The organism is Gluconacetobacter diazotrophicus PA1 5 (assembly GCF_000067045.1).
GTDB lineage: Bacteria > Pseudomonadota > Alphaproteobacteria > Acetobacterales > Acetobacteraceae > Gluconacetobacter > Gluconacetobacter diazotrophicus.
The window spans coordinates 1,304,243-1,360,437 of sequence record NC_010125.1 but is presented as its reverse complement, the minus strand read 5'-3'; the positions used below and the strand labels follow the sequence as shown (position 1 = coordinate 1,360,437).

Here is a 56,195-nt window from a genome sequence, read left to right as displayed (position 1 = left end):
TGCGCTTGACCGTGCCCAGCCGCCGCGCGATCAGCGAGCCCTCGGCGATTTCACCGACACGCACCGCCAGGTCCAGCCCTTCCTCGACCAGGTCGCCGAAGCCGTCGCGCATGATCAGTTCGACCGAAAGATCGGGGTGCTGTTCCAGCAATTCCCCCAGCCGGCCGGTGGTATAGAGGCCGAACGCGGTGGTCACGCCCAGCCGCACCAGGCCGGACACCGAGGCCCGGCGGCGGCCGAGGGCGGTTTCGGCGGTTTCCAGAATTTCCAGCACTTCGTAAGCGTGGGGCAGCAGGCTGCGCCCATCCTCGGTCATCATCAGGCTGCGGGTGGTACGCGCGAACAGGGTCGCGCCGTAATGCGCCTCCAGCAGCGCGATGTGCCGCGAAATCGTCGGCTGGCTGGCACCGGTTTCGCGCGAAACAGCGGAAAACGACCCCGTCGCCGCGACGCGAACGAAGCTATGAAGGGCAGAAAGCAGATCCATGGCCACCGATGCTCGGAATTTGTTCGAACACCTTTCTATGCCTCGGACTATTTATGCACAATCTAGCATAAAACAGCGCCGTCATGTGCCTGACGCATCAAGCGCATCAACCCTTTGCGATCAGGGGCCGCTTCAAATATGGCCCCGGCGGCGCTGCCCGGCCTGGAACCGGGCTTCGGCCATGCGGGCCAAGCGCACGAAGGGCAGGCCCAGCAGCAGGTAGGCGGTACCGATCAGCAGGCCGGTGCCGAAATAATCGTAATAGGTCGAGGACAACCGCACATAGGTCTGGCTGAGTTCGGTCAGCGTGATCACGCTGACCAGCGACGAGTCCTTCAGCAGCGAGATGAAATCGTTGGTCATCACCGGGATGACCATGCGCACCGCCTGCGGCACCACCACGAAGCGCAGGGCCTGCATGTGGGTCATGTTCAGGGCCAGCGCGGCCTCGACCTGGCCGCGTGCGACGGATTGCAGGCCGGCGCGGTAATTCTCGGCCTCGTAGGCCGCGTAATTCATGCCCAGGGCCACGACGCCGGCCACGAAGGGCGACAGGCGCAGCCCGATGCCCGGCAGGGCATAGAAGATGAACAGGATCTGGATCAGCAGCGGGGTGCCGCGCACGATTTCGACATACAGCGTCGCCAGCGCCCCCAGCCAGCGCGGCCCATACCGCCGCAGCAGCGCCAGGGCCAGCCCCAGCCCGACCGCCACCACCATGGCGCAGGCCGACACCGCGAGCGTCAGTACCGCGCCATGCAGCAGCAGCGGCAGGAAGCTGACATACCGGTCCACCCGCGCGCGCCAGCCGTGGCGGGGGCAGTGGCCGCCATGTAATGCCGCCATTGCGTCCGGCGCGATATCGGGCGTGGTCGCATCCATGGTCAGGTCCGCCATGGCAGGCGTCCACAGGTTCCAGCGCGCGAGGATCCGGTGCAGTTCGCCGTCGCGGATCATGCCGTCCAGCGCCGTATTCACCTGGTCGCGCAGCGTGGTGTTCCCCTGGGCGAAGGCGACGCCGTAGGCCACCCGGCCGATCGGGTCCCCCACCAGCTTCAGCCCCGGATCGGGCGCGCCGTAATAGAGCGCGATGGTGCCGTCCAGCAGCACCGCATCCAGCCGGCCGTTCTTCAGGTCGGTGTAGGCGTTGGTTTCTTCCTCGTACGATCGGATGCGAATCGTGGGGTCGGCCTGCAGCATGCGTTCGGCCGTGGTGTCCTTCAGCGTGCCGACGACATGCCCGCGCAGCGCCGCCAGCGTATCGAGCCCCTGCTGGTCGCGGCGGACGGTGATGCGTTCCGACGTGACGTAATAGGGATGGCTGAACAGCACGCCCTGTTCATGCTCGGGCGTGATCTCGATCCCGTCGATGACCATGTCGTACAGCCCGCGCTGCAGGCCGGGAATCAGCCCGTCCCAGTCGTTCTGCACGAATTGGGTCGGACGGCCGAGACGGCGGGCGATGGCCTGGGCGATGTCGTATTCGTAACCGGTCAGGCGGGACTGGTCGGCGGGGTCGTGGAAGACGAACGGCACGTTCGCCTCGGCATCCGACGCCCAGCGCAGCGGCGCGGCATGGGCATGTCCCACCATGACCGCCGCCAGCAGCAGCAATGCGACAAACAGCCTCATAACATGGACCTGAGAAACCGGCGGGTGCGCGCATCCTTCGGGGCGACATAGAGCGTGTCGGGATCGTCGATTTCGACGATTTCGCCGCCATCCATGAACACGACGCGGTCGGACGCCGCCCGGGCGAAGCGCATGTCGTGCGTCACCACGATCTGGGTCATGCCTTCCGCGTCCAGGGCGCGCATCACCGACAGGACTTCCTCGGCCAGTTCGGGATCGAGGGCCGAGGTCGGTTCGTCATACAGCATCACGTCGGGGCGCATCGCCAGCGCGCGGGCGATGGCGGCGCGCTGCTGCTGGCCGCCCGAGAGCGTGTCCGGGTAACGGGTGGCGATCGCGGCCAGGCCGACCTTGTCCAGCAGGGCCAGGGCATCGGCCCGGGCGATGTCGGGCTTCACGTGCTTCACGCGGACGGGCGCCAGCATGACGTTGTCCAGCACGGTGCGGTGGGGAAACAGGTTGAAGGACTGGAACACCATGCCAACATGCGCCCGCAGGCGATGGGCCGCGTCCTCGTCCGCGCGGGTCCAGCGGGGGCTGGTGCGCGCGATGGTCACGTCCGCGATCGAGACCGAACCGGAATCGGGAATTTCAAGAAAATTGAGGCAGCGCAGGAAGGTCGATTTGCCGCAGCCGGACGGCCCGATGATCGACACCAGTTCGCCGCGCGTCACGCTGAGCGAAATGCCGCGCAGGACATCCTGCCCGTCGAAGACCTTGCGGATGCGCTCGGCCCGCACGACCGGGTCGGCAAAAAACGCCGGCCCGGGAGAACCCGGGCCGGCGCCAGACATTTCAGATAGAGAAAAAAGCGGCTCAGGCAGCTTTGGTCATCCCGCGCAAGACATACTGCAGGATGCCACCATGCCGGTAATACTCGACCTCGTCCAGCGTATCGACGCGGCAGAGCAGGGGCACGTCTTCCTTCGAGCCGTCGGCGCGGGTGATCGTCATCGTCAGCGTCATGCGCGGCGTGATCTTGTCCAGACCATGGATGTCGATCTTTTCGTCACCCTTCAGGCCCAGCGTCTTGCGCGTCACGCCGTCCTTGAACAGCAGGGGCAGGACGCCCATGCCGACCAGGTTGGAGCGATGGATGCGCTCGAAGCTTTCGGCCACGACGGCGCGGACGCCCAGCAGCAGGGTGCCCTTCGCCGCCCAGTCGCGCGACGAGCCCATGCCGTATTCCTTGCCGCCGAAGACGACCAGGGGTACGCCCTCCTTCTTGTATTCCATCGCGACGTCGTAGATCGAGCCTTCCTTCCCGTCGGGGAAGTGCTTGGACAGGCCCCCTTCGGTGCCCGGCAGCATCTCGTTCTTGATGCGGATGTTCGCGAAGGTGCCGCGCACCATGATCCGGTCGTTGCCGCGACGCGAGCCGTAGGAGTTGAAGTCCGCCTTGGAAACCTGATGTTCCTTCAGGTAGACGCCCGCGGGCGAGCTTTCCTTGATCGCACCGGCCGGCGAGATGTGGTCGGTAGTGATGTTGTCGCCCAGCAGCGCCAGCACGCGGGCCCCCACGATGTCACCCTTCGGCTTCGGCTCGGGGGTGATCTCCTGGAAGTACGGCGGGTCCTGCACGTAGGTCGAGCTCGGATCCCACTTGTAGGTCTCGGACCCGGTCGCGACCTTCAGGGCCTGCCATTCCTTGGTGCCCTTGCTGATCTGGCTGTAGCGCTTGATGAACTCCTCACGGGTGATGGAGGAGCCGATCAGTTCGGCGATTTCCTTGTTGGTCGGCCAGATGTCCTTCAGATAGACCGGCTTGCCGTCCTTCGAGGTGCCGAGCGGCGCGGTGGTGATGTCCTCGCGCATCGTGCCCAGCAGCGAGTACGCGACCACCAGCGGCGGGCTGGCCAGGTAGTTGGCCCGCACGTTCGGGGAAATACGGCCCTCGAAATTGCGGTTGCCCGACAGGACCGACACGGCGACCAGCTTGTTGCCTTCGATCGCATCGACGATGTGATCTTCCAGCGGGCCGGAATTGCCGATGCAGGTCGTGCAGCCATAGCCGACGGTGTTGAAGCCCATCGCATCCAGCTCTTCCGTCAGGCCGGCGCGGTTCAGGTAGTCTGTGACGACCTGCGACCCGGGGGCCAGCGACGTCTTCACCCACGGCTTCGGCTTCAGGCCCAGGGCCCGCGCCTTCTTCGCCACCAGGCCGGCCGCGATCAGCACCGCCGGGTTGGAGGTGTTGGTGCAGGACGTGATGGCGGCGATCACCACGTCACCGTGGCCGATTTCGTAGTTCGTGCCGGCGACTTTCGCCTTCTTGTGCGCGTCGGCGGCGGGAACGCCCAGGCCGCCCGTCAGCTCGGTCTCGAACGCCGAGGTCGCGTTGGTCAGCGGCACGCGGTCCTGCGGGCGCTTCGGGCCGGCCAGCGACGGCACGACGGTCGACAGGTCCAGTTCCAGCGTGTCGGTGAACACCGGCTCGGGCGATTCCGCGGTGCGGAACATGCCCTGGGCCTTCAGGTATTCCTCGGTCAGCTTGATGCGGTGTTCGTCACGGCCGGTCTGGCGCAGGTAATGCAGCGTCAGCTCGTCCACCGGGAAGAAGCCGCAGGTCGCGCCGTATTCCGGGGCCATGTTGGCGATCGTCGCACGGTCGGCGACCGGCAGGTGATCCAGCGCCGGGCCGAAGAATTCGACGAACTTGCCGACCACGCCCTTCTTGCGCAGCATCTGCGTGACCGTCAGCACCAGGTCGGTCGCGGTCGCGCCTTCCGGCAGCTTGCCGACCAACTTGAAGCCGATGACATCGGGGATCAGCATCGCGATCGGCTGGCCCAGCATCGCGGCCTCGGCCTCGATCCCGCCGACGCCCCAGCCCAGCACGCCCATGCCGTTCACCATCGTGGTGTGGCTGTCGGTGCCGTACAGGGTGTCGGGGTAGGCATAATCCTTGCCGTCGACATGCGCCGTCCACACCGCCTGGGCGATGTATTCCAGGTTCACCTGGTGGCAGATGCCCGTGCCCGGCGGCACGACCGAGAAGTTCTCGAACGCTTCCTGGCCCCAGCGCAGGAAGGCATAGCGCTCGCCATTGCGTTCGAATTCGATCGTGACGTTCTTCTGCAGCGCGTCCGGCGTGCCGGCCACGTCCACCATCACCGAGTGATCGATGACCAGGTTGACGGGAACCAGCGGGTTCACCTTCTGCGGGTCGCCCTTCAGCTTCAGGATGCCGTCACGCATCGCCGCCAGGTCGACGACGGCGGGAACGCCCGTGAAATCCTGCATCAGGATGCGCGCGGGCTTGAAGGGAACTTCCTTCGTGCTGGCGCCCTTGGGCAGCCATGCCGCGATCGCGCGGGCGTCGTCGACGCTGTAGGAGCGTCCATCCTCGAAGCGCAGGATATTTTCCAGCAGCACCTTCAGGCTGACCGGAAGACGACTGACGTCGCCGATCGTCTTCTCCGCTTCAGGAATCGAGAAATAATGGTACGTCTTGCCGTCCACATGCAGCGAACGGCCTGTCTTGATTGAATCGTGCCCAACCGACTTCATTGGTTTTTCCTCCGAGGCGTCAGCAACGGATTATCCAACTGAAGCACGACTTCCGCGCTGGCGGTGTGATCCCTCTGGACAACCGGCTTGATCTCCCAACGGTCGTAGAACATACCCGGACGCGGTTGCGACACAAGGCAGCCCCGGTAACAAGAACGCGGGAAGACCCCGTGACGGACCCGGGGCCGTCACCCCCGACCACGAGCCCAGGAGCATCGCCATCCCTGCCTTTCCCGCCTCGGCCAGCCCGCTGCTGGATGTCGAAAATATCTCGGTTTTCCGCGGGGAACGGCTGGTTCTCGACGGCGTCGGGCTGCGGCTGGACGCGGGTGACGCGCTGCTGCTGACGGGGCCGAACGGGGCGGGAAAGTCCACGTTGCTGCGCGTGCTGGCAGGGCTGCGCAAACCGGAAGGCGGCCATGTGCTGTGGGCAGGGATCGATGCGCTGTCGGACCGGACGGCCCATGCCGCGCGCATTGCGTATCTGGGCCATCAGGACGCGCTGAAACCCGGCCTGACCCTGCGCGAAAACCTGTTCCTGGCCGCGCGGGCGGGCGGGTCCGATCCCGATCGGGCCATGGCGGCGCTGGATCTTTCGGGTTTGGCCGACCTGCCCGCCCGCCTGCTGTCCGCCGGGCAGAAACGGCGGGCCGCGCTGGCGCGGGTGGTGCTGGCGCAGGCGCCGCTATGGCTGCTGGACGAACCCAGCCTGGGGCTGGACAGCATGGCGATCGGCCTGCTGGAGACGCTGTTTCAGACCCATCGGGAGGCTGGCGGAATCGTGATTGCAACCACCCATGTTCCCCTGCCGCTGCCGGACGCGAAAACCCTGGTCCTGCCCGGCGCGACCGAACCGGCGCCGGATTTTGGGATGGAATCAGGATTCGATTCCCATGCGGACCACTCCCACGCGGACCACTGGGCATGAACGCGTCGATTCCCGCCCTGCTGGCCGCCGTCATCGGGCGCGACCTGCGGCTGGCGCTGCGTCACGGGGCCGACACGCTGGGTGCCGTGCTGTTCTTCATCCTGGCGGGGGCGCTGTTTCCCCTGGCGCTGGGCCCGTCGCCCGAACTGCTGCGCCGGATGGCGCCGGGCATCGTCTGGGTCTGCGCCCTGCTGGCCGCCCTGCTGCCGCTGGACCGCCTGTTCGGGTCCGAACTGGAAGACGGGTCGCTGGACCAGTTGATGCTGTCGGGCCTGCCGCCCGCCCTGGTCGCGCTGGCCAAGATGGTGGCGCACTGGCTGACCACCGGCCTGCCGCTTCTGGTCGCGGCGGGGCCGCTGGCCATCATGCTGGGACTGCCGCTGCCGGTCCTGCCGATCCTGCTGGGGGGGCTGGCGCTGGGCACGATCGTGCTGTCGCTGATCGGCGGCATGGCGGCATCCGTGGTGCTGGGCGCGCGGCGCGGCGGCGTGCTGCTGCCGCTGCTGGTGCTGCCGCTGGCAACCCCCGCGCTGATCTTCGGCGCGGCGGCGCTGGACGCGGCGCAGACCGGCCTGTCCTGGACGCCGGACCTGGAATTGCTGGGCGCCTTCCTGGCCGGGGCACTGCCGCTGTGCCCGCTGGCAGCGGGGGCCGGGTTGCGCGCGGCGGTCGAGTAGGGGGCAGTCCGGAGCCAAAGGCCGCCGGCCTTTGGAAACCGATTCGTTATGATCCGATCGGTGTGCGGGGCATCACGCCCCTGCACGGTCCATCAGATATAATGCTCAGTCAGCGGGGCGAAGCCGTTGAAGCTGGTCGAGCAGTAGGTCGAGACATAGGCCCCGGTCGACAGCAATTCGATCCGGTCGCCGCAGGCCAGGTCCAGCGGCAGGGCGTAGGGCGCCTTTTCGTACATGATGTCGGCACCGTCGCAGGTCGGGCCGGCGATGGCCACCCGCCCGGCGGGCGATCCGTCATGGGGCGTGCGGATGCCGTAGCGGATGGATTCGCCCTCGGTCTCCGCCAGCCCGCCGAAGCGGCCGATATCCAGATAGACCCAGCGTGGCCCGTCCTGCTGCCCGCGCCGCGTGACCAGCACGACCTCCGACGACACCACGCCGGCATCGCCGACGATGAAGCGCCCGGGCTCGACGATCATTTCCGGCAGGTCATTGCCGAAATGCTCGGTCATCGCGTGGCTGATCGCCACCGCGAACCGGTCGATCTCGGGCACGTCCTCGCGGTAGCGGATCGGGAAGCCGCCGCCCAGATTGACCATGCGCAGGTTCAGACCGGCCGCGGCCAGGTCGGTGAACAGCATGCCCACCCGCGCGATCGCGGCCTCGTACGCATCGGTGCTGGTCTGCTGGCTGCCGACATGGAACGACAGGCCGTACGGGTCCAGCCCCATGTCGCGGGCGCGCAGCATCAGGTCGCGCGCGCTGTCCAGCGTGGTGCCGAACTTGCGCGACAGCGGCCATTCCGCGCCCTCGTTCTCGACGATCAGGCGGCAATAGACGCGCGAACCGGGGGCGTGACGCGCCAGCTTTTCCAGTTCCTCGATGCTGTCGAAGGCGAACATGGTCACCCCGGCCTGGTGGGCCTGGGCGATCGCGGATGCCTTCTTGACCGTGTTGCCGAACGAGATGTCCGCCCCGGCGGCCCCGGCCGCGAGGCAAAGGCGGATTTCCTCCCACGACGCGGCGTCGAACGCCGAGCCGAGGGACACCAGCCGGCGCAGGATGGCCGGCGCCGGATTGGCCTTCACGGCATAATAGATGCGCGCCAGCGGCAGCGCCGCGCGCAGCGACTGATAGCGGGCCTCGACACGATCGACGTCGACGACGAGGCAAGGCGTGGCAGGGGCCTGTTCGGCCAGAAAACGGGCGATCTTGGGAGTCATCGCACCCAATTCCCTTCTGTATCGTCCGTCCGGATCGATGCCGGACAGGGAGTTGCGAAACGGTCTAACGGACCAGCGACCAAGTGGGCCCGGCGAAGGGTCCCGATTGCCAGAACGCTTGACGTCGTTGCGTAACCTCAGAGGGCCAGTGGCACGTGCGTTGTTGCGTGGAGAGCGCATATGAGGGCAAACCACTTTGGGCGCAACAGAAAAATCGACCCGTGCGCATGTTTTTCGTTAGGTAGGGGTCATGCAGGCCAACAGCCACTTCTCCCCGGCCGGTAACGGCCCCACCCCGTGCCCCTTTCCCTCGCGGTCCATGTTGCGGCAGATGTGGAAGCCGGTTCTGGGCCGGATGGCGCGCAATCTGTCGTCCGACCAGATCACCCTGGCGGCGGCAGGATGCGCCTTCTATGCCACCCTGTCACTGTTTCCGGCGATCAGCACCCTGATTTCGATCTACGGACTGATGTTCGACCCCGATACGGTCGAGCCGCAGATGGACGTGCTGCGCCATCTGCTGCCGCCCTCGGCCTTCACCCTGATCGACGAGCGCATCCATACCCTGGTGGCTGAGCCGCATTCGTCGCTGACGCTGAACCTGATCCTGTCCACCACCATCACGCTGTGGTCGGCGTCGGCGGCGACGCGGTCGATCATCTCGGCCGTCAATATCGCCTATGACACGCGCGAGACGCGCGGGTTCGTGCAGTTCCACCTGATGGCGCTGGGCATGACCCTGTGCGCGATCTGCGGTGCCGTCCTGACCCTGAGCGTGCTGGTGGCGCTGCCGGTCCTGATCGATTTCGTCCCGGCGCGGCTGGGCCTGGCCCCGCCGCCCTGGTCGGTCGAACTGCTGGTGCAGACGGGCGGCCCAGCGCTGATGCTGCTGTTCGTGCTGGCCGCGTGCTCGCTGCTCTACCGTTTCAGCCCCAATCGCAGGATCGTACACTGGATCTGCATCCTGCCGGGGTCCTGCACCGCCACGCTGATCTGGATCGTCTCGTCCATCGGGTTCTCGTACTACGTCAGCACGATCGCCAGCTACAACGCCACCTATGGCCCGCTGGGCGCGGTGGTCGCGACGATGATGTGGTTCTTCGTCACCGCCTACGTCATCCTGCTGGGCGCCGAACTGAATGCCGGGCTGGAGGCGGAGATGGAACTGCGCCCGAGCGAGGGCGATGCCGGGCAGCGCCCCAGGCCAGGCGAGTGAGAGGCTGAAGCCGGTCAGCGCCCGGCGTGATGCGCGACGCGACGGGGCGCGCCCGGCGCGGCGGCGGCGATTGCGTCGGCGCTGGTATCCGTGGATTCGGCCTGCGCCACTTCGGTGACCGGGGCGGGCTGCAGCACGACATGGGCGGTGCCCGCATTCAGCATGCCCAGCCGCGCCGCGGCGGCGGGCGAGAGGTCGATGATGCGGCTGCCCAGGAAGGGGCCGCGATCGTTCACCGTCACCACCACCGAACGACCGGTATCCTCCGAGCGGACCAGCACGCGCGTGCCCATCGGCAGGGTGGGATGCGCCGCCGTCAGCGCCCGGGGGTCGAACGCACGGCCCGACGAGGTGGGACGGACCCGGCGCAGGTGGCCGTACCAACTGGCCACCCCCTGTTCGGACCAGGACAGGGCGGAACGGCCGACATGCATCAGGTGCTGTGACCGCCGCGCCAGCGCCGCGCGGACCGAGGCCGCCCAGGCGGTGGGCGGATGGCCGTCGTCACCCACGGCGGAGGAGATATCGGGGGACGCGGAGGCCGGCACCGTTTCCGCGCCCGCTGTCACTTCGCGGCCACAGGCGGTCGAGGCGAAGGCGAACAGGCAGGCCAGCGCCATCAGCGCCTGGCTGCCGGATCGTATCCGTCGCTCATTCCGGTCCTGTTTCAATGCGTCCCCAATCCTGCTGGGCCAATCGGCCAGTAACAACGGGCATACAACAGTCCCGTTCCCCGGAACTCAAGGCTTTTTCACCGCACGTCCCCCCGCAGGACCGGGCGATGCCGCGATGTTGCCGGTGCTTTCGCCGCTGATTCAATCCTGTGGGGGAGAATGTGGCAATTTTGGGTCATCATTATTATCCCGGTGCCCCGGCGTACCTGCCGCCGCAGTCCCCCCTTGCACCCCGCCGGGCCCGTGGCCGGGCGGGCGGGCCGACGATCATTCTCTTGGAACGGATTGACGGTCGTGCTACGGCGCCTGTCACCATGGTGCGCCCCCTGATCGCCGTCCTGAACGGACCCAACCTCAACATGCTCGGACTGCGCCAGCCCGAAGTCTATGGTCGCGCGACCCTGGACGACGTGGAGCAGATCTGCATCCAGGCCGCCGAGCGCCTGGATGTCGCCATCGACTTCCGCCAGACCAACGGCGAGGGCGAGCTGGTGTCGTGGGTTCAGGAATGCCGCAACCGCGCGCGGGGGATCGTGATCAATCCGGCCGCCTACGGCCACACTTCCATCGCCCTGCTCGACGCGCTGCTGGCGGTCGATCTGCCGGTGGTCGAAATCCATATTTCCAACATTCATCGACGTGAGGAGTTCCGCCACCATACCTATTGCTCCCGTGCCGCCGTGGGCGTCATCTGCGGCCTGGGAGTACGCGGCTATGCTTTGGCGCTTCAGGCGATGACAGACATGATTCTGGACGAGGACGATCGATGAGCCGACTGCTCGTGGACGCGGATGCCATTCGGGCATTGGCAGAAATCCTGACCGAAACCGGCCTGACCGAGATCGAGATCGCGGAGAAGGACAATCGCATCCGCGTGGTCCGCGCCGCCGCCGGCGCGCTGCATGCCGTACCGGCCGCCCCCGTCGCGACCGCGGCCGCCCCGGCCGCCGCGATGCCGGTCGATCCCGCCAAGCATCCGGGCGCGGTGACCAGCCCGATGGTGGGCGTGGCCTACCTGACGCCCGATCCGGGCTCGCCCCCCTTCGTGACCGAGGGGCAGAGCGTTACCGCCGGACAGACCCTGATGCTGATCGAGGCGATGAAGACGTTCAACCAGATCAAGGCCCCCCGCGCGGGCACGCTGAAGACGCTGCTGGTCGCATCGGGCGATCCGGTGGAATTCGGCGAAGCCCTGGCCATCATCGAGTAATGTTTTCCAAGATCCTCATCGCCAATCGCGGCGAAATCGCCCTGCGGGTCCTGCGCGCATGCCGCGAGCTGGGAATCCGCACGGTCGCGATCCATTCCACCGCCGACGCCGACGCCATGCATGTGCGCCTGGCCGACGAAGCCGTGTGCGTCGGGCCGCCGGCCACGCGGGATTCGTACCTGAACGTCGCCGCCATCCTGTCGGCCGCGACCATCACTGGGGCGGACGCGATCCATCCGGGATACGGCTTCCTGTCGGAAAACGCCGATTTCGCCGAGACGGTCGAGGCCCACGGCCTGGCCTTCATCGGGCCGACCGGACACCATATCCGGATCATGGGCGACAAGATCACCGCCAAGACCACCATGCGCGCGCTGGGCGTGCCGCTGGTGCCCGGGTCGGACGGCGCGCTGGCCAGCCTGGACGAGGCCCGCGTGGTGGCGGCCCAGGTCGGCTATCCGGTGCTGATCAAGGCGACGGCCGGCGGCGGCGGGCGCGGCATGAAGGTCGCCCGCACCCCCGACGAGATCGAGGAAGCCTGGAGCGTCGCGCGGACCGAGGCCCGGGCCGCGTTCGGCAATGACGAGGTCTATCTCGAAAAATACATGGACCGGCCCCGGCATATCGAGCTGCAGATCCTGGCCGATACCCACGGCAACGTCGTGCATTTCGGCGAACGCGACTGTTCGCTGCAGCGGCGGCACCAGAAGCTGCTGGAAGAGGCCGGATCACCGGCGCTGACCGCCGAGCAGCGCGACGGGATCGGCGCCATCGCGACCGCGGCGCTGAGCAAGCTGGGATACCGCAACGCGGGCACGCTGGAATTCCTGTACCAGGACGGGCAGTTCTGCTTCATCGAGATGAACACCCGCCTGCAGGTGGAACATCCGGTGACCGAGATGGTCTGCGACGTCGACCTGGTGCGCGAGCAGATCCGCATCGCGGCGGGCGAGCCGCTGGGCTACGACCAGTCGGACATCCGCTTCAGCGGCCATGCCATCGAATGCCGCATCAACGCCGAAGACCCGGTGACCTTCCTGCCCACCCCCGGAACGGTGACGATGTACCACCCGCCCGGCGGCCTGGGCGTGCGCATCGACAGCGCGCTGTACGCCGGCTATCGCGTGCCGCCCTATTACGACAGCATGATCGGCAAGCTGATCGTCCATGCCCCCACCCGTGCCGACGCCATCGCGCGAATGCGCCGCGCGCTGGATGAATTCGTCATCGAAGGCGTGAAGACGGTCATCCCGCTGCATCGCCAGATCCTGGACGACCCGGAATTCCAGAAGGGCGATTACACCATCCACTGGCTGGAACGCTTCGTCGCGTCGCGCGGGTAAGGTCGAAAGGCCAGGGCCCTGCCCTGGACCCGCCAAAGGCCGGCGGCCTTTGGAAACCATTCCATTATCGGGGTGCAGGGCATCACGCCCTGCCGGGTCCGGGCTTTCCTCAATAAATACCGGGCGTTTCGAATGAGACCCCTTATTTATTGAGTGTTTTCCTTTCATTCATAAGAATGATCGACAAAAATTCCCGACAGAATCACCAGTGATCCCGGGACGCGCATGAAGAAAAAACATACCCGATCAGGGGAGATACTGCCAAGGCACCCGACAGAGTGCCGTTTGAGATCACTCCATTTCTATACATGATCATAAAAAATGCGCACAAACAATATCCCATGGCATTTCTTGTGACGCACTTCAGACTACGATCGATCCCACCCTTGAGAAGGGTATAAAAAACAAGACACACGGCGAAAATGGATACAAGATCAAACAATAATAATCCTGAATTTATTTTCACCGGGAATGGGCCCGCATAGATCATCAATACGAGTGGCACGATCACTCCGAGTGATACTTTCACTTTATCCGCATATATAGATCTTCCCATCATACGATCCCCAGCGTGACGTCCAATCTATTTGGAACAATTTTATATCATCGAGCAGTAGCTATTATTTTATAATACAGAATTTCCTTTGGAAATCCGGACCGTACGTTTATCGGAGGCAGGGCCGGGCCCGCCTTCCACCTAGCCGAATACCGGGTCCAGGTAGGGGCTGGAGGCGTCGAAGAACATCTGGTTGGTGTCGAGTTCGTAGGAAATCACCGTCAGGCTGGCCAGGGCGCGGTCCATTTCCATGCGCACCGCCAGGTTGGATTCGCGCCCCGCTTCGCCCACGATGCGGTTTATCGCCAGTTTCGCCGACCGGGCGGTGCGGCCGTAATGACCGCCATAGCGGCCGCTGAACTGGGCCATGCGGCCCATCACTTCCTCGATCACCTGGTGCGAGCGGGCCGGCAGCACGTTGCGGGCCAGGATGGCGCGCAGGCGGATGACGTTCAGCCCGATCGACATTGCCGACAATATGCCCTTCAGATACGCATCGACCACCGGTTCGGGCGTCGCCTCCGTATTGGTCAGCAGGCGGACGAAGCGGTCCACGTTCCGTTCGACGACATAGAGCGTGGTCGGCAGGGTGCGCGAACGTGCCAGCAGCCGCAGCCCTTTCAGGATGCCGGTGCGCATCTGCCAGCGCATGGCGTTGGTGTCGAACGGCAGCACCAGCCGGAACGTCCACATCGCGTACCACAGCGCCAGGATCAGCGGCATGGCGGTGTTGAAGAACGCGATTTCGTCCAGCCGCGACTGATTTCCCGGCCCGACCAGGATGGGCAGGAACAGGTTGTACGAGACCGCCGCCAGGACGATGGTCGGGTAGGCGAAGGCCAGCCCGCCCGCCAGCATCGGCAGGCTGAAGCACAGGGCCATGATTTCGTACGTCGTGGGCTTCGCCAGGGCCCACAGCACCAGCACGCCCGCCGCGCCGACCGCCCAGAACGCCCCGGTGAGGAAGGCCTGGGTCGCCAGGGCCGGTTTTTCCAGGGTCGAGAACAGGCTGCAGACGATGGAGACGAACATCAGGAACAGCAGCCCGTCGGACCAGCCGGTGGTGATCCAGATCACGCCGGCACCGAAGATCGTGACCGAGGCACGCAGGCTGTTGGCCACCGCCTGCTGCCAGTCGCGGAAGGTCTTGATGCGATAGTGGAAATGGTCGTGCGGCAGGGGGTGCAGGCTGGCCTCGAACTGGATGATCGCCTGTTCCAGGTCCTCCAGCATCGCATCCAGCCCGTGATGCAGAATGCGCTGGTGCTGGTGATGCAGCGTCGCGGCGTCGTCGGTCGCGACGGGCGGAAGCGTGTCGCTGCCCATTTCGGTGCCGAGCGATTCCGCGACCGCCTGCCGGCAGTCGGCCCGCAGGGCGGCCAGCCGCTGCAGGGTCGGGCCGATGTCGCGTTCCTCGAGCCGGGCGGGGAGGTCGAGCAGGAAGGCGCGCACCCGGTCGGCCGTCGCGTGGAAGGCGTCGCCCGGCACGCAGTCGGGCATGTGCATCAGCGCCGCCATGTCCAGCCCGCGCGACAGCAGCACCGCCACGCGTGCCAGCGCCGCGCGGGCGTGATCGCCTTCGTGCCCGTGATGGCGGCCCATCTCGACCTCGGCGAATTCGATCTGGTCGCTGAGCGAGGTGATGGTGGAAAACAGGCCGCGCGCCTTCGACAGGACCTGCGCGTCACCGGCCAGCAGCGCCGCCAGCGCCCGCGCCGCGCCGTCGATGGCGGTCAGGAAATTATGCGTCAGCCGGTCGCGCGCCCGTTCCCCCAGACGGAACTGGAACAGCGACGAGACCGTGGATTCCAGCACGATGCCCAGCACGATATAGGTCGCGCGGGCCATGGCGATCTGGAAGATGTGCTCGGGGTCCGCGATGCCGTCCAGGGCGATGATGGCGTAGGTGAAGCCGCTGGCCCGCATGCCGTGGATACGGTAGTTGGTCATCGTCGCCGGGCCGGGCAGCAGCGTGCCGACGAAGCAGAACAGGCCGATCCCGACCGCCAGCGCCACGATGAACAGCACCGGCGCCTGCGGGAACGCCGCCACCAGCGCCACGGCGCAGATCGTGCCGACGACCATGCCGAACATGTGCCAGCGCGCCTTGGCCACGCTTTTGCCCCGCGTGCCCTGGGCGACCATCCAGACCGTCAGCGCCGCCCATTGCGGGCTGCCCAGTTCCCACCACAGCGCGATGCCCAGCGCGATCAGCGAGGTGATGGTGGTGCGCAGCGCGTAGCCGAACGTCACCAGGTCGGGGGCATAGAGCCAGCGCAGATGGTCCTGCCGACGCGGCTTGCCCGACCACAGGCACGACCACAGGTCGCGCAGGCGCGTCTGGGTCAGGGTCGTTACATGGGTCAACGCCAAGGTCAGCGCCGGCACGAGGCTTCTCATCCCGGCATCGATGCTCCTACGCTGTGACCGGCCCGCCTGGCGCGGTTCTTTCTTCCTTCTAGATCACCTCGCCGCCGGCCGACAGGGAGCGAACCGAATAGCAGAGGCCACCAAAACGTATCCCACCGCGCGGGCCGGACGACCGGGCCGGCGGCGGGGTATCGACGTCAGTCGTCGTAGGAAATCAGGGCCTGGACCGGCACGTCCAGCCGCTGGCGGCCGCCAAGGGCGCGCAGTTCCACCAGGACCGACGCGCCGACGACATCCGCCCCGACCTTGCGCAGCAGCGCCACCGAGGCGGCGAGGGTGCCGCCGGTGGCCAGCAGGTCGTCCATCACCACCACGCGCTGGCCGGGGCGGATGGCGTCGGCCTGGATGTGCAGCGTGTCGCTGCCATATTCCAGGTCGTAGGTGTGGGACACGGTTTCACCCGGCAGCTTGCCCGGCTTGCGCAGCATGACCAGCCCGCAGCCCAGGTTGCTGGCCAGCGGGGCGGCGGTCAGGAAGCCGCGCGATTCGATCGCCGCCAGCATGTCCGGTGCCCACGGGGCGACAGCGTGCGTCAGCCGGCCCATCGCCACCTGCCACGCATCCGCGTTCCGCATCAGGGTGGAGATATCGTAGAACAGGATGCCCGGCTTCGGAAAATCCGGGATGCCGCGAATATGCTGCTTCAGGTCCATCGTGGCGGTCGTCATGTCCGTGCCCAAATCCCAATCCACCCCAAACTCGTCATTCCATGACAGGAACCGGGCCGGACCTGCCGTCCGGACCGTGAAAAACGTGCCCTGCTGTAACCTGCCGCCGCCAGGGAGGCAATCGTCGAGGCAATCGCCGAGGCAAGCGTCAGTGCATCATCGGAAGGTCGGCCGGGACGGTGGCCTCGCCCGGCCGGCGGGCGGGCCGCAGCAGCACCATCAGCAGCATGATGACGGCGCCCGTCAGCATGACGCCGGACATCGGCACCGGGGTGGTGGCGGGCAGCATGCCCACGATGGCGCCCGCGACGGCGCCCAGCACGTATTGCAGCGTGCCGACGAACGCCGAGGCGCTGCCGGCCAGGCGCGGATGGTCGGCCATGGCCCCCACCGTGGCGTTCGGCCCGATGATGCCGGTGGTGCCGAGCGCCACCATCATCGTCAGGACCAGCGGCACCAGCGCCAGGCTATGCAGCATGACGCCCCCCTTCATCGCGAAGGCCATGACGATCGACACCACCGTCATCGCCACCGTTCCCAGCACGGCGGTCCCGACCGAAATGCCCAGGATGCGCGTGGCGTCGATCCGCCCGACCAGCACGCCGTTCAGTTGCGACGCCCCGATCATGCAGACGGCGAACACCCCGAACAGCATGCCGAACTGCGCGGGCGAGAACCCGAACAGATGGATGAAGACCGACGGCGCCGCCGACAGGTAGGTGAACGACATGAACGCCCCGAAGCCCGCCACCAGGGCATTGGTGATGAAGCCCCGGTCCCGCACCAGCGTCAGGTAGCGGCCGGCCAGCGCCACCGGGGGCATCACGCTGCGGTCGTGGGCGGCCAGGGTTTCCGGCAGGACCCGCGCGATCAGGAACGTGCAGATCAGCCCGTAGACCGCCGACGCCCAGAAGATCGACCGCCAGGTGGTGAAGGACAGCACGAAGCCGCCCAGGGTCGGCGCCAGGATCGGCACCACGCCCATGACCAGCACCAGCCGCGACATCAGGCGCGCGGCCTCGTTCCCGTGGGACAGGTCGCGCACGCAGGCGCTGGGGATCACCAGGCTGGCCGACGCCCCCAGCGACGCCAGCAGGCGGAAGCTGGAAAACGTCCAGATATCGGGCGCCACGGCGCAGCCGACCGAGGCCAGGGTATAGACCAGCGTGCCCACCAGCATGGGCATGCGCCGGCCGAACCGGTCCGACACCGGGCCCATCGTGATCTGCCCGACCGCCAGCCCGACGAACCAGACGGCCAGCGTCATTTCCGCCGAGCCGGCAGGCGCGTGCAGTGACGCTTCCAGCGCCGGAAAGGCGGGAAGGTAGATATCCGTCGATACCGGCCCCACGGCCGTGAGGAACCCCAGCAGGATGGCTATCCAGCTCATGGACCCGGCGGCGACGGCGGAAACAGGGGCATCGTCGGATCTCGCGGCTGTCGCGGAAGACGCCATGGCGGCACTCCGTTAGAGATCGTCAGGCCGTACTATCGCAGCGGCCTGTCGTTTTTCATCATATAATTACAGTAAGGCTGCAATTCGTCGTACGCGGTGCATCCCCGCAACAGCATGCCCGGGTCCCGCGAAGACATCGGACCGGGCAAAGCCGGCGGCAAGATGGCACTTTCACGTTCTGTCGGTGGCGGTGGCGAGGGGCACGGTGTCCCCATTCGCCAGGCGGCGCATCAGCCACAGGCCCAGCGCCGCCGACCCCGCGAACAGCACCGCCGCCAGCGCCACCTGCCAGCCATGGCCGATCCGCGCCCCGCTGCCCAGCAGCACGAAGACGACCGTCTGCGGCAGGCTGCCGGCCAGGGTGGCCAGAAGGAAGGGGCGCAGCCCCGCCCCGGAAACCCCCGCCAGCAGGTTCAGCATCAGCGCCGAGCCGACCGGCAGCAGGCGCAGCGTCAGGATCGCGGTGAACGGATGGGCCGAGACGAACCCGTCCAGCCGGGCCAGCCGCCCCGACAGCCGCCGCCGCAGCGCGGCCCGCCCGACCCCGCGCGCCCAGGCAAAGCCGGTGACCGCCCCGGCCAGCGTGGCCAGCGTGGCCAGCGCGATGCCGTCCAGCGGGCCGTACGCCACCCCGGCGGCAAAGCAGACAAGCTGGCGCGGCAGCCCCACGGCGCAGATCACCGACCCCGCCAGCAGGAACACCACCCGGCCCCACGCCCCGCCGCGCAGCAGCGCGGTATCGGCCATCACCCCGTGCAGCCCGGGGGCGAAACGCAGCACCAGCCCGGCGGCGACGCACGCGGCCACCATCAGGGCGGGGCGCGCCAGGGCCGCCGGGCGGGCGTCCATGGTGTGATTGCCGTCGGTCATGCCGTCCTTGTCGATCTGCCTGGTGTCCGCCAAAGGGCGAAGCCCTTTTGGAAACCGGCTCGTTTATCGATTGGTGGGGGATGGCCCGCTCTAGCATCCGCTTGCCGTCCGTCGCAAGGCCGGTCTAAATCCCGATCATGTCCGCACACATGTCCCTGCGTCCGGCCGGCAGCCGCGACGATGCCTCGCCCATCGCGCTTCGCGACCGCAGGCGTATCTCGACCTGGCTGTTCGTCATCTGCTTCATGCTGATCGGCCAGATCGCGCTGGGCGGATACACCCGGCTGACCGGTTCGGGCCTGTCGATCATGGACTGGCGGCCGGTCACCGGCATCATCCCGCCCTTGTCCCACACGGAATGGGAGCGGCAGTTCGCGCTGTACCAGACCATTCCGCAGTACAAGATCCTGCATGACGGATTCGGGCTGGCCGGGTTCCAGAAGATCTTCTGGGCGGAATGGACCCATCGGTTCTGGGCCCGGGTCATGAGCCTGGCGCTGCTGGCGCCGCTGGTCTGGTTCGCCGTGACCGGCGCGCTGACGCGGGGACTGATCGCGCGGCTGCTGCTGTATTTCGTGCTGGGCGGGCTGCAGGGGGCGATCGGCTGGTTCATGGTCGCATCGGGCTTCGACCAGAACAGCACGGCGGTCGAGCCGGTGCGGCTGGTCCTGCATCTGGGCTGCGCCTTCGCGCTGTATATCGCCATCCTGTGGACCGCGCTGTCGGTCCGCACGCCCCGCGCCGCCTTCATCCCCGCCACGGCGGCGGTGGTGCGGACGAAGCGGCTGGTGTGGTGCGCCACGATCCTGATCGGCATCACCATCACCGCTGGCGGCTTTACCGCCGGGACCCACGCGGGTTTTTCCTACAACACCTTTCCGCTGATGGACGGGCGCCTGATTCCCCATGGCTACGCCCGGCTGTCGCCGTTCTGGCTGAACTGGTTCGAGAACGTGCCGGCCGTCCAGTTCGACCACCGGCTGCTGGCGACCGTGACCGCGCTGGCCATCGGGGCCTGCCTGTTCGCGGGCCTGCGCACGCCGCAACTGGGCAAGCCGGCGCAGGACGCGCTGATGCTAATGGGCTGGGCGGTCCTGATTCAGTACGCGCTGGGCATCACCACCCTGCTTCTGGTCGTTCCCGCCTGGGCCGGAACCGTGCACCAGACCTGGGCCGCCGTCCTTCTGACCATCGCCATCGTGACCCTGCACCGGCTTCGCGGCGTCGGCCGCGTCTGATCCGGCGGCCACAGGCGCCGGCGCAGGGGGGGCCGGGCCCGACACGGCTGGAACCGGCGCCCCGGACGGGACCGGCTTGTCCTGCACCGTGGCGGCCGGCGGCGGCGTGGGGTGCAGCGGAACCGGGGCCGGCGCCGTCGTCGGCCCCTGGACCCGGTAGGCATCGACCGGCGGCAGGGGCTGGGCGAAGGGCTGTTCGGCGCGTGGATTGCGGTCCAGGACCACGCGGGTGTCCTGCGGATAGCGGTTCATCAGCCCAGCAACGTGCCGTTGGTCCAGCCGAACCCGACCTGCATCGGATATTCGCCGCCGCCCTTGCCGCCGGTGGGGCTGATGGACGGGTTCACCACGTCGTATTTTTCCAGCAACACGCCCGATTTCTCGTAGGTGCCGATCACGCGCTCCATCCAGCGCGAGGCGATCTGCTGCGCCAGGTCGTCCAGGCCGTACTGGTTCAGCCCCTTGATCGCCATCCATTGTTCCGGCGCCCAGCCGTTCGGCGAATCCCATTGCTGCCCGCTGACATGGTCGGTGGCGGTCAGGCCGCCGACTTTCAGCAGCTTCGTCCGCATGGTCTCGGCCACCGCGCGGGCCTGCTCGGGTGTCGCCATCTGCAGGAACAGCGGCATGGCGGTGGCCGCCGACAGGACGGGCGACAGGGTGCGCGTCTTCCAGTCGTAATCGAAGAACGCCCCGCGCTTCGGGTCCCACAGGACCCGGCGGATGGCATCGATCCGCGCGGTGGCCAGCGTGGCGTACCGGTCGGCCTGCGCCTTGTTCCCCCGCAGGTCATAGGCGTGGGACAGGGTCTGTTCCAGGTGCGCGATCAGGCAGTTGAGTTCGATCGTCAGCAGGTCGGTGGTGTGGATCGTGGCCATGCTGTGCCCGTCGGCCAGCCAGCGCGAGGAATAGTCCCACCCGGTTTCCGCCCCGGCGCGCAGGTCGCGGTAGGTCTGGGCCGCCGGACGCGACGACTGGGCGGCGGTGGCGATATCCTGCGGGAAGCTTTCGTCCCGGGGGGTGTCCATGTCGTCCCAGTGGCGGTTCATCAGCGTGCCGTCGGGCAGGCGCACGACATGCCGCCAGGCGGCGCCGGGGGCCACGCTATCGGCCCCGTCCATCCAGTAATCGTATTCCCGCTGCAGTTCCGGCAGGAACGTCGTGTAGGCGACCTGCCCGTCATGCATCGCCAGCAGGTCGATCATCAGCGCGAAGAACGGCGGTTCGGACCGGCTGAGGTAATAGGTGCGGCTGCCGTTGGGCATGTGCCCGTACCGGTCGATCAGCGAGGCGATGTCGCGCACCATGCCGCGCATCAGGTCGATCCGGCCGTCCTCGTACAGCCCGATCATCGTGAAATAGGTGTCCCAGTAATACAGCTCGCTGAACCGGCCGCCTGGGACGACATAGGTTTCGGGCAGCGGCAGCAGCGACGAATGCGCAACCAGCGTGTCGGGCGGACGGCTGAGGACCTCCCACATGCCGCTGATATAGTCACGCACGCTTTCGTTCGGGCGGCGGCGATAGGAAACGGTCCGGCGCGGGGCGATCGCGAAATGCTGCGCCACGAAATCCTTCAGGTCGAATCCGGGACGGACCTTCTGCCGTTCGTAATCCGCCAGCAGCGCGTCCGAGGCCTCGTCCGGGATGGCGTCGGCCGCCGTCTTGGCATCGGCGAAGACATGGGCCGCCCCCATGGCGGCGAACAGGCCGGCCAGCGCGATCGAAGGCGGCCGCAGGTCCTGCTGGTCGGCGGTGGGCACCGCGACCGTGGGGCCGGCGGGCACCGGGGACAGCGGAAGGAAGAGGACCACCGGCGGCAGGTCGGCGGCCGACAGGTCGGCCGCCCCGTCCGCCGGCATGGCCGGCGGCGGCTGCATCGCCGCCATGGCGGCGGCCAGGGAATCCGGCGCGGAAGGCGGCGTATCGGCGAAGGCGGCCAGCGGAGCGGACAGCGCCAGCGACGCCCCCAGAGCGGCCGCGAGGCACGATCCTGCGCGGAGAGAAAGACGGGCTGAAGTCACATGAACGGGGGTCACTGGGCGCGGATTCCTCGGTCGGTCAGGGACTTGCCGGGTAGCATGCCCTGCCGCGCCGGTCAGGAAAAGGAAAACGGCCCCGATGAAGCGAAGTTCATCACGCCGTCAGGCCCGCCCCGGCCGGCGCGCCCTGCCCGCCGGGACACGCCAGGAACGCGTCCATGTTCGCCACGAAGTTCGGGGTACCGGTGGCGCGGGCGATGGCGAAATACCGCATCGCGTCCTCCTGCCTGCCTTCCCGCAGCAGAAAGCGGCCCAGATTGAAGCAGCCCCGAAAATCGCCGCCGCGCGCCGCGCGGGCGTAACAGGCGCGGGCCCGGCGCGGGTCGCGCGGGACGGCCCAGCCATCCTCGTAGAAGCCGCCGATGATGTTGAAGGATTTGCAATGCCCGAGGGACGCGGCCCGCCTGAACCATTCCAGCGCCCGCGCCAGGTCGGGCGGGGCGGTCCAGCCCAGGGCGAGGCCCGTCGCGTAATTGTACATGCCCCAGTCGAGGCCGGCGCGGGCCGCCCTTTCATACCATTGCATCGCGTCGGCGGGGCTGGGCGGGACGCCCCATCCCAGTTCGCAGCATCGGCCGACCATGTTGCACGCCATGGGGACGCCCCGGGCCGCGCTGGCCAGGAACCATTGCAGCGCCGCCGCCGGGGCCGGCGCGGTGCCGATCCCGTTCAGGAGCATCTGCCCCAGCGCGAGCTGGGCGGCCGGATCGCCCGACCGCGCCAGGCCGGTAACGGTGGCGAACACCTGTTCCGGTACCTGTTCAGGCGCGGCAGCGGAGGAATCAGAAATGCGCATTCAGCGTGACGAAGGCCGTGCGGCCCGCGGCCTGCAGCGCGTAATGGGTCACGTAGGCCTGGGTGAAATACCGCTTGTTCGTCAGGTTCTGGATGTTGAGCTGAAGCGTGTAGTGCTTCAGGAAGCGGTAGCTGGCCATGATGTCGAACCGCCAGTAGCCGGGCACGTATTTCGGCGCCGTGGGCGAATCCGCGCCATAGACCTTGCCCATGTAATAGACGCCTGAACCGACCTTGAACCCCGGGGTGATGTCGTAGGTGTTCCACAATGCCAGGCTGTTTTCCGGCGTGTTCGGCGCGCGGCGTCCGTTCATCAGGCCGGCGGCGGCACCGCTGCCGCCCGCCTGCACCAGGCGCGCGTCCAGATAGCTGTAGCCCGCCGTCATGGACCAGTCGCGGGTGATGTGGCCCGAAACGCCGACCTCGCCCCCGCGCGTGCGCTTGCTGCCGCCGTTCGAGATCCCGCCCGAGGCGGTGGCGATCTTGAAATTCGTCGTATCGATCTGGAACAGCGCGCCCGTCAGGGTCACCCTGTCATGCAGGACGTTCCATTTGGTGCCGACCTCGATCGTGCGGTCGCGTTCCGGCTTCAGCACGCTGCCGATATTGCCGGTCCGGTCCGCGCCGAGGCTGATGTCGTCCGCCCCCTGTCCCACCGAGTTGCCCGGCGGAATCGCCGACGTCGCGTAGGACGCATAGATCGATCCGTTGCGGGCGGGCTTGTAGACCAGGCCGCCCTGGTAGGTGAACAGGTTGTCCCCGCGCCCGTATTCCCCCGCCTGCGCGCGGTACGTGCTTTGGACATTGTCCAGCCGGACGCCGAAATTTCCCAGAAGCTGCGGCATGAAGGTGACCGTGTCGGTCAGGTAGACCGCCTTGGTATCCATGCGCGTGCTGTTGGGGTTTCCCGTCCGGCGGATATCGCCGGTCCACATATCGTTGGGATTGGGATTGGAAAGCGTTGTACAGGTATGGGACGTGAAGGCGAGCGCCGTGGCGCAATGCGTGAAATTCGTGCCGGACGCGACGTTGACGCCGTTCACATAAGCCGTGTCGGTATCGTTCTTGCCCTGTTCGCGCGTGAATTCCATGCCGGTCGAAAACTGGTTGCGGAACCCCAGGAGGGACACCGTTCCATAGAAGTCGGTCTGGTTTATGGCCGTATCGAACGTCGAGACGCGGCTGTTGAGACGCCGGTAGACATAGCCGTAATAGATGTTGCCCTGGCTGTCGTCCGGCATGGTCCACAGGTCGTTCTGGCTGGTCTCGGAATAGCGCGTCGTGTTGCGGATATGCAGGTGGCTGTTGAAATCGTGCTCCAGCCGCAGCGTGCCCATATCGATCGAATCCTGGTCGGAATCGCGGTTGACCAGGCCGTACCAGGTGTCGAACGGGACCTTGACGGGCGCGCCGTTGCCGGCCGTCATCAGGCGCGGGGCGCCGTCGGTGCGGGCGTTGAAGGTGGGATTGTCGTAGGGAATGCCGACATCGGGCAGGTCGTCGTTCTGCATGTGGTAATACATCAGGGTGACCCGGTCGGGCGTGCCCAGCCCCAGCGAGACCGAGGGCGCCACCCCATACCGCTTGAATTCTGTGGGTCCCCGACCAGCCTTGTTTTCGTCGTCGCCCATCAGGTTCAGGCGGAAGGCGCCGGTCCGCGAAAACTGCCAGTTGCCGTCCAGCGTCCCGCGCTTGTAACCGGCATTGCCGAAGCCCAGGCTGGCATCGAGCGAGTTCTTCAGCCTGGGCATCTTGCTGTCGATCACGATGGACCCGCCGGCACCCGCCCGCCCGCTGATCGCGCCGGAATCGCCCTTGATGACCTCCACGGCCTCGACGTTGAACGTCTCGCGCGATTGCGCGCCGACGTCGCGAAGGCCGTCGACGAACGTGCTGGACTGCGCATCGAAACCGCGCAGGAACGGCCGGTCGCCGACCGGGTTCCCGCCTTCGCCCGCCCCCATCGTGATGCCCGGGACGTTGCGCAGGGCGTCGACCAGCGTGTGGGATGCGGTCTGGTCCAGCAATTCGCGTGAAATGATCGTCACGCTCTTGGGCGTGTCCAGCAGCGGGGCGGTGAATTTGGGCGACCGGTGCTGCCACTGCCCGACGACGTCGATTTCCTCGTGCGCCGGAAGCGGACGACCCTGCTGGTGGATCGCGGGGTCGTGCGTCTTCTTCTTTTTCTCGTCGCGCTTCAGCGTGTCGGCAGCATGGGCGACGGACTGGGCCCCCAGCAGCAGGGTGGTACCGCAGAGGGTAAGATTGGAAACGGTCCCCCCGGATTTTTTCGACGCGATATTTCCTGTGGACAATCATTCTGGCGTGCCCCGCAAAATTTGACATAATTTGTCACGAATGATAATCATTCTCAACAAGCACGTAACGAGAGTGTAACAGCGTGTCAATCGGGGATTGCGGCTTCCCACCGCCCGATGGAAAGGACCAGGCAGACACCGCCGTGGAAGGGGCACTGGTCAATCGGGCGGTTTCGCCCCACATCGGAATCCGATTATGAAAAGATGGCGACGCCCACCCGGCCACGCCGTCATCCGGAGTTTGTGCCCCATGCCCACCACCACCCCGATCCTGAACCCGCTGACCGCGACCGACCGGCTGTTCTTCGACCGTGCGGGGGCGACCCTGGGCCGGGCCGAGGCCGAGGCGCTGGTGCGCCGCACGCTGGAAGGCATGGATGACGGCGAGCTGTTCCTGGAATACCGCGAGAGCGAGATGATCTCGCTGGATGACGGGGTCATCCGGTCGGCCACGTTCGACACGTCGTCGGGGTTCGGGCTGCGGGCGATCCTGGGCGAGGAAACCGGCTTCGCCCATGCCGACGAACTGAGCGAGTCCGCCCTGAAGCGCGCGGCCGACACGGTGACGCAGGTGCGCGCCGGCCGGTCGGGTACCATGGCCGCGGCACCCCACGCCACCAACCGGCACCTGTACGGCGACACCAACCCGCTGGGCGAGACCGATTTCGCGTCGCGCGCCGCCCTGCTGTCGGCGCTGGACGCCTACGCGCGGGGGCGCGATTCCCGGGTGGTGCAGGTTTCGGCCTCGCTGGCCGCCGAATGGCAGGCGGTGCAGATCATCCGCGCCGACGGCGCGCGCGTGGCCGACCTGCGGCCCCTGGTGCGGCTGAACGTGTCGGTGGTGGTGGAAAAGGACGGGCGGCGCGAAAGCGGCGGCCACGGCCTGGGCGGCCGCTATTCCTATACCCGCCTGCTGGACGAGGCCGTCTGGAAGGGCGCGGTGGACGAGGCCCTGCGCATGGCGCTGGTCAACCTGGACGCGGTACCGGCCCCGGCGGGCGAGATGGAGGTCGTGCTGGGCGCCGGCTGGCCCGGCATCCTGCTGCACGAGGCCGTGGGCCATGGGCTGGAGGGCGATTTCAACCGCAAGGGCACGTCGGCCTTCGCCGGGCTGATGGGCCAGCGCGTGGCCGCCCCGGGCGTCACCGTGGTCGATGACGGCACCCTGCCCGACCGGCGCGGCAGCCTGACCATCGACGACGAGGGCACGCCGTCGGGCCGCACGGTGATGATCGAGGACGGCATCCTGACCGGCTACATCCAGGACCGGATGAACGCGCGGCTGATGGGCGTGCGCCCTACCGGCAACGGGCGGCGCCAGTCCTATGCCCACGCGCCGCTGCCGCGCATGACCAACACCATCATGCTGGGCGGCGACGCCTCGACCGAGGACATGATCCGCTCCACCCGGCGCGGGCTGTACGCGGTCAATTTCGGCGGCGGCCAGGTGGACATCACCTCGGGCAAGTTCGTCTTCGCGGCGTCGGAAGCCTATCTGATCGAGGACGGGAAGATCACCGCCCCGGTGCGCGGCGCCACCCTGATCGGCAACGGTGCCGACGCGATGACCCGGGTGTCGATGATCGGCGGCGACATGGCGCTGGACCCCGGCGTCGGCACCTGCGGCAAGAGCGGGCAGGGCGTGCCGGTCGGCGTGGGCCAGCCGACGCTGAAGATGACCGGCCTGACGGTGGGGGGAACCGGGAAATAGCCGGCGGCCCCGGCGCTCGTTCCAGGATACGAACTGAAATAAATCTTAACTTTACACCCTCTCGACCTGTGTGTTCTGAGCTGTCTTTTTATGTCCAGTGCCCGGAATAGTGGGCGATAACGGGATAGCTGCAGAACTTGTACATGCCGACTGAACGTTCTTCTGCCATGGCGGCCCCGGTCACGATCGTGCCCGTCGAGGGCAGGCGCCTGCTTTCGGTGTTCGTCGCCCTGCCGCGCCGCCTTTACGCGGGCCAGCCGGGCTATGTCCCGCCGCTGGACATGGAGCAGCGCGACCTGGTCGAACCGAAGAAGAACGCATTCTTCCGGCACGGCCGTGCCCGCCTGTTCCTGGCGATGCGCGACGGCCGGCCGGTCGGCCGCGTCTCGGCGCAGATCGACGACCTGGTGGCCCCGCGCGAGGGCCGGGCTGTCGGCTTTTTCGGCGCGCTGGACGCGATCGACGACGCCGCGGTGGTGGCCGCCCTGCTGGACGCGGCCTGCGCGTGGCTGCGCGAGCAGGGGGCGGAGGTGGCACGCGGCCCGTTCCTGCTGAACTATAACGGCGAATACGGGCTGATGGTGGAAGGCCACCAGATGCCCCCCATGATCGCCATGCCGTGGCACCCGCACTGGCTGCCGAAGCTGGTCGAGGCCTGCGGCTTCGCCAAGGCGATGGACGTGGTGGCCTACCAGATGCAGGTGGGGCCCGAGGCCGAGGCGGCGCTGCCCCTGCCGTCCGGCCTGCGCCTGGGCGAGGGCCGGCTGGGCACCGTCACCACGCGCGGCCTGCGCAAGGGCCATCTGGCCGAGGATGCCGAGATCCTGCGCCGCCTGTACAACGACGCCTGGCGCCGGAGCTGGGGCGCCGTCGACCTGACGCGCGAGGATATCAGCACCATGGTCGCGCAGATGAAGCCCCTGCTGCGGCCCGAACATTACGTGCTGATCGAGCAGAAGGGCGAGCCCGTGGCCGTGGCCCTGGTGGTGCCCAACGTCTACGACATCGTGGGCGACCTGGGCGGCGCGCCGTCGCCGCTGGGCTGGGTCCGGCTGGTCACGCGGCTGCTGCGCCACCGCTTCCATTCCGCCCGCGTCATCCTGCTGGGCGTCAGCAAGGACCTGGAAGGCACGGCGCTGGGCGCCATCCTGCCCGCGCTGATCATCGGCGAACTGATGCGCCGGGGGCGCACGCTGCCCTATCGCATGATCGAACTGGGCTGGATCCTGGAAACCAACATGCCGATGCGCCGGCTGATCGAGCGCATCGTGCCCGAGCCCTGCAAGCGGCATCGGGTGTACGAGAAGGCCCTGGGTTAGGCCCCCCTCTCCATCGCCTCCCGCATCCTGGCAATGACCGCGGGCAGCCCGTCGAAGATCGCCTGGCCGATCAGGAAATGGCCGATATTCAGTTCGACCACCTGCGGCAGCGCCGCGATCGGTCCGACATTGTCGTAGGTCAGGCCGTGGCCGGCATGGACTTCCAGCCCGGCCTGCGCCGCCAGGATCGCCCCCTGCCGCAACCGCGCCAGTTCCCCCGCCCGGTTTTCGGCATAGGCACCGGTATGCAGTTCCACCACGGCGGCGCCGATGGCGGCCGAGGACGCGATCTGCGCCGGGTCGGGGTCGATGAACATCGACACGCGAATACCCGCCTCGCGCAGCGCACGCACGCGCGGGGCCAGCGCGTCGGCCTGCCCGGCGACATCCAGGCCGCCTTCGGTCGTGACCTCCGCCCTGCGTTCGGGGACGATGCAGCAGGCGTGCGGCTTCAGCGCCAGCGCGATGCCCACCATTTCGTCCGTCGCGGCCATTTCCATGTTCAGCGGCACCGCCAGTTCGGCGCGCAGGCGGGCCAGGTCGGCGTCGCGGATATGGCGTCGGTCCTCGCGCAGGTGGGCGGTGATGCCGTCGGCCCCGGCGGCGGCGGCGAGGTGCGCGGCGGCGACCGGGTCCGGGTGGGCGCCGCCGCGCGCGTTCCGCACGGTGGCGACGTGGTCGATATTGACGCCCAGGCGCAGGGCCTGGGTACGGGAATCCGTCATGCGGCCCTCCGGTTGCGGGTCATTTCGTCGGCCAGGCGCAGGGCGGCCAGCAGGCTGGACGGGTCGGCCAGGCCCTGTCCCGCGATGTCGAAGGCGGTGCCGTGGTCGGGCGAGGTGCGGATGATGGGCAGGCCCAGCGTGACGTTGACCCCGCCCGCCATGTCGATCGTCTTCAGCGGGATCAGCGCCTGGTCGTGATACATGCACAGCGCCACATCGTATCGGGCGCGGACCAGGGGGGTGAACATCGTATCCGGCGGCCAGGGGCCGCTGACCGCGATCCCGTCGGCGCGCAATGCGTCCAGCGCGGGGGCGATGATCGTCCGTTCCTCGTCCCCCATCACCCCGCCCTCGCCGGCATGCGGGTTCAGGCCGGCGACGGCCACGCGCGGCGCCGCGATCCCGAAATCGCGGCGCAGGGCAGCGGCGGCGGTGCGGCCGCAGCGCACGATTTCCGCCGTCGTCAGGCTGTCCAGCGCCCGGCGCAGCGCCATGTGGATGGTCACCGGCACCACCCGCAATTCGGGGCAGGCCAGCATCATGACCTCCTGCCCCGGCACGGCGCAGAGTTCGGCCAGGTATTCGGTATGGCCCGGATGGCGGAAGCCGGCCCGCTTCAGCACCAGCTTGCTGATCGGATTGGTGACGACGCCGCCCACCTGCCCGGCCAGCGCCAGCGCCACGGCGCAGTCGATGCTGCCGGTGATGGCGGGCGCGTTGGCGGGGTCCGGCCGCCCCGGCTGCACCGGACCGGGCAGATCGACCGCCAGCACCGGGATCGCATCGGTGAAGGCCGCCGCCGCCTGCGCCACGTCCGCCACGATCCGGACCGGGGCATGGGCCGCCAGCAGGGCGGCATCACCGGGCACGACGAAGGCCGGCCCGCCGCCCGCGCGCAGGGCGCGCCAGGCGGCAGTGGTGATTTCCGGCCCGATCCCGGCCGGATCGCCCATCGTCAGGGCCAGCAGCGTCCGCGCCCCGCCTTCCATGTCAGGCCGCGCCTGCCATGTCGCGGGTCCCGTCAGGGGCCCCATCATGGGCCAGCGCGTCCAGCACCCGCACCCAGGAGCGGATGCCGCGATGGAACGAGACCAGGTCATATTTCTCGTTGGGCGAATGGATGCGGTCGTCCTCGCGCGCGAAGCCGATCAGCAGCGAATCCATGCCCAGCGCCTGCCGGACCTCGGACACCACCGGGATCGACCCGCCGCTGCCGATGGTGACGGCCGGGCGGCCCCATTCCGCGCCCAGCGCCAGCAGCGCGGCCCGCAGCGCCGGGCCGTCTTCCGGCACCACGCTGGCGCGCGAGCCGCCGTGGGATTCGAACGTGGCCGTGCAATCGGGGGGCAGCATGGCCCGCACATGGGCGCGGAAGGCGTCGCGGATGGGGGCCGGGTCCTGGCCCGACACCAGCCGGAACGACACCTTGGCCGAGGCCCGGGCCGGCAGGACGGTCTTGAACCCGTCGCCGGCATAGCCGCCGGTCATGCCGTTGATCTCGAACGTCGGGCGGCACCATGTCTGCTCGACGGCGGTATAGCCAAGCTCGCCGGCCGGAACCGACAGGCCCACCGGCCCCAGCACATCGGCGTCGGACGGCGCGATGGCGCGCCACTGGGCGCGGACTTCCGGCGAAGGGTCCCGCACGCCGTCATAGAAACCCGGCAGGACGACGCGCCCGGTCCTGGGATCGCGGACCGACGCCAGGATGCCGCACAGCAGTTCCAGCGGATTGCGCGCGGCGTTGCCGTACAGGCCGGAATGCAGGTCGCGGTCGGCGCAATGGATCGTCACGTCCTCGCCCACCATGCCGCGCAGGGCTGTGGTGATGGCGGGCACCCCGCCTTCCAGCATGCCGGTGTCGCAGATCAGCGCGACATCGGCGCGCAATTCCTCGCGATTGGCCTCCAGGAACGGCAGCAGGTTGGCGCCGCCGCTTTCCTCCTCGCCCTCGATCACCATCGACACGCGCAGCGGCAGCCGCCCCTGTTCGGCCCGCAGGGCACGCAGGGCCTCGACGAAGGTCATGACCTGGCCCTTGTCGTCGGATGCGCCGCGCGCGACGATCCGCGCGCCGTCCGCGTCGCGGATCAGTTGCGGCGCGAACGGGTCGGAATGCCACAGGTCCAGCGGATCGACCGGCTGGACGTCGTAATGGCCGTAGAACAGGACGTGCGGTACGTCCCGTCCGTCACCGGCCGCATCGCCCGCCGCCACGCGGTCATGCGCCACGACCATCGGATGGCCCGGCGTTTCACGCACCGAGGCGTCGAGCCCGATCGCCTTCAGTTCCGCGCACAGCCAGTCGGCCGCGCGGCGGCAATCGGCGGCATGGGCGGGCTGGGCGGAAATGCTGGGAATGCGCAGGAATTCGAACAGGCGCTCCAGACTCCCATCCAGCGTGCGGTCCACCCTGTCCAGCACTGGGGTCAGGTCGCGTCGGTTCGTCGTCGTCATGGTCCATCCTCGATCCATCAATCGGGGGAATGTGCGAACAGGACGCGGGAAATGCAATGCGTCCGCCGACATGGACGAGCGGGCCTAGATGAACTGCCCACGCAGGAAACCCAGCGCGGGCAGGGGGCGCCAGGATCGGGGCAGGTCGGCGCGGCGGATCGGCACGACGCTGTAGCGGGGGACGGGCTGGCGCGTCTGGCGCAGGAAATGGGCGTAGGCGCGGACCTGCTGTTCGCGCCAGTCGCGATCCGCGATCGCGGCGGCACGGGCGGGATAGATATCGGCCACGCGCAGCACGCGGCCGGCCGAGGCCATGACGGCCCATACCACGTCATCCTTGCGCGCGTTGCCGCGAAACGCGATGATCTCGCTCAAGAGCATGCTCCGCCCCGACCGGAATCACGAGACCACGCCGGCCGGGCGGGATCAAGTTTCATCTGCGCCGCTTTCGTCCGGGCGCTTCAGGTGGCACGGTCGGGCGGCACGATACCGTGCGCGGCCGCCCGATGTCCTTGCCGCCCGTCATGCGAAACTGTAGGACGCAGCACATGGTCCGTCTCCTTGTCACCCTTCCCTTCCTGCTGATCCTGATCATCTTCAGCGCCTGCAACCAGGAACCGATCCAGATCTGGTTCCTCGACTGGGGCTGGAAATCGTCGGTCGGCGTGCTGACGCTGATCGTCGCCGCGTTCTTCTTCATCCTGGGGGCGGTGTCGGTCTGGTTTGCCGAACTGCGCCAGCGCGGCCGCGCCCGCCGGGCGGAACAGCAGGTCCGCACGCTGGAGGACCAGATCGCGGAACTGCGCCGCCAGCAGGCCGAGACCCTGATCCCGCCGGCGGCGCCCGCCTCCGGCCCGGTCGGGCTGGAACCCGCCGCGCCGGCCCCGGTGCAGCGCGACGTGCCGCTGTCATGACCGCGCGCCGCACGCGCCTGATCGTGGCGCTGGACACCAAGGACACCGCGCAGGCCGCACGCTGGCGCGACCAGACCGCCGCCAGCGCCGATGCGGTGAAGCTGGGGCTGGAATTCACTTACGCGTGCGGGCTGGACGCGGTGCGGCAGGTCGCGGGTCCGCGCAGCCTGTTCCTGGACCTGAAGCTGCACGACATTCCCAACACCGTGGCCTCGGCCATCGGCAGCCTGGCGGCGACGCGCCCGGCGATGCTGACGATCCATGCCATGGGGGGTGCCGCGATGATCGCGGCGGCGCGCCAGGCCGTGGACCGGGCCTTCCCGCCCGAGGCGCGGCCGCTGCTGCTGGCGGTCACGGTGCTGACCAGCATGGACGCGGATGCGCTGCATGGGATCGGCATCGCCGACGATCCATGCCGGCAGGTGCTGCGGCTGGGCGCGCTGGCCATGGAATCGGGGGCGGACGGGCTGGTCTGCTCGCCGCGTGAAATCGCCCCGTTGCGCGACCGGCTGGGCGGGCGGGCGGTGCTGGTCGTGCCCGGCATCCGCCCCGAGGGCGCGGCGATGGGCGACCAGAAGCGGGTGATGACCCCGGCCGAGGCCAGCCGCGCCGGCGCCGACTGGATCGTGGTCGGGCGACCGATCACCACCGCCGCCGACCCGGCAGCCGCTGCCGCCGCCGTGGCGGCCGAACTGGCCGGCTGACCGCGCCATGCCCCCCCCCGCCGACACGCGGATCGGCGTCAAGATCTGTGGCCTGACCGAGCCCGCCGGGCTGGAGGCCGCCGTCACGCACGGGGCCGACTGGATCGGGTTCGTCTTCTTCGCGCGCTCGCCCCGCCACGTCACCCCGGCGCAGGCCGCGTCGCTGATCGCCCGCGTGCCGCAGGCGGGGCCACGGCGGATTGGCCTGTTCGTCGAGCCGACGGACGCCCAGATCGCGGCCGCGGTGGATGCGGCGGCGCTGGACGGATTGCAGGTCTATGCCGCCGAGGAGCGGGCCCTGGAAATCCGCCGGCATTTCGGCCTGCCGGTCTGGCATGCGCGCGGCGTCGCCACGGCGCCCGACCTGCCGGCGTGCAGTGCGCTCGACGGGCTGGTGATCGAATCGCGCCCGCCTGCGGGGTCCGACCGGCCGGGGGGAAACGCCCATCCGATCGACTGGACCATCACGCGCGGCTGGACCGCCCCGGTGCCCTGGATGCTGGCCGGCGGCCTTGCGCCCGACACCGTCGCCCGGGCAATCGCACAGAGCGGCGCTCGGGCGGTGGATGTGTCATCCGGCGTCGAAAGCGCGCCGGGCCTGAAGGATCCAGGCCTGATCGCACGCTTTATCCGGGCCGCCCGGGGCGGACATAATCAGGATGGGGATTACCAGCCCCGATAGTACGGATAACCGTATGCCGGATAGGCGGGATAGGCAGGGTACGCGGGATAGACAGGATAGGCGGGATATCCGTAGGCAGGATATCTATAGGGCGGGTAGCGATAGCGATATCCCCCGTAATACGGCGCCGCGACCGCTGCCCCGGCCAAGACGCCGACGCCAAAGCCACCCCAGCCCCAGCCCGGCCCCCAGCCGCCACGCCAGCCGGGTCCCCATCCGCCATGCCAGCCAGGCCCCCATCCGCCGCGCCAGCCCCAGCCGCCGCCCCAGCCACGGCCGCCCCAGGCCATGGCCGGCGTCGGGGTCAGCGTGGTGGACAGCGTACTGGCCACCCCCAGCGACAGGGCCAGCAGAAAAGCCATCTTGCGCATCGGAATACTCCCTGTTCAGCAAGAACCGATCATATTTCGGCAGGACACCCGGCCAGGAAATCCCCATCCGGCATGCACAATCGCGAGATTACAGCCATCGGCGCCCCGTCGTCATGCGGCGAAAATAGAACCCCGATCCCGGCCTTTTTGTGGCATCCCTGTACCGATAAGTGAAGATATCGAACGCGAAAAGCCACTTCACGTCCGGCGGGCACGTTCGCGCACCCGCGCGCCCAGCGCCCCCAGCGCATCCTTCAGCGGGCCGTCCGGCATGTCGGGGATCGGCAGGGGCGGGGGTGGGTCGCGGCGCGCGGGCCGGGGCGGCGGCGGCGCGCCGGGCACCATGTCCTGCACCAGCTTCAGCGACCGCACCGCGTCACGGCCGCAGGCGCGGTTGATCCGCGCGATCAGTTCCGGGGCCAGATGCTGCAGTTCCATCGCCACCGGTCCGGCGCAGCCCAGCGTCAGCACCCCGGCCGACAGCCGGCGCGGCACGGTGCAGCGGGCCAGGTCCGGCCCCACGATGTCGGCCCAGTCCGCCATGATCTGCGCCGCGGCGGGCGATTGCCGGCAGAAGGCGGGGCGGGTGACGGCCGGCATCAGCGCCCCCAGGCTGCGCATCCACAGGGCGCGCTTGCCGTCGGTTCCATCCTTCGTCATAAGCGGCCCGTGCCCCCTTCATCCGCCGACCTGCTGCATTGGTACGACCGCCACCGGCGAACCCTGCCCTGGCGGGCCCTGCCCGGCCACAGCGCCGATCCCTACCATGTCTGGCTGAGCGAAATCATGCTGCAGCAGACGACGGTCACGGCGGTCATCCCCTATTATCGCCGATTCCTGGACCGGTTTCCCACCGTCATGGACCTGGCACGCGCCGAATCCGACACCGTCATGGCCGCCTGGGCCGGTCTGGGCTATTACGCCCGGGCACGCAACCTGCATGACTGCGCGCGGGTGGTGGCGGCGGCCGGCCGCTTTCCCGACGACATGCCGGGGTTGCTGGCCCTGCCGGGGGTGGGGGCCTATACCGCCGCCGCCATCGCCGCCATCGCCTTCGGCCGGCCGGTGGTCCCGGTGGACGGCAATGTGGAGCGCGTGACCAGCCGGCTGTTCGCCCTGTCCGACCCGCTGCCGGCCGCCCGCAAATCCATCGCCCGCCAGGCGGCCACCCTGAACCAGTCCGCCGAGGCGCAGGCGCGGCCGTCCGACTTCGCGCAGGCGCTGTTCGACCTGGGCGCCGGGGTCTGCACGCCGCGAAGCCCGGCCTGCGCCCTGTGTCCATGGCGGGAGGCCTGCGCCGGGTTCCGCCAGGGCATCGCGGCGAACCTGCCCGTCAAGGCGCCCCGCGCGACGAAGCCGGTGCGCTACGGCGCGCATTTCCACGTCACCGACGCGGCCGGCCAGATCCTGCTGCGCCGCCGGGCGGCGAAGGGATTGCTGGGCGGCATGCTGGAACTGCCGGGGACCGACTGGCGCGCCGCCCCCTGGACGCCGGCCGAGGCCCTGGCCCATGCCCCCCTGGCGGCATCCTGGCAGGCGGCCGGGCGGGTGACGCATGTCTTCACCCATTTCACCCTGCATGTGGACCTGTATGACGCGGCGGTGGGGCACTTCCCCAACAGCGCGGCGCGGGCGGGCGGCCTGGCCTTCGCCGGGCAGGCCCTGGACGGGCTGGCCCTGCCGTCGCTGATGCGCAAATGCCTGGCCGCGATCCGTCCCGCCATGACGGCATGACAGGCCGGGTTCCATCATCATTCTGTCATTTTTTCGTTGACGCGGGCCGAACCGGCGCGGTTGAGTGACTGCAACGGCCTGGATGACCGACCGTAGGGTCAGGTCCCGGCCGGGATGGAGAGCATGATGACGATCATCGCCGCGTTTCTGTCGTCCCCCCTGCCGGTCGTGGGCCTGTCCATGCTGATGGTCTGTGCCGCCACGCTGCATGCGGGGCGTGGAATGCCGGCGGCGGTGCCGGTCCGGGTCCGCCGCACCCGCCGCTAGGTTCGGTTTCGGACCACGAACGGCTCTTTGCAGGATGGGCGTCATCCTGTAGCGTTCCGGGCCGATGACCTTCCTGACCATTCGCCCGGCTAAGCCGATCGCCCCGTCCCGTATCGGCGTCCTGCTGACCAATCTGGGCACGCCGGAAGGAACCGGCTATGGCGCCATCCGGCGCTATCTTTCCGAATTCCTGTCCGACCGCCGCATCATCGAGGCCAGTCCCGCCCTGTGGCAGCCGATCCTGCAGGGACCGCTGCTGGCCCTGCGCCCCAGGCGGACCGGGGCGGCCTATCGGCGCATCTGGCATACCGAGCGGGACGAGAGCCCGCTGCGCACCCATACAAGGGCCCAGGCCGAGGCCCTGGCCGCGCGCATGGAACCGGACGGCGTGGCGGTGGAATGGGCCATGCGCTACGGCACCCCGTCGATCGCATCGGGCATCGAACGGCTGCTGGCCCGGGGCTGCGCGCGGGTGCTGCTGCTGCCGCTTTATCCGCAATACAGCGCCACGACGACGGCCACGGCCAACGACCATGCCTTTCGCGCGCTGATGCGGCTGCGCAACCAGCCGGCGGTCCGCACCGCGCCGTCCTTCCCCGACCATCCGCTCTATATCGAAGCCCTGGCCCGGTCGGTGCGCGAGACGCTGGCCGGCCTGCCCTTCGTGCCGCAACGGATCGTGGCGTCGTTCCATGGCCTGCCGCGCGATTATGTCACGCGCGGCGACCCGTATCCCGAGGAATGCGAGCGCACGCTGGCGGCGCTGCGCCGGGCGCTGGACATGGACGAGGAGACGATGACGCTGACCTATCAGTCGCGCTTCGGCCCCGCCCGATGGCTGGAACCCTATACCGCGCCGCTGGTCGCCGGATTGCCCGCCCGGGGCGTCACGCGTGTCGCCGTCATCATGCCGGGCTTCATGGCCGACTGCATCGAGACGCTGGACGAGATCGGCAACGAGGTCCGGAAGGACTTCATTGCCGCCGGCGGAACCGATTTCGCGCTGGTTCCCTGCCTGAACGCGGCGCCGGCCGCCATTGACCTGCTGGAAGGCCTGACGCGCCAGGAACTGGCGGGATGGTTGAAGGATTGAAGCGGGCGGGGACAGAAAGTCCCCGCCCGCTTCACCCGGTCAGTGACCGGCGGCGGCCGGCGGATGTTCGGCGTCCCACAGGGTCGCCTTCTGTTCGTCGGTCTTGCGCTGGCGATAGCGTTCGATCGCGCTGAGATGCGGATCGACCGGATGTTCCTGGTCGTACAGGGCCGCTTTCTGCCGCAGGGTCTTGCGGTATTCGTGACGGGTATACATGCCGGCGGCGCACCCCCCGACGGCCCCGATGACCCCGTGATTGGCCATATGGCCGCCGACCGCGCCGACCGCGCCATATTTCAGACAGCCACCCGGTTCGGCCCGCGCCCCGGTGACGACGCCCGCCGCCAGAAGACCCGCCGTCAGCAGCATCGACAGGCCGCGTGTCTGGATTTTCGCCATTGTTCTTGTCCACTTCCAAATGACGGGGCGGGACGGAACCCTGCGTCCGCCGCGCCCCGATCGTCACTTTGTAACATACTCTGTCATCAGTGCGGCGTCACGGCCGATCGCAGCTTTCGGTCAGCCGGTTGAAGACCCGCCCGCCCGTGCAGGTCACCGTCGGCGACTGCATGTTGGGCGCCCCGTAGGATTGCGGTGGCGGATAGCCCTGGGTCGGGTACGGATAAGGATAGGCCGGCACACTGTATCCGTAGCCGGCCGGATAGCCGCCATCGCCGTAATCACCATAATACCCGTCATCATACGCACCGTAGGCGCCGGCGCCGATCAGCGCGCCGTACGCCAGGGGCCAGCCCCAGCCCCAGCCGCCGTAATAGCCCCAGCCGGGATAGCCCCAGCCCCAGCCGCCCCAGCCACGGCCCCAGCCGCCCCCCCAACCGCCGCGCCATCCGCCACCGCCCCAGCCACCGCGATAGCCGCCGCCGCCGCGATATCCGCCCCCCCAGCCGCCACCGTGAAAGCCGCCACCGCCGCCGCCACCGTGCTGGGCCCATGCCAGGTCGGGACCCGTCGCCATCCCCAGCAGGAATGTCGTCGCCGCCCCAAGCATCAGAAATCGCCGCATGACCAGATCTCCTCCATGTCCATGCCATACAAGCATGGTCCGGGGCCATTTCAGGTTCGCGAGGTATCTATATGTAACAGGATGTAAGGCGATCGGCGGCCGGGCCCTGCCAGGGGTCAGGGAGCCCTTGTCCGTTCCTGCCAGTCGGCCATCAGTTCCATCACCGCCGCCGAGGTTTCCTCGATCGAGCGGCGGCTGACATCGACCAGCGGCCAGCCGTGGCGGACGCACAGGCGCCGTGCCCAGCGGACTTCCTCCTCGACCTGCTCGGGGTCGATATAGGGATTGTCCCGCCGCATCAGCAGGTCCTTTCCCCGGTCGGCCATGATGTCCAGCCGGTGGCGGCGGATGCTGATCAGCACGTCCGGGTCGATGGTCAGGCCCACGACCGGGCGCGGCAGGTGCAGCAATTCCCCCGGCAGCGGCAGGTCCGGGATCAGCGGCACGTTCGCCGCCTTCACCCCGCAATTGGCCAGGTAGAACGAGGTCGGCGTCTTCGACGCCCGCGAAATGCCCACCAGCACCACGTCCGCCTGCGCCAGGCCGGCGATTTCCTGACCGTCATCATGGGCCAGCACGAAATGCATGGCGTCGATCCGGCGGAAATAGGCGTCGTCCATCACGTACTGGCCACCCGGCCGGCCGACCGCTTTCTCGCCAAGTTCGTCCTGCAGCACGGCGGTGACGGGGTCCAGCACGTTGGTCAGCCGCACGCCGATATGCGCGCAGCCGACCGTCAGTTCATGCAAAAGGCGCGGATCGACGACCGAGGACAGGACCGGCCCCGGGTCGCGTTCGATCCCTTCCAGCACGCGGCGCAACTGCGCCCGCGTGCGGATCAGGTTCCAGCGGTGATAGGTGATTTCGGCATGGTCGAACTGCGCGACCGAGGCCCGCACGACCGAATCCAGCGTCTGGCCCGTCGCGTCCGAGACCAAGTGCAGAACGATGGAATGCGATGACATGCGGGAAGCGGCTCCGCCTGGAGCAGATCGTGATCAGGTGGAACCACCTGATCACGTGAAGCTGCTCTGAAGACAAAAACCTGGAGTCTGTGATCGGGTAACCCGATCACACGCTCTAGGACGACGCGACCCGGGAGGACGCGACAGGGTCGGCGCGGCCCGCCAGCGCGGCCTGGGCCGCCGCCAGGCGCGCGATCGGCACCCGGAAGGGCGAGCACGACACGTAATCCAGCCCCACGGATTCGAAGAAGCCGATCGAGGCCGGATCGCCGCCATGTTCGCCGCAGACCCCGAGCTTCAGCCCCGGCCGGGTGCGGCGGCCCCGTTCCGCCCCCATGGCGACGAGCTGGCCCACGCCCTCCTGGTCGATCGAGATGAACGGATCGCGCGGGATCAGGTCATGTTCCAGGTAGAAGGGCATGAAGGTGCCGGAATCGTCGCGCGACAGGCCGAAGGTCGTCTGCGTCAGGTCGTTGGTGCCGAACGAGAAGAAATCGGCGTCCTGCGCGATGCGGTCGGCCGTCAGCGCGGCGCGGGGCAGTTCGATCATCGTGCCGATGCTGAAATCCAGCGACACGCCGGCCGCTTCCAGGGCTTCGGCCGCGGCCTGTTCGACGGTGGCGCGGGTGCGGCGCAGTTCGCTGTCCATCCCCACCAGCGGAATCATGATTTCCGGAACCACCGGCTGCCCGCTTTCGGCGGACACGGCGATCGCGGCCTCGATGATCGCGCGGGCCTGCATGGCGTAGAGTTCCGGATAGGTCAGGCCCAGCCGGCAGCCGCGATGGCCCAGCATCGGGTTGGCTTCCGACAGCGCGGCCCGGCGCGCCGCCACGGCCTCGGGGCTTTCGCCCAGCGCGGCGGCCAGTTCGGCCAGTTCGGCCTCGCCATGCGGCAGGAATTCGTGCAGCGGCGGGTCCAGCAGGCGGATCGTCACCGGCAGGCCCGCCATGATGCGGAACAGCGCCTTGAAATCCTCGCGCTGGAACGGCAGCAGGGCGTCGATCGCCCGGATGCGCGCGGCCGCGTCGCCGGCCATGATCATCTGCCGCATGAAGCCGATGCGGTCGGGGGCGAAGAACATGTGCTCGGTCCGGCACAGGCCGATCCCCTCGGCGCCGAAATGCCGGGCGGTCCGCGCATCGTCGGGCGTTTCGGCGTTGGCGCGGACCTTCATCCGGCGCACGCTGTCCGCCCAGCCCATCAGGGTCGAGAAATCGCCCGACAGAGTCGGCTCGATGGTCGCGACCCGGCCGGCGAAGACCTCGCCCGTCGCGCCGTCCAGGGTGATCCAGTCGCCTTCATGCAGCACCGTCGCACCGACCGACAGCGTCCGCGCCCGGTAATCGACATGGATTCCGCCGGCACCGGCCACGCAGACCCGCCCCATGCCGCGCGCCACCACGGCGGCGTGCGAGGTCATGCCGCCGCGCGTGGTCAGCACGCCGCGCGCGGCGTGCATGCCGTGCACGTCCTCGGGCGACGTCTCGATACGGACCAGGATGACGTCCTCGCCCCGCGCGGCGCGGATTTCCACGTCCTCGGCGCTGAACACGATGGCGCCCGCCGCCGCCCCGGGCGAGGCCGGCAGCCCCCGGCTGAGCATGGTGCGCGGCGCGTCCGGGTCCAGCGTCGGATGCAGCAGCTGGTCGAGCGACGAGGGCGGGACGCGGCGGATCGCTTCCTCGTGCGTAATCAGGCCTTCCTCGGCCATCGCGATGGCGATGCGCAGGGCGGCGGCGGCCGTCCGCTTGCCGGTGCGGGTCTGGAGCATGTACAGGCGGTTGTTCTGAACGGTGAATTCGATGTCCTGCATGTCGCGGTAATGGCGTTCCAGGATATCGCGCACCGCCAGCAATTCGCGGTACGCCTCGGGCAGCGCGCGTTCCATCGACAGTTCGCCGTCATGCGCGCGCGCCTGGGACATCGGCTGCGGCGTGCGGATGCCCGCCACCACGTCCTCGCCCTGCGCGTTGATCAGGTATTCGCCGTAGAAGACGTTTTCGCCCGTCGAGGGATCGCGGGTGAAGCAGACGCCGGTCGCGCAGTCCGCGCCCATGTTGCCGAACACCATCGCCTGCACGTTCACCGCCGTGCCCCAGTCGGCGGGAATGTCGTGCAGCCGCCGATAGGTATGGGCGCGCGGGTTCATCCAGGACCCGAACACCGCGCCGATCGCGCCCCACAACTGGGCGTGCGGGTCCGTGGGGAACGGTGCGCCGGTTTCGCGCAGCACGATCTCCTTGTAGCCCGTCACGACCTCCTGCCAGTCCTGGTCGGTCAGCTTCGTGTCGTCCTGCACGCCGGTCGCGCGCTTGGTTTCCTCGATCAGATCCTCGAACCGATGATGGGACACGCCCAGCACGACCGAGCCGTACATCTGGATGAACCGGCGATAGCTGTCCCAGGCGAAGCGCGCGTCACCCGACGCGGCGGCCAGGCCGGCGACCGTTTCGTCGTTCAGGCCCAGATTCAGCACGGTATCCATCATGCCCGGCATCGACACCCGCGCGCCCGAGCGGACCGAGACCAGCAGGGGCGCCGCCGGATCGCCGAAGCGCAGGCCCAGCGCCGCCTCGACCCCGGCCAGCGCGGCTTCGACCTGCGCGCGCAGGTCTTCGGGATAGGCGCGTCCGTTTTCGTAGAACCGGGTGCAGACCTCGGTGGTGATGGTGAAGCCGGGCGGGACGGGCAGGCCGATCGCCGCCATTTCGGCCAGGTTGGCACCCTTGCCGCCCAGAAGGTCGCGCATGCCGGCCCCGCCCTCGTTGGCGGCACCGCCGAAACTATAGACCCATTTCGTCATCGGTATCTCCTTCGCCCCGCCCCATTCTGCGTGAAGCGTGGACTTTCCCCTGGTCCCGGACTGTTGTTTTCGATTGCTTGTCCGGACTCCGCCCCACTTTCTTAGCGAGGCCATGGCGAAATTACGATTCCTTTCCTGCGACATACCCTGTCATGACTGATGGAAGACTCGTTCCGGTTGACAGGCCGTTGGGGATGGGCAACGTCTGGCCCCGCCCCCCGCAATCAACAAGAACAAGGCATACCGGGATGAAAATGCTGCATCTGGTCCTGCTGCTGCCCTTTCTGGGACTGCTGTGGCCGCCCTTCTATGACCGGATCGATCCCGTGCTGCTGGGCTTTCCCTTTTTCTACTGGTACCAGCTTGCCTGGGTCCCGGCGACATCGCTGCTGATCTGGCTGGTCTGGAAGCGGGGCACGCGATGATGGCGGCGCATCCCTCCGGCAGCGTGGCCCCCGGCGGCTTGGCCCCCGGCGGCCTGGCCCTGGTCGTCTTCGTCCTGTTCTTTGCCGCGACCATCCTGCTGGGCAGCAGCGTATCGTGGTGGCGGGGGCGCGGGACCGCGCCGCACGGTGGCGCGGCCGGGTCCGAGGAATGGGGGCTGGGCGGCCGCCAGTTCGGCACCTGGATCACCTGGTTCCTGGTCGGCGGCGATTTCTATACCGCCTATACCATCATCGCGGTGCCGGCGCTGGTCTACGCCACCGGGGCGTTCGGTTTCTTCGCGCTGCCCTATACCATCATCGTCTATCCGTTCGTGTTCCTGGTCATGCCCGTCCTGTGGCGGATCGCCCATGACGGGCGGCACGCCACGGCGGCGGACATCGTGCGGGCGCGCTTCGGCAGCCGGGCGCTGGAACTGGCCATCGCCGGCAGCGGGCTGGTGGCCGTCATGCCCTATATCGCGCTGCAGCTCATCGGCATCCGCACCGTCATCGCGGCGCTGGGCCTGCCGGGCGAGATCCCGCTGATCGTCGCCTTCGTCTCTCTGGCCGCCTATACGTGGCTGGGGGGCCTGCACGCGCCCGCGCTGACGGCGTTCATCAAGGACATCATGATCTATGTCGCGGTGCTGGCCGCCGTCACGGTCATCCCGCTGCACCTGGGCGGCTATGGCGCGATGTTCGCCAGTGCGGCGCGGCACCTGCCGCACCCGGCGGACGGCCGCGCGCTGGCGGCGGGGCAGGGCGTGCCGTACGCCACGCTGGCACTGTCATCCGCCCTGGCGGCGTTCCTGTATCCGCATACGCTGACCGGCGTGCTGGCCGCCCGGTCGGCCGACACCATCCGCAAGAACGCGGTAATGCTGCCGGCCTATACGCTGCTGCTGGGGCTGATCGCCATGCTGGGGCTGATGGCCCATGCGGCGGGCATCGTCACCACCCAGTCGTCATCGGTGGTGCCGCTGCTGTTCCTGACGATCTTTCCCGACTGGTTCAGCGGTTTCTGCTTCGCGGCAGTCGCGGTCGGGGCGCTGGTCCCCGCCGCCGTCATGGCCATCGGCGCCGCCAACCTGGTCACCAGCAACATCGCGCCCGCGTGGCGCCACGACGTGCGCGTCGCGCGCGTCACGGCCCTGGGCGTCAAGCTGGGGGCGCTGGCCTGCGTGCTGTTCCTGAACGCGCAATTCGCCATCGACCTGCAATTGCTGGGCAGCCTGTGGATCCTGCAGACCTTTCCCGCCCTGGTGCTGGGGCTGACGCGCATTCGCTTTTCCGCCGCGTCCATGCTGGTGGGCTGGGCGGCGGGCACGGCATTCGGCACCATCGTCTGTTTCCATGACGGGCTGAAACCCACCCATCTGCTGGCGCTGGGCGGGATGCATCTGGCGGTTTCGACCGGATTGCTGGCGCTGCTGGTCAATATCGGCACGGCGGCCATCACGGCAGGGGCGCAGCACCTGCGCCCGGCAAAAGCCCCCTGAGCAGTTCCTCCACCCGCCGAATCACCCTTTCGACGTCGATCCCCTGCCCCCAGGGGGCCATATGGTCCTGTCGCGCCGCCCCGGTCGGGAACAGATCCGCCCAGTATTCCAGGCCGCCGCGCATGGCCATGGCCAGGAAGCACGGGTTGGCGTGATGGTCCGGGACCAGGTCGTACACCACGGTCCCGGGGCGGCAGAATCCGATATTGGTCATGCCGGCGCCCAGTGGCCCCACCACCATCGACGCGGCCCGGAACAGGTCGATCTGTTCGGCCACCGTCAGGGTTTCGGGCCGGACCGTCAGGAACCCCAGGCCGCGCAGCCGCGCGGCCAGCGCGCCCTCGTTCGGGATGGCACGATGGCCGGCCCCGCCGCGATCGACATACAGGCGCGCGCCATGCGGCCGGACGACGGGAACAGCCGCCGCCAGGCGTGCGAAGACCCGCCCGCACAGCCGTGACACCGCGAAGTCGGCCGCCCCGGCGACGATGTTGCAATAGGCGACCCGGTCGATCCGGTATTGCCGCCCCGCCATGATCCGTTCGATCGCGCATCCTCCGGGCCGCAGCATCCGCAGCGTGCGATGCTGCCAGGGCAGAAGCGCCGGCAGCAGCAGCCGTGCCGCGCCGCCATCCGGCAGGTCCGAGGCGGCGGCGATCACCGGCAGGCCATGCGCCATCCAGTGATAGTAATTGCCCGGCCAATGATCGCTGCACGGAACCATTATTCCCCGGCCTGCCAGGCGGTCCGGTCGCGCGCGGGCGGCGACGACCCGGGCCAGCGCGTCCTCCGACTGCAGGTAGCAGGTCTCGGCGATCAGGCGCCCATCCTTGATCAGCACCCGATGATCGACATCGTAGACGACGTCGCGCAGGTCATGGACCGTCACCGTGACCGGCGTACTCGTCCAGTCCAGGAAGGGATTCGCCGCCCGCCCGCGCATCGCGCCGCCGGCGAAGCGGGCGGGCAGGGCCGGACAGGTTTCCAGGATGGTGACGCCATCCGCGACCGCCGCGATCCCGACCCGGTCCGGGCCGGACCGCGCCACCCGGCGAGCGCGTTGCAGGAAAGAGGGAAACATGGTCGCGTTGCGCGCTCCGTGCCGTACGACGGCAGCATCGGCGGCAGTCATTGAGATTTCCTTAAGGTCCGGGACCGATACAACCACCCGGGCAACCTGTTGCCTGCAAGACGCGGCCGTCCATTCTTTTACCGTTATTGTAGATAATGAACAGATACCATAGTACAATAGTCTACCCCCATCGGACCTGTGGACAGACGGGCCGCGTTCGACAAAGAAAATTTCCGGATTCCCTGACAGGCGCGAAAATGTTGCAGAAGTCGTTAAACAAAATAGTGGAAGACATATATTCTTCCGCCATGAATCGGGAAAACTGGACGAAGACTCTTAGAGCCTGTTTGGAAAGTCGCTGAAGTGTGATTCAAGCTCTGGATGTGGACGCCAGAGCAGAGAGGCCGCATGGCCAGGATTACCCGCAAGACGAAGCGTTATCCGTCTGATATGACGGAGGAGGAATGGGCGCGCATCGCGCCACTGATGCCCGAGCCGGGACGCACGGGGCGTCCGCGCGAGATCGAATTCCGCGAGGTGATCAACGCGGTTCGTTACCTGGTTCGATCCGGCTGCGGCTGGCGAATGCTGCCGATCCATTTCGGGCATTGGCGTACGGTCTATGGTTGGTTCAGGGAATTGGCCCGGCGGTTCCTGTTCCAGACCATTCATGATGTGGAACTGATGCTTGACCGGGAGCGCTCGGGCCGTGAAGCCAGCCCTTCGGCCGGAGTGATCGACAGCCAGAGCATCAAGGCGCCGCACGCGAAAACAAGAGGTTACGACGCTGGAAAGAAGATTGTCGGGCGCAAGCGGCATATCGCCGTGGATACGGACGGACGCCTGCTGATGGTCAACCTGACGCCGGCGGACATCTCCGACAGCGCCGGAGCGCAGATGATCCTGGACGCGATCCGCAAGCGCTGGCCGTGGGTCAAGCATCTATTCGCGGACGGTGCCTATGACCGGCTCCAGTTGATGGACAAGGCTGCCTACCTGGACTTCGTCGTCGAGGTGATCCGTCGCAGGGACGGAGCGAAAGGCTTTGAGGTTCTCCCCCGGCGCTGGGTCGTGGAGCGAACCTTCGGATGGATGACCCGATGGCGACGCCTCGTGCGCGATTACGAGCGTCGCATCGATGTCTCACAGGCCATGATCTTCGTCGCCATGGGCGCCAATCTCACCCGAAGAAACGCTCATCCATGACTTTCCAAACAGGCTCTTATTACGCTTGCCGAGTTTCTCGACTACAAGGGGCTGGCGATCGCCCCACTGGACAAAAAAGAGAAAAATCTGAGATTCAGTTCCAGCGTTGATAAAAAATCGGACCAGTAATATTATGATTATTATTTCAAAATAGATCCGATAGCGAATTCCGACCTGAGTTTGCGCAGGAAAAAAGCTTTTGTGCGGGATATCGACATCCTGTCACCCGATGAAATAAGAAATTCTCCCTATTACGTCGATTTTTTGAATAAGTACGGTTGTTCGTATAGCGAAAGGTACTACACCTTCGCAAAAGACATCGAATACGTCCTGGCCGGACAAAGAAGCCTGAATTACCTGCAAAAAGAACAGAAAACATCAAGCGTAGACATTGAATTCTTTTCGGGCCATATTACAAATTCCCTGCTCCTGGCAAAGAATTTTGACTCCTTTTCTTCTATCAGGGATCAGCTTTCCCTTATCTATGACAGAATGAATTTTGGGGTCTGTCTGGTATCCGATACGGGACACGTTCTTTTCGTAAATGGACATATCAGAAAAACCATTAACGACCTCTTCCGAATCGTCGACAATCGATTATACCAACTCCTGTTTGTTAAAACCCATGTGCCCATTGTCGTAGCCCGAGGGACATGATGCGCCAGGGCTGGTCGACGAGCTGGTTCCAGGCGTGGCAGCAGATATCGACGATGTCGTCGTAGGTGCGGAAGATCCGGTTCGACAGCCAGGTATTGCGCATGAACTGCCAGACGTTTTCCACCGGATTGAGTTCGGGCGAGCGTGGCGGGAGCGGCAGGATGGTGATGTTGGCGGGGATATCGAGTTTCGGGCTGGTATGCCACGCTGCCTGATCGACGATGAGGATAGCGTGAGCGCCCGGCGCTACGGCCTGCGAGATCTCGTCGAGATGCCGGTTCATGGCGTGGAGGTTGCACCAGGGCAGGACGAGGGCCGCTCCCTTGCCTAGCGCCGGACAGATCGCTCCGAAGATCCAGGCCGAACGTGTGCGCTGATCGGCAGGCGCGCGTGGACGGGTGCCGCGTCTGGCCCAGCGGCGCGTCAGCTTCGTTTTCTGGCCGACCCTCGCCTCGTCGCCCCACCAGAGTTCGATGGCCTTGCCGGGATGCCGGGCCCGGATCCCGGCCATGACGTCGGGGAAGCTTTTTTAAAAACGTCCTGGGCCTCGGGATCCTGGGCATGGTGCCGGGGGCGTCCCGTCAGAAGGCGGAAGTCGAGGCCCCGGATAACGGCGCTCAGCCGGCTGCGCGAAAGAGAGACGCCGAATTCCTCATAAAGCCATTGCCCCAGATCAGCCTGCCGCCAGCGCACCACCCCATGCACGGCAGCGATCGGGCCGTCCTCGATCCGGCGCATCAGCGCTTCCAACATGGCTGGTGTCAGGCGGGGAACGACACCGCCCCCATGATGATCCCGCACGCCATCCGGGCCCTCGGCGTTGAAACGCACCACCCAGTCCCGCACAATCTGCCGATCCGTCCCAGCCAGTCGTGCCGCGTCTCCGCGTGACGCACCATCGTAGATCGCCGCCAGCGCCAGAAGCCGACGCGCCTGGCCCGCATGCCTCGTTGTCCGCGCCAGAGCACGCAGTCCCGCCGCATCATAATCCTCACGCAACGCTAACGCCCCGCCCATTCGGATGCCTCCCGCCCGGTTCGGCATCCTGTGAATCACAGCTCGTTCCAGAACGATACCGTCAGGCAATCACATATGAGTCAGGGCGGACCGGAGTTGGTATTAGTCTTCTTTTCGTCCCACAATCAGAAATCATGGGAAAAGCTGGTCTCTCGTCCCCAACAGGACATTCTGGAGACGCAACCTACCGGCATTACGGCGTTCAATCGTTCCAACGGGCAGAAAATCCTGGCCCGTCAGATGACGTTGCCGGACATCGTGATCGATCATCTGGGGGTTGGAAACCGCTGCAAGATGACCTTTTTCTACGATCTGGTTCCGCCCGTCACGGATATCGTTGAATTACTGAAGGAATTAGGTCTTTCCCTATCCGAGGCGCGCCTGGTCCAGACGATGGGAGAGACGGGCTCGCTCAAGGAGAGCGCCCTGAAACTCGGAATTTCCTACGAAAATTCCCGCTCGTCCCTGAAGACCGTGTTTTCGAAACTGAATATCAAGAATCAGCACGAACTGGCGGCTATCGTCACCCGGCTGTCGCTTATTGCCTGACCGGCCGCCCCAGGCCGCCCATGCCGAAGGCCGCGCCCGTTCGTCATGAAAACGAACCGGCGCAGCCTTCGGGGCGAATGTCTTGAAAAAGCTGGTCGGAGTGAGAGGATTCGAACCTCCGGCCCCTGCGTCCCGAACACAGTGCTCTACCAGGCTGAGCTACACTCCGAACTTGAGTGGGGGCTATACATCCCCTCCCCGCACTCCGCAAGACCCCCCGGCCAACTATCGGCGCGGGGGCGCTGTTTTTGTCATCTGAGTGTCACAGGCGGCTGACATCCTCGGTGGCGGGGCCACGGACCGTGGTGCGCAGACGGTCCATCGTGGTCGCGACGTCGGGCACGACCTCGAACAGGTTCAGGGCGGCGTCCTCGGCGAAGCCGTTCTGCACGGCGGCGTGCAGCATCGCCAGCATCGGGTCGGCCCAGCCCGCGACATTGACGACGAAGATCGGCTTGTCGTGCAGTTTCAACTGCCGCCAGGTCAGGATCTCCATCGTCTCGTCGAACGTGCCCAGGCCGCCGGGCAGCACGACGAAGGCATCGGCCCGCGCGAACATCAGCTGCTTGCGGCTGTGCATCGAATCCGTGACCGTCAGGTCGGTCACGCCGTCATGCATGACCTCGCGCGCCTGCAGGAAGGTCGGGATCACGCCCGAGACGAGGCCGCCCGCCGCCAGCGTGGCATCCGCGACCGCGCCCATCAGCCCGACATCGCCGCCGCCATAGACCAGCCGCATGCCCGCCTGCCCCAGGCTGGTGCCCATTTCACGCGCCGTCGCCAGGAAATCGGGACGGGCCCCGAAACGCGACCCACAGAACACAGCGACGGCAGCAACGGACATGAATCCTCATCCTTCTGGGCGTGACATGCGGCGTCAGGGGGTGCCTCGGCGCGCGCCCCCCCGCAGCAGGACAGTGGCACCGACCCCCGCCCCGGTAAACAGGGCCGAGGCCAGAAACATCGGCCCATAGCCCAGGCTGTTGATCACCAGCCCCAGCATCGGGCCCGATATGCCGATGCCGATATCGAGGAAGACGCTGAACACCCCCAGCGCGGCGCCGCGATTCTGCGGGCCGGCCCGCGTCACGGCCTCGACCCCCAGGGCGGGGAAGACCAGCGAGAAGCCGGCGCCGGTCAGCGCGGCGCCCAGGTCGGCCGCGGGCACCCCGCTGCTGCGCCACAGGATCAGCAGGCCCGCGACCTCGACCAGCAGCGAGACGATAGCCACGGTCCGGCCGCCGCGCAGGCCGATCTGGCGCGAGAAGAGCAGCCGCACCATCACGAAGACCACGCCGAACATCATCAGCGCCAGCGCCGCCCCGTCCCAGTGCCGGTCGGCGAAATACAGCGACAGGCAGGCCGAGATCGCCCCGAACCCCACCGAACCGCACGCCAGCACGATGCCGTAGGGCAGGACCCGCCAGAACACCTGGCTGAACGGCATGGTCTCGCCCTTGGTCATCGGCGGCACCGGGGCGTACCGCGTGGCCAGGACCAGCCCCGCCGCCGGCAGCACCGCCGACAGCAGCCCGACCCCTGCCAGCCCGCCCATCGGCGGGGCAAGCTGCGACAGCAGCGCCCCCACCGGCGCGCCGAAGGCGATGCCGCCATACGAGGTGATGCCGTTCCACGAAATCACCTGCGCCGTGCGTTCGGCGCCGACCCGGCCGATATTCCACAGGATGGCGCCCGTCGCGGTCCAGCTTTCGCCCACACCCATCAGGATACGGCTGGTGATCAGCAGCAGGACCGACGGTACCGCGTGGCCGGACAGCAGGCCCGCCAGCATCAGCGCCACCCCGGCCGCGACGCAGGTGGCCAGCCCGATCATCACCGCCGGCTTGGCCCCCCGCCCGTCGACGAACCGGCCGGCCTGCGCGCGCGAGGCGAAGGTGGCCAGATATTGCAGCGACACCGCCAGCCCGGCGACGACAGTGTTGTACCCCAGCGTGCCATGGACGAAGACCGGTATGACCGCCAGCGGCAGGCCGATATCGACGTAGCAGATCAGGTTGAACAGGACGACGGCCAGGATCCGCAGCGTGGGATTGGCCGCAGGGTGGGCCGGGCCGGGCCGCGAGGACGTCATGGCGAGGGGGGAACTCCGTTCTTTTTCAGGCATCATAGGGGTGCCCTTCGCCATTCGCCAAGCGGGCGAAGGGGCGGCAGGGCCGTCACGACCGCGCGAGATGCGGACGGAATGTTGACGCCGCCACCCACCCGCACGCCATGATCACCCCCTGTCGCGGACACGGGGGCACGACCGAACATGAGCATGGACATTCCACCCGATGATGACGGGGGCTTCGTCACGCTGTCATCGCGCGTCGTCTATGAAAACCCGTGGACGCGCCTGCGCGAGGACATCATCCGCCGCCCCGACGGGGGCGAGGGGCTGTACGGCGTGGTCGAACGGACGGAATTCGTCGTCATCGTGCCGCTGGGCGAGGGGCCGGACGGCCCCACCGTCACCCTGGTGCGGCAATATCGCTATCCGGTGCGCGCGCGATTGTGGGAATTGCCGATGGGCATGTGGGAACACCGCCCCGACACCGACCCCGAGATCGTGGCGCGCGGCGAACTGGAAGAGGAGACCGGCCTGCGCGCCGGGCAACTGCGCCATGCCGGCACGCTGTACCAGGGCCCGGGCTATTCCACCCAGCGCGGCCATGTCTACCTGGCCACCGACCTGACGCAGGGCGAGCCCCGGCGCGAGACGACGGAAGGGGACATGACCTGCCATACGATCCCGCTGGCGGAGGTGGAGCGGATGATCGGCGCCGGCGACATCACCTGCATGGCCACGCTGGCCGCCATGACGCTGGTCCGGGCGCGGAGGTGGCTGTAGGCCCCGCGACGGCAAGGGGCCGGAGCCCTTGCCGTCGCGGCCAGTGCGACCGGGTTCAGTGCGCCGGGGCGGCCGGCGCGGGGGCGGGCGGGGCCAGGGTCAGCGTGTTGTCCGCCCGGTTCAGGTCGGGGATCTCATGCCCCGGGTCCAGCGTCACCGACTGGGGCGTGCGGGCGGTGGGAATCGTCAGTTCGACCTCGTTGCGCAACTGCCAGGTTTCGGTCGGGATGGTCAGGCGCGAGGTACTGCCGTCGGTATAGGTCAGCACCAGCGTGACCGGCAGGGGCAGCCAGCCCTTGTTGTCCACGGTCACCAGCACCGCGCGCGTCGGGCCGTCGCCGGTCAGCGTCGCGGATTTCACGGCATAGTCCGGGGCCCAGTTGTTGAAGTACCAGCCGCGCCAGAACCAGGACAGGTCCTCGCCGGCCTCGCTGTCCATCAGGCGGAAGAAGTCCGACGGCGTGGGGTGGTGATAGGCCCAGAGCGCGATATAGCGGCGGAAGGCGCGGTCGAAGCGCTCCGGCCCCAGGATCTGCTCGCGCAGCAGCTTCAGTCCGTAGGCCCCCTTGAAGTAGGTGACGGGGTGGCGGTACTTCTCGGATATCGTGTCCGCGGGCGCCATCAGGCGCGGCGCGGCGGGGTCGCGCAGGACCGTCAGGATGTCGTCGGCGGGCTTGCCGGTGGCGGGGGCGAATTCGGCATCGCGCTTCGGCGCGAATTCGCCGGAATTGAAATCGTCGGATGCGTAGGTGTCGATGAAGGTGTTGAAGCCTTCGTCCATGAAGGCGTTGCGGCGTTCGTTGGACCCCACGATCATCGGGAACCAGTCATGGCCCAGCTCATGCGTCGTGATCCAGAACAGTTCCGCGTCCTTGTCGTGCATCCCGTCGAAGACGATGCCGGGATATTCCATCCCCGCGCCATAACCACCCAGATTGACCGCGTTGGGCCAGGGGTACGGGTACCAGCGGCGCGAGAAATTCTCGATCGCGAACTTCACATAGGCCGTGGAGCGGTCCCATTGATGCGCGCCGATGCCTTCGACCGGATAGGCCGACATCGCCAGGCGCGGCACCGGCGCATGGCCCGGTTCCGCCGCCAGCGGCGGCAGGTTCAGCCGCGCCGCGTCCCACAGGAAGGCCGGCGAGGCGGCGAAGGCCACGTCGCGGGTGTTGTTCATGCGGAAATGCCAGGTCTTCGTCCCCGTCTGGGCCAGGTGGCTCTTGGGGTCGGTGACGTCGGCCTGGGTGCGGATCATCACCCGTTCGTCGCTCTTGGCGGCCTGGGCCAGGCGGTCGCGCTCGGTCTGGGTCAGGACGTCGGCCGGGTTCAGCAGCGCGCCCGATCCCACGACGGTGAAATTCCACGGCACGGTGATGCTGTAATCGATATCGCCGTAGTCCAGGAAGAATTCCTGGCCCAGATAGGGCGCGGTGTCCCAGCCGCGAATATCGTCATAGACGGCCATGCGCGGATACCATTGCGCGACCTCGTAGATATCGCCGTTGCGGCTGGCGCTGACGGCGGTGCGGCCGCCCCATTCCCCGGGAATGGTATAGTGCCACGCGATCTTCAGCCGGATCTTCCCGCCCTTGCCGTCCAGCGGGGCGGGCAGCGGGACCTGCATCCGGGTGTCCGAGATCACCGGCGTGACCGGGATGCTCTTGCCGTCCTGTTCGACCGCCACGCTTTCGATCGCCGCGCCGTCCGTATGCTGCGTGGTCCTTTCGGGGTTGGCGAAGCTGCCGCGCGACCCGTCGCGATAGATGTTCTGGTCCAGTTGCAGCCACAGCACGTCCAGCGTGTCGGGACTGTTGTTGACGTAGGTGATGGTCTCGGAACCCGAGAGCAGCCGGTTGGCCGGGTCGATCGCCGCCTTGATGTCGTAATCCGCGCCATTCTGCCAGTACGCGGGACCGGGGGCGCCGCCGCCGGAGCGATAGACGTTGACCGGCGAGGGATAGGCCAGGGGGGCGAAGATGCGCGCCGGGTCCGGCGCGGGCAGCACCGGCGGCGGGGGCGCCGCGACACTCGCCGCCGGGGCGGCATCGGCCGCGTCGTCCGACGCCATGGCCGGCCACGCCACACCGCAGGCCAGGACCGCCCCCAGCATCATCCCGCCGGCCCGGAAGCGGGCCCCGGGGGGAACGAGACGGCGCGGGCGCGGACAATCGTGCGACAAATTCATGACCTTTCCGGGCAGACGAAACATGTGCGCCGAGGCTAACGGAATTACCCGGCCGAGGTAAGTCACCGCCCGGCCTCTCAGCCCAGTTCCTGCTGGATCGGCGCCAGATACCGCTCCAGCTTCACGCGCAGCGGCATCAGGTAGACGTGGCCGCCCGCGTCGCGCACCGTGCGGATCGCCCGGCAGGCGAAGGCGATGTTCGCCTCGATCGTCGGCTCGAAATCGCGGGGGAAGACGACATGATTGGTCGTTTCCCAGTACGAGCGCGACTTGGGGCCGATGACCGGCGACAGGCCCCAGAACACGGCCTCGCCCGCCAGCCACTCCATGCACAGGTCCAGCATGCGCGGATCGAACACCGGCTGGGTGAAGAAGCCCGTCGCGCCGGCATCCTTCTTGCGCGCCACGGCGTCCAGTTCGTGATACGGCGCGCGGCGGTAGGGGTCGAAGGCGGCATAGACCCGCAGATGCGGGGCCTCGCGCCGATAGCGGCGGATCACGCTTTCCGACGAATTGGGAAAGGTGCGGTGCCCCAGATCGGCGGGCGGATCGCCCTGGACCACCAGCACTTCCTCCAGGCCCGGGACATCCACGCCCGGCAGCGGGCCGGCGGGATCGACGTCGATGGCGCGGATATGCGGCACGATTCGCGGCAGCACCGGCCGCAGCAGCGGCACCGCGTCCCAGCCCCGCAGCGGGAAGCGCATCAGGCTGGGGACGTTCAGCGTGTCGGCCAGCGGGAAATGCTGCCGGACCTCGGCCGCGTCGCGCAGCAGGGCTTCGGCGTCGCGGGGGATCAGTTCGACCGAAATCCGGGTCATGCCGCGTCCGTCGCGCCGACGATGCGACGCGCCGCCGCCAGGGTGTTGTTCAGCAGGCAGGCGATGGTCATCGGCCCGACGCCGCCCGGCACCGGGGTGATGCATCCCGCACGGGTCACGGCCTCGTCGAACGCGACGTCGCCGACCAGGCGCGTCTTGCCGCTGGGCAGCGATATGCGGGTGATGCCCACGTCGATCACGGCGGCGCCCGGCTTGATCCAGTCGCCGCGCACCAGCCCGTGGCAGCCGGTGGCCACCACCAGGATATCCCCCTGCCGCGCCAGCGCCGCGGGGTCGCGCGTGTCGATATGCCCGACCGTCACCGTGCAGCCCTCGGCCAGCAGCAGCCGGGCCATCGGCCGGCCGACCAGGTTGGACGCGCCGATGATGACCGCGTGCAGTCCGCGCAGATCGCCCAGTTCCGACTTCAGCAGCATCAGGCAGCCCAGCGGCGTGCACGGCACGATCCCCGGCTGGCCCAGCGCCAGGCGGCCGGCATTGACCTCGCCCAGCCCGTCCACATCCTTGTCCGGCAGGATGGCATTGGTCACGGCGACGGGGTCCAGACCGGCGGGCAGCGGCAACTGCACCAGGATGCCGTGGATTTCCGGATCGGCGTTCAGGCGTCCGATCAGCGCCAGAAGCTCGGCCTGCGACGTGGTGGCGGGCAGCATGTGCATGAACGAGCGCATGCCCGCGCGATGGGTCTGCAACGCCTTGTTGCGGACATAGACCTCGCTGGCGGGATCGTTACCGACCAGCACCACCGCCAGCCCGGGGGTGACGCGATAACGATCATGGAATGATTGCACGTCCCGTGCGATCGTCTGCGTCAGGTTCGCCGCGAACGCCTTGCCGTCGATCAGGCGCGCGGTGGGATGGCGAACCGGCGCGGGTTCGGCAGGCACGGGATCGGTCGTTCGATCGGTCATGGGGCGCTCCGGACAGCGGGCATGGGCCAGATGGCATAGGACAGGGGGCCAGGGTGGTAGAGCAGATACGCAAAAATTTCAGCAGCGACAACGTCGTTCCGGCCTGCCCTGCCGTGATGTCCGCCCTGATGGCGGCCAACGAGGGCGCCGCCCCCGCCTACGGCGCCGACGCCTGGACCGCGCGCCTGCAGCAGGTGGCGGCGGATGTCTTCCAGCACGCGGTCCAGGTCTTTCCCGTCACCACCGGCACGGCGGCGAACGCGCTGGCGCTGGCGGCGATAACCCCACCCTATGGCGCGGTCCTGTGCGACGAGAGCGCGCATATCGTCCAGTCCGAATGCGGGGCGCCCGATTTCTATACCGGCGGCGCGCGGCTGCTGACGATCCCGTCCGAAGACGGGCGCATGGACCCCGCTGCCCTGTCCTATGTGCTGGACCGCCACCCGGCTTCCAACGTGCAGGACAACCTGCCGACGACGCTGAGCCTGACGCAGGCCACGGAATGGGGCACCGTCTACGACCCGGCGCGGATCGCGGACCTGACGGCGCGGGCGCGCGCCCGGGGCCTGGCGGTGCATCTGGACGGCGCACGGCTGGCCAACGCCATCGTCCATCTGGGATGCACGCCCGCCGAGGCGACATGGAAGGCCGGGATCGACGTGCTGGCGCTGGGCGCGACCAAGAACGGCGCGATGGCGGCCGAAGCCGTGATCATCTTCGACCCCGCGCGGGCCGAGCAGTTCGCCCGGCGCCGCAAGCGCGGCGGCCATGGCTGGTCCAAGCAGCGCTTCCTCAGCGCACAGTTGCTGGCCTGCCTGGAAGACGATCTGTGGCTGAACAACGCGCGGCAGGCCAACGCCATGGCGCACCGGCTGGCAGGCGGCCTGTTCCGCCACCCCGGCGCCCGCCTGGTCTATGAAACCCAGGCCAACG

50 protein-coding genes, 1 tRNA gene and 1 pseudogene (2 of these 52 running past the window's edge) are annotated in these 56,195 nt (G+C 67.8%); 21 read left to right on the top strand and 31 right to left on the bottom strand.

Going from position 1 to position 56,195, the window contains the following annotated elements; translation table 11 throughout:
• The 4 genes from GDI_RS06445 to acnA form a co-directional block, all read right to left on the bottom strand.
• On the bottom strand, positions 1-487 hold the 5' portion of the coding sequence (locus GDI_RS06445; protein WP_012224604.1) for a LysR family transcriptional regulator. The gene continues 401 nt to the left of window position 1, outside the view; only the first 487 of its 888 coding nucleotides appear in the window; it begins with the start codon at positions 485-487; its stop codon lies beyond the left edge, outside the window.
• A 132-nt stretch (positions 488-619) separates the two neighbouring features.
• Positions 620-2,119 carry an ABC transporter substrate-binding protein/permease gene (locus GDI_RS06440; protein ID WP_012224603.1) on the bottom strand — a complete coding sequence of 500 codons (1,500 nt, stop codon included), beginning with the start codon at positions 2,117-2,119 and terminating at the stop codon, positions 620-622.
• Positions 2,116-2,913 carry an amino acid ABC transporter ATP-binding protein gene (locus GDI_RS06435; RefSeq protein WP_012224602.1) on the bottom strand — a complete coding sequence of 266 codons (798 nt, stop codon included), beginning with the start codon at positions 2,911-2,913 and terminating at the stop codon, positions 2,116-2,118. Before GDI_RS06435 ends, GDI_RS06440 begins: the two co-directional genes overlap by 4 nt.
• A gap of 22 nt (positions 2,914-2,935) precedes the next feature.
• Complete coding sequence (gene acnA, locus GDI_RS06430) at positions 2,936-5,629, bottom strand: aconitate hydratase AcnA (RefSeq protein WP_012224601.1); 2,694 nt, start codon at positions 5,627-5,629, stop codon at positions 2,936-2,938.
• Between the two features lie 214 nt (positions 5,630-5,843).
• Here acnA and ccmA point away from each other — a divergent pair, with 214 nt between their 5' ends.
• Both ccmA and ccmB read left to right on the top strand, forming a co-directional pair.
• Complete coding sequence (gene ccmA / locus GDI_RS06425) at positions 5,844-6,557, top strand: heme ABC exporter ATP-binding protein CcmA (RefSeq protein WP_456303746.1); 714 nt, start codon at positions 5,844-5,846, stop codon at positions 6,555-6,557.
• Positions 6,554-7,234 carry a heme exporter protein CcmB gene (gene ccmB / locus GDI_RS06420; RefSeq protein ID WP_012224599.1) on the top strand — a complete coding sequence of 227 codons (681 nt, stop codon included), beginning with the start codon at positions 6,554-6,556 and terminating at the stop codon, positions 7,232-7,234. Before ccmA ends, ccmB begins: the two co-directional genes overlap by 4 nt.
• A 92-nt stretch (positions 7,235-7,326) precedes the next feature.
• On the opposite strand, the gene GDI_RS06415 is transcribed toward ccmB, so the two are convergent.
• Complete coding sequence (locus GDI_RS06415; protein WP_041249323.1) at positions 7,327-8,457, bottom strand: type III PLP-dependent enzyme; 1,131 nt, start codon at positions 8,455-8,457, stop codon at positions 7,327-7,329.
• A gap of 250 nt (positions 8,458-8,707) precedes the next feature.
• Between GDI_RS06415 and GDI_RS06410 the strand changes: the two genes are divergently transcribed.
• The gene (locus tag GDI_RS06410; protein WP_012224597.1) at positions 8,708-9,673 is read left to right on the top strand and encodes a YihY/virulence factor BrkB family protein; all 966 of its coding nucleotides are present in this window, start codon (positions 8,708-8,710) and stop codon (positions 9,671-9,673) included.
• A 14-nt stretch (positions 9,674-9,687) separates the two neighbouring features.
• On the opposite strand, the gene GDI_RS06405 is transcribed toward GDI_RS06410, so the two are convergent.
• Positions 9,688-10,344, bottom strand: coding sequence for a septal ring lytic transglycosylase RlpA family protein (locus GDI_RS06405; RefSeq protein WP_408735210.1), 657 nt, complete (start codon positions 10,342-10,344; stop codon positions 9,688-9,690).
• 317 nt (positions 10,345-10,661) lie between these two features.
• Here GDI_RS06405 and aroQ point away from each other — a divergent pair, with 317 nt between their 5' ends.
• The 3 genes from aroQ to accC are packed head-to-tail and all read left to right on the top strand — an operon-like array spanning position 10,662 to position 12,900.
• Positions 10,662-11,117 (top strand): type II 3-dehydroquinate dehydratase, encoded by a 456-nt coding sequence (gene aroQ / locus GDI_RS06400; protein ID WP_012554114.1) that lies wholly within the window; start codon positions 10,662-10,664, stop codon positions 11,115-11,117.
• On the top strand, positions 11,114-11,557 hold the full coding sequence (locus GDI_RS06395) for an acetyl-CoA carboxylase biotin carboxyl carrier protein (RefSeq protein WP_012224594.1): 444 nt from the start codon (positions 11,114-11,116) through the stop codon (positions 11,555-11,557). The genes aroQ and GDI_RS06395 overlap by 4 nt, the downstream gene beginning before the upstream one ends.
• Entirely contained in the window at positions 11,557-12,900 is a 1,344-nt protein-coding gene (gene accC, locus GDI_RS06390; protein WP_012224593.1) for an acetyl-CoA carboxylase biotin carboxylase subunit, read from the top strand. Before GDI_RS06395 ends, accC begins: the two co-directional genes overlap by 1 nt.
• A gap of 697 nt (positions 12,901-13,597) precedes the next feature.
• Here accC and GDI_RS06385 read toward each other — a convergent pair.
• The 4 genes from GDI_RS06385 to GDI_RS06370 all read right to left on the bottom strand — a co-directional run bounded on the left by GDI_RS06385 (position 13,598) and on the right by GDI_RS06370 (position 18,913).
• The gene (locus GDI_RS06385) at positions 13,598-15,844 is read right to left on the bottom strand and encodes an FUSC family protein (RefSeq protein WP_041249322.1); all 2,247 of its coding nucleotides are present in this window, start codon (positions 15,842-15,844) and stop codon (positions 13,598-13,600) included.
• Between the two features lie 179 nt (positions 15,845-16,023).
• On the bottom strand, positions 16,024-16,554 hold the full coding sequence (locus GDI_RS06380; protein ID WP_012224590.1) for an adenine phosphoribosyltransferase: 531 nt from the start codon (positions 16,552-16,554) through the stop codon (positions 16,024-16,026).
• Between the two features lie 148 nt (positions 16,555-16,702).
• Complete coding sequence (locus GDI_RS06375) at positions 16,703-18,010, bottom strand: multidrug effflux MFS transporter (RefSeq protein WP_012224589.1); 1,308 nt, start codon at positions 18,008-18,010, stop codon at positions 16,703-16,705.
• Positions 18,011-18,181: 171 nt separating this feature from the next.
• The gene (locus GDI_RS06370; RefSeq protein WP_157871003.1) at positions 18,182-18,913 is read right to left on the bottom strand and encodes a TVP38/TMEM64 family protein; all 732 of its coding nucleotides are present in this window, start codon (positions 18,911-18,913) and stop codon (positions 18,182-18,184) included.
• 116 nt (positions 18,914-19,029) lie between these two features.
• Here GDI_RS06370 and GDI_RS20220 point away from each other — a divergent pair, with 116 nt between their 5' ends.
• Positions 19,030-20,118: a COX15/CtaA family protein gene (locus GDI_RS20220; RefSeq protein ID WP_162098031.1), complete on the top strand. Its 1,089-nt coding sequence runs from the start codon at positions 19,030-19,032 to the stop codon at positions 20,116-20,118.
• Positions 20,119-20,259: 141 nt separating this feature from the next.
• Here GDI_RS20220 and treF read toward each other — a convergent pair.
• From treF to GDI_RS06350, 3 genes and pseudogenes are all read right to left on the bottom strand, one after another.
• A pseudogene (gene treF / locus GDI_RS06360) lies at positions 20,260-22,007 on the bottom strand (alpha,alpha-trehalase TreF); the annotation flags it as partial.
• A gap of 247 nt (positions 22,008-22,254) precedes the next feature.
• Positions 22,255-22,905, bottom strand: coding sequence for a tetratricopeptide repeat protein (locus GDI_RS06355; protein WP_012224585.1), 651 nt, complete (start codon positions 22,903-22,905; stop codon positions 22,255-22,257).
• Positions 22,906-22,942: 37 nt separating this feature from the next.
• A complete protein-coding gene (locus GDI_RS06350; protein ID WP_012224584.1) occupies positions 22,943-25,270 on the bottom strand; it encodes a TonB-dependent receptor in 2,328 nt (775 codons plus the stop codon).
• Positions 25,271-25,523: 253 nt separating this feature from the next.
• Between GDI_RS06350 and tldD the strand changes: the two genes are divergently transcribed.
• Positions 25,524-26,984, top strand: a complete 1,461-nt coding sequence (gene tldD, locus GDI_RS06345) for a metalloprotease TldD (RefSeq protein WP_041249321.1) — start codon at positions 25,524-25,526, stop codon at positions 26,982-26,984.
• A gap of 167 nt (positions 26,985-27,151) precedes the next feature.
• Complete coding sequence (locus tag GDI_RS06340) at positions 27,152-28,303, top strand: GNAT family N-acetyltransferase (protein ID WP_012224581.1); 1,152 nt, start codon at positions 27,152-27,154, stop codon at positions 28,301-28,303.
• Here the strand turns inward: GDI_RS06340 and GDI_RS06335 are convergent.
• From GDI_RS06335 to GDI_RS06320, 4 genes are all read right to left on the bottom strand, one after another.
• Entirely contained in the window at positions 28,300-29,028 is a 729-nt protein-coding gene (locus GDI_RS06335; RefSeq protein ID WP_012224580.1) for a pyridoxine 5'-phosphate synthase, read from the bottom strand. The two genes, GDI_RS06340 and GDI_RS06335, sit on opposite strands and share 4 nt — an antisense overlap.
• Positions 29,025-30,017, bottom strand: coding sequence for a 4-hydroxythreonine-4-phosphate dehydrogenase PdxA (gene pdxA, locus GDI_RS06330; RefSeq protein ID WP_012224579.1), 993 nt, complete (start codon positions 30,015-30,017; stop codon positions 29,025-29,027). Before pdxA ends, GDI_RS06335 begins: the two co-directional genes overlap by 4 nt.
• A 1-nt stretch (position 30,018) precedes the next feature.
• Positions 30,019-31,485, bottom strand: coding sequence for a dipeptidase (locus tag GDI_RS06325; protein ID WP_050934998.1), 1,467 nt, complete (start codon positions 31,483-31,485; stop codon positions 30,019-30,021).
• Positions 31,486-31,569: 84 nt separating this feature from the next.
• Positions 31,570-31,866: a hypothetical protein gene (locus GDI_RS06320; protein ID WP_012224577.1), complete on the bottom strand. Its 297-nt coding sequence runs from the start codon at positions 31,864-31,866 to the stop codon at positions 31,570-31,572.
• Between the two features lie 167 nt (positions 31,867-32,033).
• On the opposite strand from GDI_RS06320, the gene GDI_RS06315 reads away from it, so the two are divergent.
• From GDI_RS06315 to GDI_RS06305, 3 genes are read left to right on the top strand one after another with little or no spacing between them, the layout of a single operon-like run.
• Positions 32,034-32,399, top strand: a complete 366-nt coding sequence (locus GDI_RS06315; RefSeq protein WP_041249320.1) for a LapA family protein — start codon at positions 32,034-32,036, stop codon at positions 32,397-32,399.
• Positions 32,396-33,103, top strand: coding sequence for an orotidine-5'-phosphate decarboxylase (gene pyrF / locus GDI_RS06310; RefSeq protein WP_012224575.1), 708 nt, complete (start codon positions 32,396-32,398; stop codon positions 33,101-33,103). The genes GDI_RS06315 and pyrF overlap by 4 nt, the downstream gene beginning before the upstream one ends.
• A gap of 7 nt (positions 33,104-33,110) precedes the next feature.
• Entirely contained in the window at positions 33,111-33,785 is a 675-nt protein-coding gene (locus GDI_RS06305; RefSeq protein ID WP_012224574.1) for a phosphoribosylanthranilate isomerase, read from the top strand.
• Here GDI_RS06305 and GDI_RS06300 read toward each other — a convergent pair.
• Positions 33,770-34,156 carry a hypothetical protein gene (locus GDI_RS06300; protein WP_012224573.1) on the bottom strand — a complete coding sequence of 129 codons (387 nt, stop codon included), beginning with the start codon at positions 34,154-34,156 and terminating at the stop codon, positions 33,770-33,772. The two genes, GDI_RS06305 and GDI_RS06300, sit on opposite strands and share 16 nt — an antisense overlap.
• Positions 34,157-34,354: 198 nt before the next feature.
• Positions 34,355-34,816 (bottom strand): DUF721 domain-containing protein, encoded by a 462-nt coding sequence (locus GDI_RS06295; RefSeq protein ID WP_012224571.1) that lies wholly within the window; start codon positions 34,814-34,816, stop codon positions 34,355-34,357.
• 9 nt (positions 34,817-34,825) lie between these two features.
• Here GDI_RS06295 and mutY point away from each other — a divergent pair, with 9 nt between their 5' ends.
• The 3 genes from mutY (at position 34,826) to hemH (ending at position 37,250) form a co-directional block, all read left to right on the top strand.
• Complete coding sequence (gene mutY, locus GDI_RS06290; RefSeq protein WP_012224570.1) at positions 34,826-35,890, top strand: A/G-specific adenine glycosylase; 1,065 nt, start codon at positions 34,826-34,828, stop codon at positions 35,888-35,890.
• Between the two features lie 123 nt (positions 35,891-36,013).
• Complete coding sequence (locus GDI_RS19710) at positions 36,014-36,157, top strand: hypothetical protein (protein ID WP_157871002.1); 144 nt, start codon at positions 36,014-36,016, stop codon at positions 36,155-36,157.
• Between the two features lie 64 nt (positions 36,158-36,221).
• Positions 36,222-37,250, top strand: coding sequence for a ferrochelatase (gene hemH / locus GDI_RS06285; RefSeq protein WP_012224568.1), 1,029 nt, complete (start codon positions 36,222-36,224; stop codon positions 37,248-37,250).
• A 39-nt stretch (positions 37,251-37,289) separates the two neighbouring features.
• On the opposite strand, the gene GDI_RS06280 is transcribed toward hemH, so the two are convergent.
• From GDI_RS06280 to ppdK, 4 genes are all read right to left on the bottom strand, one after another.
• Entirely contained in the window at positions 37,290-37,649 is a 360-nt protein-coding gene (locus GDI_RS06280) for a hypothetical protein (protein ID WP_012224567.1), read from the bottom strand.
• Positions 37,650-37,746: 97 nt separating this feature from the next.
• Positions 37,747-38,274, bottom strand: a complete 528-nt coding sequence (locus GDI_RS20475; RefSeq protein WP_041249319.1) for a hypothetical protein — start codon at positions 38,272-38,274, stop codon at positions 37,747-37,749.
• 116 nt (positions 38,275-38,390) lie between these two features.
• Positions 38,391-39,239 carry a pyruvate, water dikinase regulatory protein gene (locus GDI_RS06270; RefSeq protein ID WP_012224565.1) on the bottom strand — a complete coding sequence of 283 codons (849 nt, stop codon included), beginning with the start codon at positions 39,237-39,239 and terminating at the stop codon, positions 38,391-38,393.
• A gap of 115 nt (positions 39,240-39,354) precedes the next feature.
• The gene (gene ppdK / locus GDI_RS06265) at positions 39,355-42,045 is read right to left on the bottom strand and encodes a pyruvate, phosphate dikinase (protein WP_012224564.1); all 2,691 of its coding nucleotides are present in this window, start codon (positions 42,043-42,045) and stop codon (positions 39,355-39,357) included.
• 248 nt (positions 42,046-42,293) lie between these two features.
• Here ppdK and GDI_RS18975 point away from each other — a divergent pair, with 248 nt between their 5' ends.
• Together GDI_RS18975 and GDI_RS06255 are read left to right on the top strand one after the other, a co-directional pair.
• Positions 42,294-42,470, top strand: coding sequence for a DUF3311 domain-containing protein (locus GDI_RS18975; protein ID WP_012554088.1), 177 nt, complete (start codon positions 42,294-42,296; stop codon positions 42,468-42,470).
• On the top strand, positions 42,467-43,969 hold the full coding sequence (locus GDI_RS06255) for a sodium:solute symporter family protein (RefSeq protein WP_144879987.1): 1,503 nt from the start codon (positions 42,467-42,469) through the stop codon (positions 43,967-43,969). Before GDI_RS18975 ends, GDI_RS06255 begins: the two co-directional genes overlap by 4 nt.
• Here GDI_RS06255 and GDI_RS06250 read toward each other — a convergent pair.
• Positions 43,926-45,101, bottom strand: a complete 1,176-nt coding sequence (locus tag GDI_RS06250; protein ID WP_012224561.1) for a glycosyltransferase family 61 protein — start codon at positions 45,099-45,101, stop codon at positions 43,926-43,928. The genes GDI_RS06255 and GDI_RS06250 overlap by 44 nt on opposite strands.
• Before the next feature lie 321 nt (positions 45,102-45,422).
• Between GDI_RS06250 and GDI_RS06245 the strand changes: the two genes are divergently transcribed.
• A complete protein-coding gene (locus GDI_RS06245) occupies positions 45,423-46,247 on the top strand; it encodes an IS5-like element ISGdi2 family transposase (RefSeq protein WP_012553437.1) in 825 nt (274 codons plus the stop codon).
• A 616-nt stretch (positions 46,248-46,863) separates the two neighbouring features.
• Here GDI_RS06245 and GDI_RS18970 read toward each other — a convergent pair.
• Positions 46,864-47,921, bottom strand: a protein-coding gene (locus tag GDI_RS18970) for an IS630-like element ISGdi4 family transposase (protein WP_157864088.1) whose coding sequence is annotated in 2 segments (ribosomal slippage) — positions 46,864-47,429 and positions 47,429-47,921 — 1,059 coding nt in all. Because the reading frame shifts where the segments join, the coding sequence is not laid out codon by codon here.
• Between the two features lie 75 nt (positions 47,922-47,996).
• On the opposite strand from GDI_RS18970, the gene GDI_RS06230 reads away from it, so the two are divergent.
• The gene (locus GDI_RS06230) at positions 47,997-48,470 is read left to right on the top strand and encodes a helix-turn-helix transcriptional regulator (protein WP_041249318.1); all 474 of its coding nucleotides are present in this window, start codon (positions 47,997-47,999) and stop codon (positions 48,468-48,470) included.
• Positions 48,471-48,562: 92 nt separating this feature from the next.
• On the opposite strand, the gene GDI_RS06225 is transcribed toward GDI_RS06230, so the two are convergent.
• The 3 genes from GDI_RS06225 to GDI_RS06215 form a co-directional block, all read right to left on the bottom strand.
• Positions 48,563-48,639: transfer RNA gene (locus GDI_RS06225), tRNA-Pro, on the bottom strand.
• Between the two features lie 93 nt (positions 48,640-48,732).
• Positions 48,733-49,314 carry an LOG family protein gene (locus GDI_RS06220; RefSeq protein ID WP_012224556.1) on the bottom strand — a complete coding sequence of 194 codons (582 nt, stop codon included), beginning with the start codon at positions 49,312-49,314 and terminating at the stop codon, positions 48,733-48,735.
• A gap of 33 nt (positions 49,315-49,347) precedes the next feature.
• Positions 49,348-50,562, bottom strand: coding sequence for an MFS transporter (locus GDI_RS06215; protein ID WP_012224554.1), 1,215 nt, complete (start codon positions 50,560-50,562; stop codon positions 49,348-49,350).
• Positions 50,563-50,748: 186 nt separating this feature from the next.
• On the opposite strand from GDI_RS06215, the gene GDI_RS06210 reads away from it, so the two are divergent.
• On the top strand, positions 50,749-51,321 hold the full coding sequence (locus GDI_RS06210) for an NUDIX domain-containing protein (RefSeq protein ID WP_173363368.1): 573 nt from the start codon (positions 50,749-50,751) through the stop codon (positions 51,319-51,321).
• A 55-nt stretch (positions 51,322-51,376) separates the two neighbouring features.
• Here GDI_RS06210 and GDI_RS06205 read toward each other — a convergent pair whose 3' ends face one another.
• From GDI_RS06205 to folD, 3 genes are all read right to left on the bottom strand, one after another.
• On the bottom strand, positions 51,377-53,392 hold the full coding sequence (locus tag GDI_RS06205) for a M1 family metallopeptidase (protein ID WP_408735212.1): 2,016 nt from the start codon (positions 53,390-53,392) through the stop codon (positions 51,377-51,379).
• Positions 53,393-53,586: 194 nt separating this feature from the next.
• A complete protein-coding gene (locus GDI_RS06200; protein ID WP_012224548.1) occupies positions 53,587-54,330 on the bottom strand; it encodes a methylenetetrahydrofolate reductase in 744 nt (247 codons plus the stop codon).
• On the bottom strand, positions 54,327-55,262 hold the full coding sequence (gene folD, locus GDI_RS06195) for a bifunctional methylenetetrahydrofolate dehydrogenase/methenyltetrahydrofolate cyclohydrolase FolD (protein WP_012224541.1): 936 nt from the start codon (positions 55,260-55,262) through the stop codon (positions 54,327-54,329). Before folD ends, GDI_RS06200 begins: the two co-directional genes overlap by 4 nt.
• A gap of 53 nt (positions 55,263-55,315) precedes the next feature.
• Between folD and GDI_RS06190 the strand changes: the two genes are divergently transcribed.
• A protein-coding gene (locus GDI_RS06190) for a threonine aldolase family protein (RefSeq protein ID WP_012224539.1) crosses the window boundary here: on the top strand, positions 55,316-56,195 show its 5' portion. The gene runs 173 nt beyond the window's last position; 880 of the gene's 1,053 nt are visible here — the first part of the coding sequence; it begins with the start codon at positions 55,316-55,318; its stop codon lies off the right edge, out of view.

What these genes read in the sequence shown, in the direction of transcription:
- GDI_RS06440 (WP_012224603.1), bottom strand. Translation starts at nt 2,119, where the DNA reads ATGAGGCTGTTTGTCGCATTGCTGCTGCTGGCGGCGGTCATGGTGGGA.
- GDI_RS06435 (WP_012224602.1), bottom strand. Translation starts at nt 2,913, where the DNA reads ATGTCTGGCGCCGGCCCGGGTTCTCCCGGGCCGGCGTTTTTTGCCGAC.
- acnA (WP_012224601.1), bottom strand. Translation starts at nt 5,629, where the DNA reads ATGAAGTCGGTTGGGCACGATTCAATCAAGACAGGCCGTTCGCTGCAT.
- ccmB (WP_012224599.1), top strand. Translation starts at nt 6,554, where the DNA reads ATGAACGCGTCGATTCCCGCCCTGCTGGCCGCCGTCATCGGGCGCGAC.
- GDI_RS06415 (WP_041249323.1), bottom strand. Translation starts at nt 8,457, where the DNA reads ATGACTCCCAAGATCGCCCGTTTTCTGGCCGAACAGGCCCCTGCCACG.
- GDI_RS06410 (WP_012224597.1), top strand. Translation starts at nt 8,708, where the DNA reads ATGCAGGCCAACAGCCACTTCTCCCCGGCCGGTAACGGCCCCACCCCG.
- aroQ (WP_012554114.1), top strand. Translation starts at nt 10,662, where the DNA reads ATGGTGCGCCCCCTGATCGCCGTCCTGAACGGACCCAACCTCAACATG.
- GDI_RS06395 (WP_012224594.1), top strand. Translation starts at nt 11,114, where the DNA reads ATGAGCCGACTGCTCGTGGACGCGGATGCCATTCGGGCATTGGCAGAA.
- accC (WP_012224593.1), top strand. Translation starts at nt 11,557, where the DNA reads ATGTTTTCCAAGATCCTCATCGCCAATCGCGGCGAAATCGCCCTGCGG.
- GDI_RS06380 (WP_012224590.1), bottom strand. Translation starts at nt 16,554, where the DNA reads ATGACGACCGCCACGATGGACCTGAAGCAGCATATTCGCGGCATCCCG.
- GDI_RS06375 (WP_012224589.1), bottom strand. Translation starts at nt 18,010, where the DNA reads ATGGCGTCTTCCGCGACAGCCGCGAGATCCGACGATGCCCCTGTTTCC.
- GDI_RS20220 (WP_162098031.1), top strand. Translation starts at nt 19,030, where the DNA reads ATGTCCCTGCGTCCGGCCGGCAGCCGCGACGATGCCTCGCCCATCGCG.
- tldD (WP_041249321.1), top strand. Translation starts at nt 25,524, where the DNA reads ATGCCCACCACCACCCCGATCCTGAACCCGCTGACCGCGACCGACCGG.
- GDI_RS06340 (WP_012224581.1), top strand. Translation starts at nt 27,152, where the DNA reads ATGGCGGCCCCGGTCACGATCGTGCCCGTCGAGGGCAGGCGCCTGCTT.
- GDI_RS06335 (WP_012224580.1), bottom strand. Translation starts at nt 29,028, where the DNA reads ATGACGGATTCCCGTACCCAGGCCCTGCGCCTGGGCGTCAATATCGAC.
- pdxA (WP_012224579.1), bottom strand. Translation starts at nt 30,017, where the DNA reads ATGGAAGGCGGGGCGCGGACGCTGCTGGCCCTGACGATGGGCGATCCG.
- GDI_RS06325 (WP_050934998.1), bottom strand. Translation starts at nt 31,485, where the DNA reads ATGACGACGACGAACCGACGCGACCTGACCCCAGTGCTGGACAGGGTG.
- GDI_RS06320 (WP_012224577.1), bottom strand. Translation starts at nt 31,866, where the DNA reads ATGCTCTTGAGCGAGATCATCGCGTTTCGCGGCAACGCGCGCAAGGAT.
- GDI_RS06315 (WP_041249320.1), top strand. Translation starts at nt 32,034, where the DNA reads ATGGTCCGTCTCCTTGTCACCCTTCCCTTCCTGCTGATCCTGATCATC.
- pyrF (WP_012224575.1), top strand. Translation starts at nt 32,396, where the DNA reads ATGACCGCGCGCCGCACGCGCCTGATCGTGGCGCTGGACACCAAGGAC.
- GDI_RS06305 (WP_012224574.1), top strand. Translation starts at nt 33,111, where the DNA reads ATGCCCCCCCCCGCCGACACGCGGATCGGCGTCAAGATCTGTGGCCTG.
- GDI_RS06300 (WP_012224573.1), bottom strand. Translation starts at nt 34,156, where the DNA reads ATGCGCAAGATGGCTTTTCTGCTGGCCCTGTCGCTGGGGGTGGCCAGT.
- GDI_RS06295 (WP_012224571.1), bottom strand. Translation starts at nt 34,816, where the DNA reads ATGACGAAGGATGGAACCGACGGCAAGCGCGCCCTGTGGATGCGCAGC.
- GDI_RS19710 (WP_157871002.1), top strand. Translation starts at nt 36,014, where the DNA reads ATGATGACGATCATCGCCGCGTTTCTGTCGTCCCCCCTGCCGGTCGTG.
- hemH (WP_012224568.1), top strand. Translation starts at nt 36,222, where the DNA reads ATGACCTTCCTGACCATTCGCCCGGCTAAGCCGATCGCCCCGTCCCGT.
- GDI_RS06280 (WP_012224567.1), bottom strand. Translation starts at nt 37,649, where the DNA reads ATGGCGAAAATCCAGACACGCGGCCTGTCGATGCTGCTGACGGCGGGT.
- GDI_RS20475 (WP_041249319.1), bottom strand. Translation starts at nt 38,274, where the DNA reads ATGCGGCGATTTCTGATGCTTGGGGCGGCGACGACATTCCTGCTGGGG.
- GDI_RS06270 (WP_012224565.1), bottom strand. Translation starts at nt 39,239, where the DNA reads ATGTCATCGCATTCCATCGTTCTGCACTTGGTCTCGGACGCGACGGGC.
- ppdK (WP_012224564.1), bottom strand. Translation starts at nt 42,045, where the DNA reads ATGACGAAATGGGTCTATAGTTTCGGCGGTGCCGCCAACGAGGGCGGG.
- GDI_RS18975 (WP_012554088.1), top strand. Translation starts at nt 42,294, where the DNA reads ATGAAAATGCTGCATCTGGTCCTGCTGCTGCCCTTTCTGGGACTGCTG.
- GDI_RS06255 (WP_144879987.1), top strand. Translation starts at nt 42,467, where the DNA reads ATGATGGCGGCGCATCCCTCCGGCAGCGTGGCCCCCGGCGGCTTGGCC.
- GDI_RS06250 (WP_012224561.1), bottom strand. Translation starts at nt 45,101, where the DNA reads ATGACTGCCGCCGATGCTGCCGTCGTACGGCACGGAGCGCGCAACGCG.
- GDI_RS06245 (WP_012553437.1), top strand. Translation starts at nt 45,423, where the DNA reads ATGTGGACGCCAGAGCAGAGAGGCCGCATGGCCAGGATTACCCGCAAG.
- GDI_RS06230 (WP_041249318.1), top strand. Translation starts at nt 47,997, where the DNA reads ATGAGTCAGGGCGGACCGGAGTTGGTATTAGTCTTCTTTTCGTCCCAC.
- GDI_RS06220 (WP_012224556.1), bottom strand. Translation starts at nt 49,314, where the DNA reads ATGTCCGTTGCTGCCGTCGCTGTGTTCTGTGGGTCGCGTTTCGGGGCC.
- GDI_RS06215 (WP_012224554.1), bottom strand. Translation starts at nt 50,562, where the DNA reads ATGACGTCCTCGCGGCCCGGCCCGGCCCACCCTGCGGCCAATCCCACG.
- GDI_RS06210 (WP_173363368.1), top strand. Translation starts at nt 50,749, where the DNA reads ATGGACATTCCACCCGATGATGACGGGGGCTTCGTCACGCTGTCATCG.
- GDI_RS06205 (WP_408735212.1), bottom strand. Translation starts at nt 53,392, where the DNA reads ATGGCGTCGGACGACGCGGCCGATGCCGCCCCGGCGGCGAGTGTCGCG.
- GDI_RS06200 (WP_012224548.1), bottom strand. Translation starts at nt 54,330, where the DNA reads ATGACCCGGATTTCGGTCGAACTGATCCCCCGCGACGCCGAAGCCCTG.
- folD (WP_012224541.1), bottom strand. Translation starts at nt 55,262, where the DNA reads ATGACCGATCGAACGACCGATCCCGTGCCTGCCGAACCCGCGCCGGTT.